The organism is Streptomyces sp. NPDC001380 (genome assembly GCF_042895785.1).
Taxonomy (GTDB): Bacteria; Actinomycetota; Actinomycetes; order Streptomycetales; family Streptomycetaceae; genus Peterkaempfera.
In genome coordinates this window covers 112,468-168,536 of record NZ_JBIAWP010000008.1, presented here as the reverse complement: position 1 = coordinate 168,536, position 56,069 = coordinate 112,468, and the positions used below count along the sequence as shown (strand labels likewise).

Annotated in this window: 50 protein-coding genes and 4 pseudogenes (2 of these 54 only partly in view); 30 read left to right on the top strand and 24 right to left on the bottom strand. The window is 79.0% G+C overall.

Features of this window, described 5'->3' with window-relative positions:
• From ACFY07_RS12550 to ACFY07_RS12530, 5 genes are all read left to right on the top strand, one after another.
• Positions 1–140, top strand: the final stretch of a protein-coding gene (locus ACFY07_RS12550) for a rhodanese-like domain-containing protein (protein ID WP_390868633.1). 433 nt of this gene lie to the left of the window's left edge; the window shows 140 of its 573 coding nt (coding positions 434–573); the start codon falls outside the window, past its left edge; it ends in the stop codon at positions 138–140.
• Positions 141–302: 162 nt separating this feature from the next.
• Positions 303–710, top strand: coding sequence for a DUF302 domain-containing protein (locus ACFY07_RS12545; protein ID WP_390868632.1), 408 nt, complete (start codon positions 303–305; stop codon positions 708–710).
• Between the two features lie 280 nt (positions 711–990).
• Positions 991–2,433, top strand: a complete 1,443-nt coding sequence (locus ACFY07_RS12540) for an MFS transporter (protein ID WP_390868631.1) — start codon at positions 991–993, stop codon at positions 2,431–2,433.
• A 245-nt stretch (positions 2,434–2,678) separates the two neighbouring features.
• The gene (locus tag ACFY07_RS12535; RefSeq protein ID WP_390868630.1) at positions 2,679–2,981 is read left to right on the top strand and encodes an SHOCT domain-containing protein; all 303 of its coding nucleotides are present in this window, start codon (positions 2,679–2,681) and stop codon (positions 2,979–2,981) included.
• Entirely contained in the window at positions 2,978–3,637 is a 660-nt protein-coding gene (locus ACFY07_RS12530; protein WP_390868629.1) for a hypothetical protein, read from the top strand. The genes ACFY07_RS12535 and ACFY07_RS12530 overlap by 4 nt, the downstream gene beginning before the upstream one ends.
• Before the next feature lie 93 nt (positions 3,638–3,730).
• Here ACFY07_RS12530 and ACFY07_RS12525 read toward each other — a convergent pair whose 3' ends face one another.
• Both ACFY07_RS12525 and ACFY07_RS12520 read right to left on the bottom strand, forming a co-directional pair.
• The gene (locus ACFY07_RS12525; protein ID WP_390868628.1) at positions 3,731–6,022 is read right to left on the bottom strand and encodes an MMPL family transporter; all 2,292 of its coding nucleotides are present in this window, start codon (positions 6,020–6,022) and stop codon (positions 3,731–3,733) included.
• A 919-nt stretch (positions 6,023–6,941) separates the two neighbouring features.
• Positions 6,942–8,096 (bottom strand): hypothetical protein, encoded by a 1,155-nt coding sequence (locus ACFY07_RS12520; protein WP_390868627.1) that lies wholly within the window; start codon positions 8,094–8,096, stop codon positions 6,942–6,944.
• 395 nt (positions 8,097–8,491) lie between these two features.
• On the opposite strand from ACFY07_RS12520, the gene ACFY07_RS12515 reads away from it, so the two are divergent.
• Positions 8,492–8,992: a GNAT family N-acetyltransferase gene (locus ACFY07_RS12515; protein WP_390868626.1), complete on the top strand. Its 501-nt coding sequence runs from the start codon at positions 8,492–8,494 to the stop codon at positions 8,990–8,992.
• On the opposite strand, the gene ACFY07_RS12510 is transcribed toward ACFY07_RS12515, so the two are convergent.
• Together ACFY07_RS12510 and ACFY07_RS12505 are read right to left on the bottom strand one after the other, a co-directional pair.
• Positions 8,874–9,917, bottom strand: coding sequence for a hypothetical protein (locus tag ACFY07_RS12510; protein ID WP_390868625.1), 1,044 nt, complete (start codon positions 9,915–9,917; stop codon positions 8,874–8,876). The genes ACFY07_RS12515 and ACFY07_RS12510 overlap by 119 nt on opposite strands.
• A 419-nt stretch (positions 9,918–10,336) precedes the next feature.
• Entirely contained in the window at positions 10,337–10,672 is a 336-nt protein-coding gene (locus ACFY07_RS12505; RefSeq protein ID WP_390868624.1) for a hypothetical protein, read from the bottom strand.
• A gap of 235 nt (positions 10,673–10,907) precedes the next feature.
• Between ACFY07_RS12505 and ACFY07_RS12500 the strand changes: the two genes are divergently transcribed.
• The 6 genes and pseudogenes from ACFY07_RS12500 (at position 10,908) to ACFY07_RS12475 (ending at position 16,687) form a co-directional block, all read left to right on the top strand.
• A complete protein-coding gene (locus ACFY07_RS12500) occupies positions 10,908–11,570 on the top strand; it encodes a hydrogenase maturation protease (protein WP_390868623.1) in 663 nt (220 codons plus the stop codon).
• Between the two features lie 195 nt (positions 11,571–11,765).
• Complete coding sequence (locus tag ACFY07_RS12495; RefSeq protein ID WP_390868622.1) at positions 11,766–13,079, top strand: 4Fe-4S dicluster domain-containing protein; 1,314 nt, start codon at positions 11,766–11,768, stop codon at positions 13,077–13,079.
• The gene (locus ACFY07_RS12490) at positions 13,076–13,537 is read left to right on the top strand and encodes a cyclic nucleotide-binding domain-containing protein (RefSeq protein WP_390868621.1); all 462 of its coding nucleotides are present in this window, start codon (positions 13,076–13,078) and stop codon (positions 13,535–13,537) included. Before ACFY07_RS12495 ends, ACFY07_RS12490 begins: the two co-directional genes overlap by 4 nt.
• A complete protein-coding gene (locus ACFY07_RS12485) occupies positions 13,534–14,397 on the top strand; it encodes an FAD/NAD(P)-binding protein (RefSeq protein ID WP_390868620.1) in 864 nt (287 codons plus the stop codon). Before ACFY07_RS12490 ends, ACFY07_RS12485 begins: the two co-directional genes overlap by 4 nt.
• A 44-nt stretch (positions 14,398–14,441) precedes the next feature.
• Positions 14,442–15,152, top strand: a pseudogene (locus ACFY07_RS12480) (oxidoreductase); the annotation flags it as partial.
• Positions 15,153–15,310: 158 nt separating this feature from the next.
• Positions 15,311–16,687, top strand: a complete 1,377-nt coding sequence (locus tag ACFY07_RS12475; protein WP_390868619.1) for a Ni/Fe hydrogenase subunit alpha — start codon at positions 15,311–15,313, stop codon at positions 16,685–16,687.
• Positions 16,688–16,758: 71 nt separating this feature from the next.
• On the opposite strand, the gene ACFY07_RS12470 is transcribed toward ACFY07_RS12475, so the two are convergent.
• Positions 16,759–17,724: a ferritin family protein gene (locus ACFY07_RS12470; protein ID WP_390868618.1), complete on the bottom strand. Its 966-nt coding sequence runs from the start codon at positions 17,722–17,724 to the stop codon at positions 16,759–16,761.
• 215 nt (positions 17,725–17,939) lie between these two features.
• Here ACFY07_RS12470 and ACFY07_RS12465 point away from each other — a divergent pair, with 215 nt between their 5' ends.
• Entirely contained in the window at positions 17,940–18,830 is an 891-nt protein-coding gene (locus ACFY07_RS12465; RefSeq protein WP_390868616.1) for a universal stress protein, read from the top strand.
• A gap of 210 nt (positions 18,831–19,040) precedes the next feature.
• On the opposite strand, the gene ACFY07_RS12460 is transcribed toward ACFY07_RS12465, so the two are convergent.
• Complete coding sequence (locus ACFY07_RS12460; RefSeq protein WP_390868615.1) at positions 19,041–20,153, bottom strand: hypothetical protein; 1,113 nt, start codon at positions 20,151–20,153, stop codon at positions 19,041–19,043.
• Positions 20,154–20,653: 500 nt separating this feature from the next.
• On the opposite strand from ACFY07_RS12460, the gene ACFY07_RS12455 reads away from it, so the two are divergent.
• The gene (locus tag ACFY07_RS12455; RefSeq protein WP_390868729.1) at positions 20,654–22,144 is read left to right on the top strand and encodes an AAA family ATPase; all 1,491 of its coding nucleotides are present in this window, start codon (positions 20,654–20,656) and stop codon (positions 22,142–22,144) included.
• Positions 22,145–22,277: 133 nt separating this feature from the next.
• Positions 22,278–22,520 carry a DUF1918 domain-containing protein gene (locus tag ACFY07_RS12450; protein WP_390868614.1) on the top strand — a complete coding sequence of 81 codons (243 nt, stop codon included), beginning with the start codon at positions 22,278–22,280 and terminating at the stop codon, positions 22,518–22,520.
• A 120-nt stretch (positions 22,521–22,640) separates the two neighbouring features.
• On the opposite strand, the gene ACFY07_RS12445 is transcribed toward ACFY07_RS12450, so the two are convergent.
• Positions 22,641–23,363, bottom strand: a complete 723-nt coding sequence (locus tag ACFY07_RS12445; protein ID WP_390868613.1) for a pyridoxamine 5'-phosphate oxidase family protein — start codon at positions 23,361–23,363, stop codon at positions 22,641–22,643.
• A 5-nt stretch (positions 23,364–23,368) separates the two neighbouring features.
• Positions 23,369–23,638 carry a dsRBD fold-containing protein gene (locus ACFY07_RS12440; RefSeq protein WP_390868612.1) on the bottom strand — a complete coding sequence of 90 codons (270 nt, stop codon included), beginning with the start codon at positions 23,636–23,638 and terminating at the stop codon, positions 23,369–23,371.
• A gap of 251 nt (positions 23,639–23,889) precedes the next feature.
• Here ACFY07_RS12440 and acsA point away from each other — a divergent pair, with 251 nt between their 5' ends.
• The 6 genes from acsA (at position 23,890) to ACFY07_RS12410 (ending at position 31,370) form a co-directional block, all read left to right on the top strand.
• A complete protein-coding gene (acsA, locus tag ACFY07_RS12435; RefSeq protein WP_390868611.1) occupies positions 23,890–25,788 on the top strand; it encodes an acetate--CoA ligase in 1,899 nt (632 codons plus the stop codon).
• Positions 25,785–26,942 carry a pyruvate dehydrogenase (acetyl-transferring) E1 component subunit alpha gene (pdhA, locus tag ACFY07_RS12430; RefSeq protein ID WP_390868610.1) on the top strand — a complete coding sequence of 386 codons (1,158 nt, stop codon included), beginning with the start codon at positions 25,785–25,787 and terminating at the stop codon, positions 26,940–26,942. The genes acsA and pdhA overlap by 4 nt, the downstream gene beginning before the upstream one ends.
• A gap of 47 nt (positions 26,943–26,989) precedes the next feature.
• A complete protein-coding gene (locus ACFY07_RS12425; protein ID WP_390868728.1) occupies positions 26,990–28,012 on the top strand; it encodes an alpha-ketoacid dehydrogenase subunit beta in 1,023 nt (340 codons plus the stop codon).
• Positions 28,005–29,678: a dihydrolipoamide acetyltransferase family protein gene (locus ACFY07_RS12420; protein WP_390868609.1), complete on the top strand. Its 1,674-nt coding sequence runs from the start codon at positions 28,005–28,007 to the stop codon at positions 29,676–29,678. The genes ACFY07_RS12425 and ACFY07_RS12420 overlap by 8 nt, the downstream gene beginning before the upstream one ends.
• A gap of 2 nt (positions 29,679–29,680) precedes the next feature.
• On the top strand, positions 29,681–29,926 hold the full coding sequence (locus tag ACFY07_RS12415) for an acyl carrier protein (RefSeq protein WP_230654235.1): 246 nt from the start codon (positions 29,681–29,683) through the stop codon (positions 29,924–29,926).
• A 100-nt stretch (positions 29,927–30,026) separates the two neighbouring features.
• Complete coding sequence (locus ACFY07_RS12410) at positions 30,027–31,370, top strand: nicotinate phosphoribosyltransferase (protein ID WP_390868608.1); 1,344 nt, start codon at positions 30,027–30,029, stop codon at positions 31,368–31,370.
• Positions 31,371–31,489: 119 nt separating this feature from the next.
• On the opposite strand, the gene ACFY07_RS12405 is transcribed toward ACFY07_RS12410, so the two are convergent.
• Together ACFY07_RS12405 and ACFY07_RS12400 are read right to left on the bottom strand one after the other, a co-directional pair.
• Entirely contained in the window at positions 31,490–32,095 is a 606-nt protein-coding gene (locus tag ACFY07_RS12405) for a TIGR03086 family metal-binding protein (RefSeq protein WP_390868607.1), read from the bottom strand.
• 172 nt (positions 32,096–32,267) lie between these two features.
• Positions 32,268–32,896 (bottom strand): annotated as a pseudogene (locus ACFY07_RS12400) (GAP family protein).
• Positions 32,897–33,351: 455 nt separating this feature from the next.
• On the opposite strand from ACFY07_RS12400, the gene ACFY07_RS12395 reads away from it, so the two are divergent.
• Together ACFY07_RS12395 and ACFY07_RS12390 are read left to right on the top strand one after the other, a co-directional pair.
• The gene (locus ACFY07_RS12395; protein WP_390868606.1) at positions 33,352–34,023 is read left to right on the top strand and encodes a C39 family peptidase; all 672 of its coding nucleotides are present in this window, start codon (positions 33,352–33,354) and stop codon (positions 34,021–34,023) included.
• 500 nt (positions 34,024–34,523) lie between these two features.
• Positions 34,524–35,369: a slipin family protein gene (locus ACFY07_RS12390; RefSeq protein WP_390868605.1), complete on the top strand. Its 846-nt coding sequence runs from the start codon at positions 34,524–34,526 to the stop codon at positions 35,367–35,369.
• A 121-nt stretch (positions 35,370–35,490) separates the two neighbouring features.
• Here the strand turns inward: ACFY07_RS12390 and ACFY07_RS12385 are convergent, their stop codons facing one another.
• From ACFY07_RS12385 to ACFY07_RS12345, 9 genes are all read right to left on the bottom strand, one after another.
• Entirely contained in the window at positions 35,491–36,138 is a 648-nt protein-coding gene (locus ACFY07_RS12385; protein WP_390868604.1) for a V-type ATP synthase subunit D, read from the bottom strand.
• Complete coding sequence (locus ACFY07_RS12380; RefSeq protein WP_390868603.1) at positions 36,135–37,748, bottom strand: V-type ATP synthase subunit B; 1,614 nt, start codon at positions 37,746–37,748, stop codon at positions 36,135–36,137. Before ACFY07_RS12380 ends, ACFY07_RS12385 begins: the two co-directional genes overlap by 4 nt.
• Entirely contained in the window at positions 37,745–39,580 is a 1,836-nt protein-coding gene (locus ACFY07_RS12375) for a V-type ATP synthase subunit A (RefSeq protein ID WP_390868602.1), read from the bottom strand. The genes ACFY07_RS12380 and ACFY07_RS12375 overlap by 4 nt, the downstream gene beginning before the upstream one ends.
• A complete protein-coding gene (locus ACFY07_RS12370; protein ID WP_390868601.1) occupies positions 39,568–40,122 on the bottom strand; it encodes a hypothetical protein in 555 nt (184 codons plus the stop codon). Before ACFY07_RS12370 ends, ACFY07_RS12375 begins: the two co-directional genes overlap by 13 nt.
• Positions 40,119–40,340 carry a hypothetical protein gene (locus ACFY07_RS12365; protein ID WP_230654216.1) on the bottom strand — a complete coding sequence of 74 codons (222 nt, stop codon included), beginning with the start codon at positions 40,338–40,340 and terminating at the stop codon, positions 40,119–40,121. Before ACFY07_RS12365 ends, ACFY07_RS12370 begins: the two co-directional genes overlap by 4 nt.
• 1 nt (position 40,341) lies before the next feature.
• On the bottom strand, positions 40,342–40,767 hold the full coding sequence (locus ACFY07_RS12360) for an ATP synthase subunit C (protein ID WP_230654214.1): 426 nt from the start codon (positions 40,765–40,767) through the stop codon (positions 40,342–40,344).
• Complete coding sequence (locus ACFY07_RS12355) at positions 40,764–42,218, bottom strand: V-type ATPase 116kDa subunit family protein (RefSeq protein ID WP_390868600.1); 1,455 nt, start codon at positions 42,216–42,218, stop codon at positions 40,764–40,766. Before ACFY07_RS12355 ends, ACFY07_RS12360 begins: the two co-directional genes overlap by 4 nt.
• 315 nt (positions 42,219–42,533) lie before the next feature.
• Positions 42,534–43,745 carry a hypothetical protein gene (locus ACFY07_RS12350; RefSeq protein WP_390868599.1) on the bottom strand — a complete coding sequence of 404 codons (1,212 nt, stop codon included), beginning with the start codon at positions 43,743–43,745 and terminating at the stop codon, positions 42,534–42,536.
• Positions 43,742–44,185: a hypothetical protein gene (locus ACFY07_RS12345; protein ID WP_390868598.1), complete on the bottom strand. Its 444-nt coding sequence runs from the start codon at positions 44,183–44,185 to the stop codon at positions 43,742–43,744. Before ACFY07_RS12345 ends, ACFY07_RS12350 begins: the two co-directional genes overlap by 4 nt.
• A gap of 183 nt (positions 44,186–44,368) precedes the next feature.
• On the opposite strand from ACFY07_RS12345, the gene ACFY07_RS12340 reads away from it, so the two are divergent.
• The 4 genes from ACFY07_RS12340 (at position 44,369) to ACFY07_RS12325 (ending at position 49,613) form a co-directional block, all read left to right on the top strand.
• The gene (locus tag ACFY07_RS12340) at positions 44,369–45,205 is read left to right on the top strand and encodes an HPP family protein (protein ID WP_390868597.1); all 837 of its coding nucleotides are present in this window, start codon (positions 44,369–44,371) and stop codon (positions 45,203–45,205) included.
• 162 nt (positions 45,206–45,367) lie between these two features.
• Positions 45,368–48,253, top strand: coding sequence for a cation-translocating P-type ATPase (locus ACFY07_RS12335; RefSeq protein WP_390868596.1), 2,886 nt, complete (start codon positions 45,368–45,370; stop codon positions 48,251–48,253).
• On the top strand, positions 48,250–48,909 hold the full coding sequence (locus ACFY07_RS12330; RefSeq protein ID WP_230654206.1) for a TrkA family potassium uptake protein: 660 nt from the start codon (positions 48,250–48,252) through the stop codon (positions 48,907–48,909). The genes ACFY07_RS12335 and ACFY07_RS12330 overlap by 4 nt, the downstream gene beginning before the upstream one ends.
• Before the next feature lie 35 nt (positions 48,910–48,944).
• Positions 48,945–49,613 carry a TrkA family potassium uptake protein gene (locus tag ACFY07_RS12325; RefSeq protein ID WP_230654204.1) on the top strand — a complete coding sequence of 223 codons (669 nt, stop codon included), beginning with the start codon at positions 48,945–48,947 and terminating at the stop codon, positions 49,611–49,613.
• A gap of 170 nt (positions 49,614–49,783) precedes the next feature.
• Here the strand turns inward: ACFY07_RS12325 and ACFY07_RS12320 are convergent, their stop codons facing one another.
• Entirely contained in the window at positions 49,784–50,212 is a 429-nt protein-coding gene (locus ACFY07_RS12320; RefSeq protein ID WP_230654202.1) for an Hsp20/alpha crystallin family protein, read from the bottom strand.
• A 553-nt stretch (positions 50,213–50,765) separates the two neighbouring features.
• Between ACFY07_RS12320 and ACFY07_RS12315 the strand changes: the two genes are divergently transcribed.
• Complete coding sequence (locus tag ACFY07_RS12315) at positions 50,766–52,373, top strand: MFS transporter (protein WP_390868595.1); 1,608 nt, start codon at positions 50,766–50,768, stop codon at positions 52,371–52,373.
• A 169-nt stretch (positions 52,374–52,542) separates the two neighbouring features.
• On the opposite strand, the pseudogene ACFY07_RS12310 reads toward ACFY07_RS12315, so the two are convergent.
• Together ACFY07_RS12310 and ACFY07_RS12305 are read right to left on the bottom strand one after the other, a co-directional pair.
• A pseudogene (locus tag ACFY07_RS12310) lies at positions 52,543–52,737 on the bottom strand (VOC family protein); the annotation flags it as partial.
• A gap of 133 nt (positions 52,738–52,870) precedes the next feature.
• Positions 52,871–53,293, bottom strand: coding sequence for a hypothetical protein (locus tag ACFY07_RS12305; RefSeq protein ID WP_390868594.1), 423 nt, complete (start codon positions 53,291–53,293; stop codon positions 52,871–52,873).
• Positions 53,294–53,464: 171 nt separating this feature from the next.
• Between ACFY07_RS12305 and ACFY07_RS12300 the strand changes: the two genes are divergently transcribed.
• Positions 53,465–53,671, top strand: a complete 207-nt coding sequence (locus ACFY07_RS12300; RefSeq protein WP_390868593.1) for a hypothetical protein — start codon at positions 53,465–53,467, stop codon at positions 53,669–53,671.
• Positions 53,619–53,942, top strand: a pseudogene (locus ACFY07_RS12295) (transposase); the annotation flags it as partial. The gene ACFY07_RS12300 and the pseudogene ACFY07_RS12295, both read left to right, overlap by 53 nt.
• Positions 53,943–53,957: 15 nt before the next feature.
• Here the strand turns inward: ACFY07_RS12295 and ACFY07_RS12290 are convergent.
• Positions 53,958–54,932, bottom strand: a complete 975-nt coding sequence (locus tag ACFY07_RS12290; protein WP_390868592.1) for a GNAT family N-acetyltransferase — start codon at positions 54,930–54,932, stop codon at positions 53,958–53,960.
• A gap of 501 nt (positions 54,933–55,433) precedes the next feature.
• Positions 55,434–56,069 carry the 3' portion of a polyphosphate kinase 2 gene (gene ppk2, locus ACFY07_RS12285; RefSeq protein WP_390868591.1) on the bottom strand. 264 nt of this gene lie beyond the right edge of the window, so 636 of the gene's 900 nt are visible here — the last part of the coding sequence; its start codon lies off the right edge, out of view; the stop codon is at positions 55,434–55,436.

Below are 56,069 nucleotides of genomic sequence, written 5' to 3'. Positions count from 1 at the left end.
CCGCCATCGGCGGCGGCCTGGTGTTCTCCGCCGTGAGCAACACCTGCGCCATGGGCAACCTGCTCGGCAGGCTCCCGTACAACCGCCCGCGCACCGCCGCCGCCGACCTGGACGAGACCCTGGCCGCCCTGCAGCGCTGACCCGGCACCCGGCCCGGCACCCGGACGGCGGACGCATCACGCGCCGCCGTCCGGGCAGGCAGCACCCCGCGGCCCCCGGCACGCACCCCGGCCCTGCGCAGGGTCCGGCAGGGGGGCGCCGCCCCGGAGGGGATGCCTCCGGCGGACGCACCAGGAGGACGCATGGACGGGCGCACGGACGCGGCCTACGGCCGCACGGTCGAGCTGGACCTGCCGTTCGAGGCGGCGGTGGCCAGGACCAGGGAGGCGCTGGCCGGGCAGGGCTTCGGTGTGCTCACCGAGATCGACGTGCGAGCCACGCTGCGGGAGAAGCTGGGCGCCGAGATGGAGCCCTACCTGATCCTGGGCGCCTGCAACCCGCCGCTGGCCCACCGGGCGCTGGAGGCCGACCGGTCGATCGGCCTGCTGCTGCCCTGCAACGTGGTGGTGCGCGGCACCGGGGCGGACACCTCCGCCGTGCAGGCCCTGGACCCGCAGACGATGGTGGGGCTGAGCGGGAACGCGGCCCTGGGGCCGGTCGCCGACGAGGCGTCCCGGCGTCTGGACGCCGCCCTCGACGCGCTCGCCTGACCGGCCGGAGCCCGGCCGCGCCCCCGCGCCTCGGCACCTGGGCACCTGGGCACCTGGGCACCTGGGCACCGACGCGCCTCCGCAGCGCCGCACGGACGTACCGGCGCGCCTCCGCACCGGCGCGCCGGCCGGGGGCCCTCCCCCGCGGTGCGCCGGCGCCGACACGCCTCCGCGCCGCCTCCCCGCCGACATGCAGCGGCCACCGACTATCTCTGTACCCGAGGTAACCTGTCGGCAGGACCCCGCACCGGGCGGACGCGAGAGGGAGGCCGAGCGCACCATGGAGCCGTCACCGGTCCGCCGGCACCCCCGGCCGGCCCTGCTGGTGCAGGAGCGGCCGCGGCCCCGGCGCGTCCGGGAGCACCCGGGCGCCTGGCGCCTGGCGGTGGCGACGGTCTGCCTCGGCGCGTTCATGGGGCAGCTCGACGCGAGCATCGTCACCCTCGCCTACCCCTCCCTCGGCGCCGGCTTCGGCGCCTCCCCGGCCGCCGTCGAGTGGGTGTCGCTCGTCTACCTCCTCGTCCTGGCCGCCCTGCTGGTCCCGGTGGGACGGCTGGCCGACGCACGCGGCCGCAAGCTCTGCTACCTGTACGGGTTCGCGGTGTTCACGGCGGGCTCGGCGGCCTGCGGGCTCGCCCCCTCGCTGCCCTCCCTGATCGCCTTCCGCGCGGTGCAGGCCGTGGGGGCGGCGATGCTCCAGGCGAACAGCGTCGCCCTGGTGACGACGAGCGCCCCGCGGGAGCGGATGCGGTCGGCCCTCGGCATGCAGGCCGCCGCCCAGGCCCTCGGCCTGGCCCTGGGGCCGACGGTGGGCGGGGCCCTGGTGGGGACGGCCGGCTGGCGCTGGGTGTTCGGCATCAACGTGCCCGTCGGCGTCGCGGCCCTCGCCGCCGGCCACTACCTGCTGCCGCGGACCCGGAACCGGACCGGCGCCACGGCCCCCGGACGGGGCCGTTCCGACCCGGCGGGCCTGCTGCTCATGGCGGCCGCGACCACCTGCGCCCTGCTGGGCCTGTCGGCCGCCTCCGGCCTCGGACTGCCCGGATGGGCGGCCGCCTCCCTCTTCGTGCTGGCCGCCGCGGCGGGGTGGGGCTTCGCGGCCCGCCAGCGCCGCGCCGCCGACCCGCTGGTCGACCCGGCCGTCCTGCGCGGCCGGGCCGTCCCGCTCGGCCTGGCCGGGGCGCTCTGCGGCTACCTGGTGCTGTTCGGACCGCTGGTGCTGGTGCCCGCGGTCCTGGACGGGCACGGGGAGACGGCGCTGACGGCGGGCCTGGTCCTCACCGCGCTGCCCGCCGGCTTCGCCCTGGCGGCGGTGGGCGCCGACCGGGTCCTGCCGCGCGGCCTCGGCGACCGGGGGCGCTGCCTGCTGGGGGCCGCCGCCGCCGCGGCAGCGCTGGCGGGGCTGCTCGCCGCCGCTCCGACCGCCGCCCGGCTCGCGCCGCTGCTCGCCCTGCTCGGCGTGGGCCTGGGCGTGTTCACCCCGGCCAACAACTCCGCGGTCATGCGGGCGGTGCCCGCCCGGGCCGCCGCGGCGGGGGGCGGGCTGGTCAGCATGGCCCGGGGCCTGGGGACGGCCCTGGGGGTGGCGGTGGTCACCCTCGCCCTGCACCTGGCGCCGGACGGCGCGGCGGGCTTCCGGTGGGCGGTGTCCGTCCTGCTCGCCGCGGCGGCGGGGGCGGCCGCGACCGCCGCGTACGGCGCGGGCCGCCGCCCGGCCGGCTGACACCGGGCGGACGCTGCGGGCCCGGCGGACGCTGCGGCCCCGGCGGCCCCGGCGGGCCCGGCGGAGGTGCGTGCGGCGAGGTCCGCGCCGGCGGGTCCCCGTGCCGGACGGCCGGGGCCCGCGGCGCGGCGGACCGGTCGGCCGGGACGGGGGGACCAAAGCCCCTCATCCTCCGGGCCGCCGCCCGCGAGGCTGGGGGGAGAGGCCCGCCGACCGCCTTCCGGGCCTCGGGGACGGTGAGGGCGATGATGTGGTACGACGGCGGCTGGGGCTGGGGCTGGGGCGGCTGGTTCGCGATGGCCGTGGCGATGGTCGTGTTCTGGGGCCTGGTCGTCGCCGGCGTCCTGGCGCTCGCCCACCTGCTGGGCCGCAACCGCACGGGCCCGCGGCCCGGCGCGGACACGCCGGTGTGGGGGCAGGCCGCCGGGAGGCCCGCGGGAGGGCCCGCGGCACCCGCGGAGGACGTCCTCGCGGACCGGTTCGCGCGCGGGGAGATCGACGAGGAGGAGTACCGCCGGCGGCTCGCGGTGCTGCGGGAGCACCGGTGAGCCCGGTGCCGGCCGTCGGCAGGCGGACCGTCGCGGCGGGTGCGGCCGCCGCCGTGGTCCTGGGCCTCGCCACGACGGGCGTCCTGGCCGCCACCGGCGCGTTCCGCACCTCCCCCGCCCCGCACCCGGGCCGGTACGCGGGCCCGGCGGCCGCGGCACGGTGCGCCGTGCCCGCCCTGCCCGGACGGACGGTGGACGTGGTCCTGGCCGACATGGGGCCGGGCATGATGCAGGGGCCGGGACCCGGCCCGGGACCGGGCGTGGCGCCCGCGCCGGACGGCTCGGCGCCCTGGGGGCCGGGTCCGCACGGCGGCAGGATGCGGGTCCTCGCCGCACCGCAGGAGGTGCCGGCGGGCACGGTGTCGTTCCGGGTCGTCAACGCCGGGATGCGCCTCCACGAACTGGTCGTCCTGCCGCTGCCCGCGGGCGGGGGCGCCGGGCGGCTGCCGGTCGGCGCCGGCGACCGGGTCGACGAGGCGGGAAGCCCCGGCGAGGCGTCGCGCAGCTGCGGGGCGGGGGCGGGCGGCGGCATCGTCCCCGGTGCGGCCGCCTGGACGACGCTGACGCTGCGGCCCGGCCGGTACGCGCTGGTCTGCAACCTCCCCGGCCACTACCGCGCCGGGATGCACACGGAGCTCGACGTCACCGTCCGCTGACCGGGTCCGCGTACCGGTGCGGGCCGGCGGACGGCCCGCACCGGGGGCCGTACCGGAGGCCGCCCCGGGCGGGCGGCCGCTCCGGGCGGGCCGTCACGCCTCGCCCTCCGCGCTGAGGTGCGGGACGATGCGGTCCAGCCAGCCCGGCATCCACCAGGCGCGGCGGCCCAGCAGCGTCATCACGGCGGGGACCAGCAGCAGGCGCACCACGGTCGCGTCGATGAGGACGCTGACCGCCAGGCCCAGCCCCATCATCTTGACCACGATGTTGGTGCTGATCACGAACGCCGCGAAGACGCTCACCATGATGAGCGCGGCGCAGGTGATCACCCGCGCGGTGATCTCCAGGGCGCGGGCGACGCTCCCGCGGCTGTCCCCGGTGCGCAGCCACCCCTCGTGGACGCGGGAGAGCAGGAAGACCTCGTAGTCCATGCTCAGGCCGAAGACGATGGCGAACATCATCATCGGCACGTAGCTCTCGATGGGGGCCGTGCCGGAGACGCCCAGCGCCGGGCCGCCCCAGCCCCACTGGAAGACCGCCACCAGGACCCCGTACGAGGCCGAGATGGAGAGCAGGTTGAGGACCGCCGCCTTGAGCGCGACGAGGGGGCCGCGGAAGACGCCGAGGATGATGAGGAAGGCGAGGCCGACGACGACCGCGATGACCAGCGGCAGCCGGGAGGCGATGAGGTCGCGGAAGTCGACCTGGGCGGCGGTGGTCCCGGTGGTGTACGCGCGGGCGGCGGTGCCGGAGACGGCCTGCGGCAGGACGCGGTCGTCCAGGCGGTTGACGAGGTCCGTGGTGGCCTCGGACTGCGGCGCGGCGGCCGGGACGACGGTGGACACCAGCACCTCGCCGTCGCCGACGGCCTGGACCGGGGTGGCCCCGGCGGCGCCGGGGACACCGGTGAGGGACTTCTGCACCTGTCCGGTGAGGGCGGCCCGGTCCGCGGCGGGGACGCCGCTGCGGTCCACGACGACGGTCAGCGGGCCGTTGACGCCGACGCCGAAGGCGGAGGTGACCAGGTCGTAGGCGCGGCGGTCGGTGAAGCCCGGCGGGTCGGCGCCGTCGTCGATGTGCCCGAGCCGGAGGGAGAACAGCGGCACGGTCAGGACGGCCAGCACCGCGACGCCGCCCGCCAGGAACCACCAGGGGCGGCGCTCCACCCGCTGCGCGTAGCGGCGCCAGCCCCCGCCCGCGCCGGTGCCGGTGCCGGTGCCGTCCGGGGCGGCGGGGGTCTCGGCGACGGGCGTGCGGACGCGGTACCGGTCGATCCGGCGCCCGATGAGGCCGAGCAGCGCCGGGACGAGGGTGAGCGCCCCCGCCACGGCGGTGATCACGGTGATCGCCGCGGCGGCGCCCATCCGGCCGATGAAGCTGACGCCGGAGGCGTTCAGGCCGACGAGGGCGACGACGACCGTGCAGCCGGAGACCACGACGGCGTGGCCGCTGGTGGCGACCGCGCGGGCCGCGGCGGCCTCGGGACCGGCGCCGTCCATGAGCTGCTGCCGGTGCCGGGTGAGCAGGAAGAGGGCGTAGTCGATGCCGACGCCGAGCCCGATCATGGTGGCCAGGGTCGGCGAGACGCTGGCGAAGGTGAGCACCCTGGAGACCAGGCCGAGGACGCCGACCCCGACGACGACGCCGACCAGGGCCGTGAACAGGGGCACCCCGGCGGCCAGGACGCTGCCGAAGCCGATGAGCAGGACGACGACCGCGACGGCGAAGCCGACCGACTCGCTCAGGACGTCGGCGGGCCTGGGCCGGGCGAGTTCGCCGAGCGGCCCGCCGTACTCGACCTGGACGCCGGCGGCGCGCAGCGGGGCGACGGCGGCGTCGACCTGCGGCAGGTAGCCGGGGCCCAGCGCCTCGGGGTTGGTGTCGAACCGGACGGTGGCGTAGGCGGTGCGGCCGTCGGCGGAGAGCGGGCCGAAGGACTGCGGCGGCGCGGACGCGGGGCTGCCCGGGGAGCCCTGGGCGGGGGGCGCACCGGGGGGCGCGGAGGAGGGCAGGGGGTTCTGCACGGAGAGCACGTGCGGGAGCCGCGCCAGGGACCGGACCGCCTGGTCGACCTGGCTGCGCACCGCCGTCAGCGGCGTCCCGGCGTCGTGCAGCACGACCGTGCCGGTCTGGCCGGCGACGGCGGGCGCGTGCCGGGTCAGGAGGTCGGCGCCCTCCTGGGCCGAGGTGCCGGGGAGGGAGAAGTTGTCGGAGTACGTCCCGCCGAAGGCGCGGTCGGCGGCCACGGAGGCGGCGAGGACGAGCAGCCAGGCGCCGAGGACCACCAGGTGGTGGCGGGCGGACCAGGAGCCGGTCCGGCGCAGCCGGCCGGCGGGTCGGGCGTCCGTCTCGGCGGCGGGGCTGGCGCCTCGGTCGTACGGCATGGACGGCTCCCGGGAGGGTGGCTGACGGGGGACGGCTCGGGGCGGCGGGCGGACGGCGGGCGGCGGTAGGCGGGCGGTGGGGCGGCGGGGCGGCCGGGTCGCGGTGCGGGGGCGGTGCGGCGCCGCGACGGCGGGCGACGGTATGCACCCTAGATCCGCTTTTCAACGGTTCCGGGGATGCCGGACGGCGCGGCCGGACGCGCCGCCCGGCGGGAGGGCGGACCGGCCGGACCGGCGCCGCCGTGCCGGGGCGGCGCTCCCCGCAGGGCGTCGCCTGCGCCGCGGACACCGGGCCCCGGGGGCCGCGCCCCGGGCGTCGGCCCGCACCCCCGGCGGTCGCCGGGGAACCTCGGCAGGACCGCCCCGGCGGCGTCCGCACGGCGGTGACCGCACCGGACACGGTCCGCCGGCCGGACCGGAGGACCGGGAGGCACGCCGCGGAAGGCGGCCGGGAACGGTTCGTCAGGCCGTCGGGGACGTGACGGTGCACTCCTCGCGAGGCCCGGTTCCGGCAGGACGACAGCCGCTGCCGCCGCTGCCGCCCCGGCGGTGACGGCCGGTCCGCCGGCTCCCCGGTCCGGAGCGGTGCGACCGGTCCGGCGCCGGCGCAGGAGGCGGCCGCTGCGGCACGGTGCGTACACCTCACCGGCACCCGGGCCATCCGGCCGGGTACGCGGGTGGCCACCGCCCGGACGGGCCCCGCGGACGCGCCGCGCGGGGAGGACGGGCCGCGGGACATCGCCCGGGGTGCCCGGAGCGGGCAGCGGGGCCGGGACCGCCGTCCGCGCCCTCGGGCGGTGGACGGCGGCGGCGGGGACCGGGGGCCCTGGCGGGGACCGGCGGCCGCGGCGGGCGGTGGCCGGCCCCACCGCCACCGCACCCCGCCGGGCGCGGCCGCGGCGGGTGCGGACCGGGCGGCTCAGCGGCCGGGCGCCGCCCCGACGGCGTGCCAGGCCCCGAAGGCCAGTCCGGGCTCGTCGTCCTTCTGGCGGCAGATCGAGAGGCCCCCCTCCGGTCCGATCGAGGCGAGCGTCAGCCGGCCGGAGCCGTCCGCGAGCATCCCCGGCGTCCCCGTGCCCGGACCGCCGGTCGGCGTCCACCAGACGTCGCTCTCCTCGGCCTCGGTGGGGTACGCCGCGACCTCCGCACGGCCGTCCGCGCCGCGCTGCACCAGGACCGTGCAGTCGTGCCCGTCGACCAGGGTCCGGGCGGCCGCCACCGGACCGGAGCCCGCCGTGCAGCCGACCGCTGCCGGCTCCGGGGGCCCGTCCCCGTCCGCTGGGGCGCGCCAGGCCTGCACGCCCCCGTCCTGCGTCCGCCAGAACCAGGTGGCGCGTCCGGGAGCGGTCTCCAGGGCGACGTAGCTGCGGACGTCCGCCTTCGCCTCGGGCTGCCCCAGCCGCTCGAAGGGCTTGCCGGCCGCCGGACGGCGCCAGTGCACCGCCCCCTTGCCGTACGGCGCGAGCAGTTCGGCACTCCCGTCGCTCCCCGCCCGGGCCGCGACCGGGGCGGATATCCACTGGCCCTGCATCCCCTTCCACCAGTTCCAGCGGCCCTGGGTGTCGCGGATGCGCACCCACAGGCCCTTGCCGCGGTGCTGGAAGAAGAGCATCAGCTCGTTGTCCGGGCCCACCGCGAGGCGCGGCGCGCCCTGGCCGGGGGTCACCTGCTCGACGGCGTCGGGCAGGTTGAGGGGGTGCCACTCGGACAGCGGGCGCCCGGACTGGAACTGCGTCGCCACCAGGATCTGGGGCCGGACGCCCTCGGCACCGCCCGGCCGCAGGGCGGCCAGGTGGACGTAGCCGAGGTCGGGGTCCTGCGCGAGCGTCACCTCGACCGCTCCGTCCGGCAGCGGCAGCGTGTCCGGGCCGGTCCACACGTCGGAGCCCGGTGTCTGCTCGGTCCAGCGCACCAGCGCCGCCCCGGCCGTGGCGTAGGCGCTGAGCCGCCCGTCGCGGCCGAGCGCCAGCCACCGCGGGGCCAGCGGCACCACGGGCACCGCGGACGCCGCCGCTCCGGGCGTCCGCTCCTGCGGGGTGCTCTCCGCTCCGGCGCGTCTCCGCATCGAGGCCACGTCCCTGCTCCCTGGTCGTCACGGGTCCGGCGGCCCCCGCACCCGTGCGCGGGGACACCTTCCCGCCTCGCAGGACCCGTCCCTATCCTCCCGGAAGGGCGGGCAGCACGGTACACCCGAGGGGGTCGGTGACGCCGCGCCGTGCCGCCGGGGCCGCCACCCCGGAAACGGCCGGCCGCCCGGACGGCCGTCAGGACGACCGGACGGGCCGCCGTCCGCCGCCGCCCGCCGGCGCCGTCGTGCGCGGGGGCCCGGGGCCGGCGTCCCGCTGCGGGCGGCGGCCGCACCCCCGCCCCGGGGCACGGGCGGGGGGGCACCGGCCCGGGCCGGACGGCCCGTCCGGCGGTCCGGTGCGGCGCGGGGCGGTCCGGTGCGGTCCGGCATGATGACCGTTCATGGAGCAGCAGCGGACGGACGGGGTGCGCAGGGCGACGGCGGCGGACGCCGAGGAGCTGGTGAGGCTCCGCGAGGTGATGCTGGCCGAGGTCGCGGAGAGGGTGGGCGACGGGTGGCAGGAGGCCTCCGTCGCGACCCTCCGGGCCCGGCTGTCGGCGGCGGACCCGGCACTGGTCGCCTTCGTCGCGGACCGGCCGGACCGGCCGGGCGCGCTGGCCGCCTGCGTGGTCGGCACCGTCGAGTACCGGCTCGGCGGCCCGGGCAACCCCGGCGGGCGGACCGGGTACGTCTTCAACGTGGCGACCGATCCGGACCAGCGGCGGCGGGGCCACTCCCGGCGCTGCATGACGGCGCTGCTCGGCTGGTACCGCGCCCAGGGGGTCAGGACGGTCGACCTGCGCGCCTCGCAGCAGGGCGAGCCGCTCTACCGCTCGCTGGGCTTCGTCCGCACACCCGACCCCGCGATGCGGCTGCGGCTGCCGGCGGCGCCGGACGCCTGACCCGCCCGGGGCCCGTCCGGCCTGCGGCGCGGGGCGGCGGGCCGGCGCGGGTGCCGGACGCGGCGGCCCGGTCCGCGGCAGCCGGGGAGGCGCGGGCCGGTCCGGGCGGGCGTCCCCGGAAGCCGGGCGGCAGGAGGACCTGGAGACCGTGCAGGTTGCGCAGGTCCGGCACCGGGGCGGCCCGCCAGCCGCGGGCGCAGGAGGGCGGCAGGCCGCCGGGGGCCGCGAGGAGGGCCACGGGCAGGCGGCGCACGGCGGCCAGGACGGCGGCGGGCGTGGCCGAGGCGTCGTGGCCGCCGGTCTGCCGGGAGGCGCATCCGGCGCAGTAGGCGGCCGGCGGGGCGTGGTCGCCCGTCAGGAGGCACGGCGGGCGGACGCCCAGGCGGTGCAGGGCGGCGGCCAGGCGGGCGTGGTCCCCGCTGGAGGTCCTGGCCCCCGCGACGACGCCGCGGAGGACCGCCTGCTGCACCGCCGGGTGGCCGGCCAGGGCCAGGACGAGCACCGCCGCCGCGGCCGGGCGCAGGACCGGGCGCACCCGGCCGGGCAGCCCCGGCAGGCCCTGGGCGACGGGGAGTGCCAGCAGCGCGTAGGCGGGGAGCAGGAAGCGGGGCGCGGCGTAGTCGATGCCGAAGAGGTACGGCGCCGCCAGGCAGCCCGCCGCGGCGGTCGTCAGGACCGCCTCCGCACGGCGGCCCGCGGCGCCCGCCGCCGCCAGGCCGCCGGCGGCGAGGAGCGGCAGGGCGAACCACCAGGCGCCGGTGGCCCGGTGCCGCCAGGGGCCGGTGCAGGGGCGGCAGAGCGTGCGTCCGGCCAGAGCGCGCAGCTGGTCGTCGACGGCGAGGCGGGGGCCCAGGCCGCCCTCGATCGCGCCCGCGCGGTGCAGTCGGGCGAGGACGCCGCCGTACCGGAGCTCGGCCTCGGCCACCCAGGGCGCGGCGCCCGCCGCGAGGCCCGCGGCGAGCGCGGCGAGGACGGCCGGACGGCGCCAGCGGCGGACCAGCAGGACCGAGGCGGCGAGGGCAGCGCGAGCCAGGCGGCGTCCGGCGGCCGCATCAGGGCGACGGCGGCCGTGGCGGCGGCCAGGCCGGGCAGCGCGGTGCGGTCGGCGGGACCGCGCACGGCGCGCAGGTGGAAGCCGACGGCGGCCAGGGCCGCGAGGGCGCTCCACAGGTTCGGCATGGCCGCCGGGCCGTAGAAGAGGGTGGTCCACAGCCCGGCGAGCAGCAGTCCGGCCAGGGCCAGGGTGCGGACCGGCAGCAGCCGCCCGCCACACCGCGAGGGCCGCCGCCAGGGCGCAGCCGGAGAGGACGGCGAGGAAGACCCGCAGGACGGTGGTGGACGGGCTCAGCGCGACGGCGGGGCGGCGAGCCAGCTGATGCCGCGGGCGCGCGGGGCGCTGAAGAAGGCGGCGGGCACGCGCGGGTCGACCTGGCTGACGTAGACCGTCTCGTCCCAGCCGAGGCCGGTGCCCGGGACGACGAGCAGCAGCTGGGCGGCGGTGAAGGCGGCGGCGACCGCGGCGAGCGGCAGCAGGGACCGGGCGCGGGCGGCCGGGGACGGCGGGGACGCCTGGGTCCGGTCCCGCTCTCCTCCGGGCGGCGGGGTCCGACGGCGGGTCCGGGGCGCCCGGGTGCGCGGCGCGGGGGTCTGCGGCGTCGGGCTCTGGGGCGTCGGCTGCACGGCTGGACCTCGGGGGCGCGCGGGGGAAGGGGGCGGTGTCTTCCTCACACCCGCCCCGGGGGCGGGCGACCGGGCGGAGCACGGCCTGTGGGCCGGTCGGAGCAGCGGCGGACGGCCGCCGGAAGGCGCGGAGCGGCGGTCCGGTCCAGGCTCGGGGACGGGGGCGAGGACGGGGGTCCCGGGCGGGGGTCCCGGGCGGGGGTCCCGGGCGGGGCCGTGCGGCGGAGGAGGCGGTGTGGAGCAGGTGGTGGAGCCGACGGGCGGCCGGGCCGAGGTGGTGGTGATCGGCGTCGGCAGTGAGTTCCGCCGCGACGACGGCGTCGGGTGTGCGGTGGTGCGCAGGCTGGACGGGCGGCTGGGCGAGGGGGCGGCGCTGGAGCTGTCCGACGGGGATCCGGGCCGGCTGATCGCGCTCTGGGAGGGCGCGGGCCTGGCGGTGGTGGTGGACGCGGCCCACGCGCATCCGGGACGTCCGGGGCGGGTGCACCGGCTGGAGACGGCGGCCGGGGCGGGCGGGGCGGACGGGAGCGGGGGCACGGGCCGGGGTCAGGGCGCGGGGGCGGGAGCGGGCGGGGATGTCCGCGCGGACCTGGGGGACCGGCCCGGGACGGCCGGCGGGGCGGGTGCGGACGGGACGGGGGCCGGCGGGGCTGGGGCCGCCGCCCCGGCGGGCCGGTCCGGGCAGGCGAGCTCGCACGGCCTGGGGCTGGGCGAGGCGGTCGAGCTGGCCCGCGCCCTGGACCGGCTGCCGGGGCGGCTGGTCGTGTACGCCGTGGAGGGCCGGGACACCTCGTGCGGCACCGGGCTGTCCGAGCCGGTGGCGGAGGCGGTGGGTCCGCTGGCGGACCGGATCGCGGCGGAGGTGGCCGGACACCTCGCCCGGACCGGCGGCGGGTGAGGGTCCGGCGGCCGGACGGGGACGGGGCGCGGGCGGCACCGGGGCGGGCACGCGGCCGGCGGGCGGGGAGCCCGCGGGGCGGGCACGCGGCACGGAACCGCCTTTCGGCCCTTCCCGGGGGCCTGGTCGGCGGCCGGGGCGGATGATGGAGGGGAGCACACCGGCACAGAACCGGACGAACCGGAAGGGGCGGCGATGGCGGCCACCGACGGCGCCGACGGCGCGGTCATCGGCACCGGGGGCCTGGCGGCGCTGGTCCGGCTGCTGCGGGAGCGCGGCCGGACCGTCGTCGGCCCCACGGTGCGCGACGGCGCCGTGGTCCTCGCCGAGCTGGAGTCCGCCGACGAGCTGCCGTACGGGTGGGGCGTGGAGCTGGAGGCCGGGCGGTACCGGCTGCGGCGGCGCACGGACGGCGCGGCGTTCGCGCACAGCGCCGGGCCGCAGTCGTGGAAGACCTTCCTGTACCCGCAGCGGGTGCGGCGCTGGAGCGCCGACCGCGGCCCGGACGGCGCCCTGGCGGTGGCCGCGGAGCCGGAGCCCGCGGTGTCGTACGCCTTCCTCGGCGTGCGGCCCTGCGACCTGCGGGCGATCGCGGTGCAGGACCGGGTGCTGACCGGCGGCCGGTACGCCGACCCGGACTACCGGGGCCGCCGCGCGGGCGCCTTCCTGGTGGCGGTGGAGTGCACCGAGCCGGGGGCGACCTGCTTCTGCGCCTCGATGGGCTCGGGGCCGGGCGCCGGACCCGGGTACGACCTGGCGCTGACCGAGGTGGTCGACGCGGACGGCCACCGCTTCCTGGCGCGGCCGGGCACGGACGAGGGTGCGGAGGTCCTGGCCGCGCTCCCCCGCCTCCCGGCCGACGGCGGCGCCACCGCGCAGGCGGCCCGCACGGCGGTCGCCGGGGCGGCGGACCGGATGGGCCGGTCGATGCCGCCGGTGGACCTGCGGGCGCTGCTGCGCGGCACCCTGGAGGCCGACCGCTGGGACGACGTGGCGGCGCGCTGCCTGACCTGCGGCAACTGCACCATGGTCTGCCCGACCTGCTTCTGCACCGCACCCGAGGACGTCACCGACCTGACGGGGGACCACGCCGAGCGGTGGCGGGTCTGGGACTCCTGCTTCGACCTGGAGTTCTCGCACCTGGCGGGCGGCCCGGTGCGCTCCTCGGGGCGCAGCCGGTACCGGCAGTGGCTCACGCACAAACTGGGCACCTGGCACGACCAGTTCGGCAGCTCGGGGTGCGTGGGGTGCGGCCGCTGCATCGTGTGGTGCCCGGTCGGGATCGACATCACCGAGGAGGTCCACGCCCTGCACGCCGAGGCACGGGGCGGGTGCGGCGCGGACGGGTGCGGCGCCGGCGGGTGCGGGTGCGGCGCGGGCAGGTGCGGCGCCGGCGGGTGCGGGGGCGGCACGGGCGGGTGCGGCGGAGCAGAGGACGGCGCGGCAGGGGTCGGTGCGGGCGGGGTCGGTGCGGGCGGACCGGGCGCGGCGCCGGGGGCCCGGCCGTGAGCACGCCCGCGGGCGGCGCCCTGGCCGCACTGACGGCGGGTCAGCGGGGGCGGCTGGCCGCACTGGCCCGGGAGACGGCGTTCCCGGCCGGGGCCCGGATCTTCGAGGAGGGGGAGCCCGCCGACCGGTTCTGGGTCGTCCTGGCGGGCCGGGCCGCCCTCGACCTCTCCGTTCCGGGCGGGCCGCGGCCGGTGGTGGAGACGCTGGGGCCGGGCGACCTGCTGGGCTGGTCCTGGTTCTTCCCCCCGTACGTGTGGCACCTGGGCGCGGTGGCCGACGGGCCGCTGCGGGTCCGGGAGTTCGACGCGGCGGCGGTGCGGGTGGTGTGCGACGAGGACCCGGTGCTCGGCTACGCCCTGGCCCGCGCCGTGGGCGGCGTGGTGGCGCACCGGCTCAAGGCCACCCGGATGCGGCTGCTGGACCTGTACGGGCCGCGGCCCGGCGGGGGCGCGCCGTGACGGCGCCCGCCGCGGCCGTCCGCGGCCGCGCCGCCGTCCCGCTCCCCTACCGGGTGGTGCGCCGCGACGAGGAGACGGCGGACACGGCGACGCTGGCCCTGGAGCCGGCCGGGGAGGGCCTGGAGCCGTTCCGGCCGGGGCAGTTCGCGATGGTGTACGCCTTCGGCCGCGGCGAGGTCCCGGTGTCGGTGAGCGGCGTGGAGCGCGGGAGCGGCGGACGGCGCGGCGAGCGGCTGCTGCACACGGTGCGGGCGGTCGGCGCGGTGTCGGCGGGCCTGCACGGCCTGCGGCCCGGCGACGGGGTCGGCGTGCGGGGCCCGTACGGGACGGGCTGGGAGGCGGCGGCGGCGGAGGGCGGCGACGTGCTGGTGGTGGCGGGCGGCCTCGGGCTGGCGCCGCTGCGCCCGCTGGTGCGGGAGCTGCTGGCCCGGCCGGAGCGGTACGGGCGGCGGAGCGTCCTGCTCGGCGCCCGCACGCCCGCCGACCTGCTGTACCGGGAGCAGGTCCGGGCGTGGTCGGCCGCCGAGGGCCTGCTGGTGGGCGCCGCCGTGGACCGGCCGGGGCCGGGCTGGGACGGCGACGTCGGCACGGTGGTGGCGCTGCTGGGGCGGGCCCGGTTCCACCCGCCGGACACGGCGGCGTTCGTCTGCGGGCCGGAGGTGATGATGCGGGCGACCGCGCGGGAGCTGGTCCACCGGGGGGTGCCCGCGCACCGCATCCGGGTCTCCCTGGAGCGCACCATGCACTGCGGCACGGGCCACTGCGGGCACTGCCAGCTGGGTCCGGTGCTGCTCTGCCGGGACGGGCCGGTCCTCGGCTGGGACCGCGCCGGGCCGCTGCTCGGCGTGCGGGAGCTCTGAGCGCCGTGGAGGGACGGGAGCAGGAGCACCGGCCGCGGCTCGCGGTGTGGAAGCTCGCCTCGTGCGACGGGTGCCAGCTCACCCTGCTCGACTGCGAGGACGAGCTGCTGGCGCTGGCCGGGCGGGTGGAGATCGCGCACTTCCTGGAGGCGTCCAGCGCACCCGGGCCGGGCCCGTACGACCTGTCGCTGGTCGAGGGTTCGGTGACGACGGCGGAGGACGCGGAGCGGGTCCGGCACATCCGGGCGGTCTCCCGGCGCCTGGTCACCATCGGCGCCTGCGCCACGGCGGGCGGCATCCAGGCGCTGCGCAACTTCGCGGACGTGGAGGAGTTCCGCGCCGCCGTGTACGCCCGGCCGGAGTACGTGGCGACCCTGGCGACCTCCACGCCGGTCTCGGCGCACGTGCCGGTCGACTTCGAGCTGCAGGGCTGCCCGATCGACCGCCGGCAGCTGCTGGAGGTCCTCACGGCGCACCTGGCGGGCCGGAAGCCGGGCATCCCGGCCCACAGCGTCTGCTTCGAGTGCAAGCGGCGGGGCACGACCTGCGTCACCGTCGCCCACGGCACGCCCTGCCTGGGGCCGGTCACCCATGCGGGCTGCGGGGCGCTGTGCCCCGCGTACGGGCGCGGCTGCTACGGCTGCTTCGGCCCGTCGGACTCGCCGAACCTGCGGGCGCTGGTGCCGCTGCTGCGCAGCGACGGGGCGGACCGGCGGGACGTGGTGCGGCTGCTGCGGACCTTCAACGCGGCCGCGCCGGCCTTCGCCGAGGCGTCGGCGGAGGTCGAGGCGTCGGCGGGAGCCGAGACGTCGGCCGGCGGTCCGGCGGAGGCGGGGACGCCCGCCGGGAACGGCGACGAGAACGGTACGGAGGGCCCCGGCGAGGACGGGCCCCGCGACGGACGGAGCACCCCGTGACCCACCGCGGCTCCCGCGTCCTGCACGTCGGCTCCCTGGCCCGGGTCGAGGGCGAGGGCGCCCTGCACCTGGCGGTGGACGGCGGCGCCGTCACCGCCGCCCGGCTGCGGATCTACGAGCCGCCGCGGTTCTTCGAGGCGTTCCTGCGCGGCCGCGGCCACGCCGAGCCGCCCGACATCACCGCCCGGGTCTGCGGCATCTGCCCGGTGGCGTACCAGCTGAGCGCGTGCGCCGCCGTCGAGGACGCCTGCGGGGTCACCGTCGACGGCTCCCTGGCGGAGCTGCGGCGGCTGCTCTACTGCGGGGAGTGGATCGAGAGCCAGACGCTCCACGTCCACCTGCTGCACGCCCCCGACTTCCTCGGCCGGGCGGGCGCTGTCGAGCTGGCCCGCACCCACCGGGCCGAGGTCGAGCGGGGCCTTCGGCTCAAGCAGGCCGGGAACGCCCTGGTGGAGGTGCTGGGCGGCCGGGCGATCCACCCCGTCAACGTGCGGCTGGGCGGCTTCCACCGCACGCCGCACCCCCGTGAGCTGGCGCCCGTCCGCGAGCGGCTGCGGCGGGCCCTGGACGACGCGTGGGGGGCGCTGCGGTGGGTGGCGGGGTTCGACTTCCCCGACGCGCACGCCGACGAGGACCTCCTCGCCCTGGCCGAGCCCGGCCGGTACGCGATCGCGGGCGGCGTGCCCACGGTGGTGCCCGGGACGGGGGCCGGCGGGGCCGGCGGCGGCGGGAGCGGCCGGGCGGACGTGCGGACGTTCCCGGTGCGGGAGTTCGCAGCGCACGTGGCGGAGGAGCAGGTGCCGTACTCGACCGCGCTGCAGTCGCGGCTCGACGGGCGGCGGCACCTCACCGGGTCGCTGGCCCGGTACGCCGTCAGCGGGGCGCTGCTGTCGCCGCTGGCGCTGGAGGCCGCGCGGGAGGCGGGGCTCGGCGACCCGCGCGAGGGGGCCGTGTGCCGCAACCCCTTCCGCAGCATCCTGGTGCGGTCCGTGGAGGTGCTGTACGCGGTGGAGGAGGCACTGCGGATCATCGACGCGTACGAGCCGCCGCCGCGCCCGTACGTCGAGGTGCCGCCGCGGGCCGGGACCGGCCACGGCGCGACCGAGGCGCCGCGCGGCCTGCTCTACCACCGCTACACCCTGGACGCGGACGGGACCGTCGCCGAGGCGTCGCTGGTGCCGCCCACCGCCCAGAACCAGGGCGCCATCGAGGAGCACCTGCGCCGGGTGGCGCAGTCCCGGCTGGACGCCGCCGGGCCGGAGGGGGCGGACGACGCCGAGCTGACGGCGTGGTGCGAGCGGGCCGTGCGCAACCACGACCCGTGCATCTCCTGTTCCGCCCACTTCCTGGACCTGGCCGTGGACCGCCGCTGAGCGGCGGGCCGCACGTGCCGCGGCAGCCCGGCCGGGTGGGGCCAGGGCGGCCGCGGTGCGCGTGCGGGGGCTCAGCGCAGGTTCTTCAGCGCCTTCTGGAAGGCGGCGGCGTGGCGCGCCTCGTCCTTCGCGGTGTCGGCGAAGAACCGGGCGGCGGCGAGGTCGCCGGCGGCGCGGGCCCGCTTCGCGAAGCGCGGGTCCATCGTGTCCGCCTCGTAGCGCTCGTTCACGACGGTCCGCCCCAGGTTGACGCGGGTGCTGCGGACGAGCCCGGCCAGGACGGCCTCGCCGGCGAAGTGCTCGCGCAGCTCGACGGCGGCCGAGCCGGAGAAGAGCCGCGCCAGGGCCGGGTTGCCGCTGCGCAGGGCGCGGCCGGCGTACTGCAGGTAGACGGCGTTGGCGCGGGCCTCGCCGTGCATGGCGGTGTCCAGGTCGGCCTTCGTGCGGGCGGCGCGGACCTTGGGCGTGCCGGCGGGCACCGCCACGGGGTCGAGCTTCGGCGGGGCGGGGATGCGGCCCTTGCCGGTGAGGACGACGGCGAGCGCGGCCTTGAACCGCTTGCAGTGGGCGGCCTCGTCGCGGGCGATCTCCGTGAAGAGCGCGGCGGCCTTCAGGTCGCCCGCGCGGCGGGCGGCGCGGGCGAAGCCCGGGTACATGACGGTCGACTCGTAGGTCTCGCCCTTGATCGCGGCGCGCAGGTTCGCGGCGTTGCTCCCGACCAGGCCGGCGAGCGCCGCCCCCTCGCGGAAGTGCTCGCCGAGCTCGACGGCGGCGGTGCGGCGGTACAGGCGGCCGACCGAGGCGAGGCGCTGCCGGTCGGCCTGGGCGGCGAAGAAGGTGTAGGAGGCGTTGGCGAACGCCTCGCCGCGCAGGGAGGCCGTCAGGTCGACGCGGGTGCCCGGGTGGAGTGCGGCGGCGGCCCGGGGGCGGCTCGCGCTCGGCGGGGCGGCGGAGGCGGCGGAGGCGGCGCTGCAGACGGACGCGCCGGCGGCCAGCGTGCAGGCGGCGGCGAGCAGGGCCTGTATCCGGTGGTTCATGACGTGGCTCCTTTGCCGGGCGCCGCCGGACGGCGCCCGCAGCCCATCAGAGCAGGGGCGGCCGGGCGGAGCGCTCAGGAGTGCGCCGTCCGGGTGGGCAAATCGTGTTCATTCATGTACGGAAAGTCACCGTACGGCCCGGTCCCGGTGGTGGGGGCGGGGGGCCGCGGCCATGCTGGGCGGTGTCGGTTCAGCATGCGGCGGAGGAGGCACCCGTGACCCAGGAGGACCTGCGGAACCCCGTGGTGGTCGGGGTCGACGGGACGGACGAGAGCGGGCACGCCGTGTCCTGGGCGCTGGAGGAGGCCGCCCGGCACGGGCTGCCGGTGCGCCTGGTCCATGCCTTCGAGTACCCGCCGCCCCTGCTGCCCTTCTACGACGCGGCCACCGGCCTGGGCGAGGACCACCTGCGGGAGGTCGCCCGCGGCGCGATGGCCCGTGAGCTGTCCTGCGCGGTCGGCCGGGCCCGGACGCTGCCGGTCACGGGCGAGGTCGCCGACGGGCCGCCCGTCGACGCGCTGCTGGCGGAGGGCCGCCGCGCCTCGCTGCTCGTCGTCGGCACCCGCGGCTTCGGGGCGTTCGGGGAGCTGCTGGTGGGATCCACCGGTACGGCGCTCGCGGCGCAGGCCGTCTGCCCCGTCGTGGTGGTGCCCGCGCCCCGGCCCGAGAACGTCCCCGGCGGGCCGGTGGTGGTCGGCGTGGACGGCTCGGCCTGCTCGCAGGCCGCCGTGGCGCTCGCCTTCGGGGAGGCGTCGCTGCGGGGCGCGCCGCTGACGGCCGTGCACGCGTGGCGGGAGTCGCTGCGCGGGCTCGCGGAGGGGGCGGCGGACCGGGAGCGGGGTGCGCAGGGGGAGGAGGCGGAGCACGGGATGCTGCTGTCGGAGGCGCTGGCGGGCAGCCGGGGCCGGTACCCGGACGTGGAGGTCGACGGCGGGGCGGTGCGCGGCCACCCGGTGCGGGCCTTGCTGGAGGCGTCGCGGGGCGCGTCGCTGCTGGTGGTCGGCGCGCGCGGCGCCGGGGGCTACGAGGGCATGCCGCTGGGGTCGGTCGCGCAGGGCGTGCTGCACCACGCGAACTGCCCGGTCTGCGTGGTGCCGCCGGCCTGACCGGCCGGGTCCGGCGGGCGCGGCCCGGCGGAGGTGCGGGGCGGGGGTGCACGGCGGGCCGGTGACGCAGGCGCGGGGCCCTCGGGGTGCGGGCGCCGCCCGGTACCGGGCCGTCCGCGCCCAACGGCCGGGTGCGGCGGCCCCGCCGGCCCCGGCCCGCACCGCGGACGGACGGGCGGGCCGCAGGCGCGGGCCGCCGGTCCCGTGCCGTCAGTCGACGGGGTGCGGGTAGCGGAGCAGGACGCCGAGCCCGTCGTCCAGCGGCAGCTCCTCGCGGTCGACGACGACCAGTTCGGCGCCCGTGCCGACCACGGCGCGGATCAGGGCGGCCCCGGCCGGCTCCTCCCAGCAGGACTGGACGCCGGCCTCGTGCAGCTCCCCGGCGGTGAGGGCGACCTGGCGGGGCGCCATGCCGACCCAGAGCGTCCCGGGGAGGTCCGGCGGGTCGTTGACCAGCAGGGACTCCGCACGGCCGGCCCGCAGCGCGCCGACGGCGGCGGCGAGCCCCTCCTCGGCGCCGCGGCCGCGGGCCCGCTGGGACAGGAACCGGTCCACGCGGTCCCTGTCCCTCCCGGGCATGCGGCCCCGGAAGACGTAGCCGAGCTCCTCCTCCAGGAGGGCGCGGCCGGGGCCGGACCCCGCCCCCGCGTCCTGGAGGCCCACGACGCGGTCCCGCAGCCGCCGGGGCAGCTCGCGGACGAGGACGCCGCGCACCCACGGGTCGGCGGCGACGACCAGGGCCTCGGCGTCGCCGCGGTCGGCGAGGCCGGTCAGCTCCTCGGCGAGCCGGGCCGCGGCCTGGCGCCACTCCCCCGCCGGGATGCGCCGCCGGACGCGTCCGCCGCCCGCGGCCCGGGTGGCGGGCCACCGTCCGACCTGCACCTCGACGTCCAGGTCGTGCGGGGACTCCCGGGACGACGTCCCGGTGTCCGCCTCCCGTTCCGCGCGGCGCACGGCGACCGCCGCGTAGGGGATGTCGGGGGCGTGCTGGAGGGCCAGCGGCAGGGCGTCGGGCAGCATCGTGTACCGGGCGGTGTCGCGGGCCGGGGGCTCGGGCAGCTCCTCGGTGAGGGCCAGCCGGCCGTGCGCGGCGAAGACGGCCTGGCCGTGGCGACCGGACACGTCGCGGTCGGTGCCGACGACGTGGGCCAGCGCGCCCGTGGTGGCCATGTCGGCGCCCTGCGCGGCGAGGTCGTCCCGCAGGTGGCGCCACCGCAGGCCGATGGCCCGCTCGGGGTCCTCGATGTCCCGGGAGGTGTCCAGGTACGCGCACGCGAAGGGGCCCTGACGGGCGTACAGCGGGCTGAGGAACGTCAGTTTCACGGGTCGCCTCCTCGTCGGACCACCGGGACGGCCGCCCTCCCCGGGCGGGCGCCCCGTCCCCGTGTTCCGGCCGGGCGCGCCCGTCCGCTCCGCAGACCTCCTGACACGCTACCCGCGGCGGGGCCCTGCTCCACCGGGCCGAACGGCCCCGCCGCCCGGCCGGTGGGCCTGCGGGCCTGCGGGCTCACGGCGGCGGGCACCCGGCATTGCGGGCAGACCCCCGCGGACGGACCACTGCGGGCGGTCGGGCCCGGGTGCGGCGGGCCGATCGGCCCTATGGGCGTGCGCCGCGGCCGTCGAGCCTGGAGGTGCGGGCCGTGGGGACGGTCCGCGGGCGAGAGGAGGCGGTCGTGCCGGTGACACCCGGGCAGCCGGTTCCTCCCGGACGGGCCGCCCCCGCCGCGCGGGCGGTCCCGGAGCGGCACGCGGGTCGGGACACGCGTGCGGACCGGGACCCGCAGGCACCCGCGGACGGCGGGCGGCCGGCCCCGGGCGGCGGCCTGTGGCGGGCCGCCGCCCACGAGACGCACACGGCGGTGGTCTTCTTCGCCGCGGACCGCGCCTACAAGGTCAAGAAGCCGGTCGACCTGGGATTCCTGGACTTCACCACCCCCGCCGCGCGCCGCGCCGCCTGCGAGCGGGAGGTCGCCCTCAACCGCCGCTTCGCCCCCGACGTGTACCTGGGCCTCGGCGAGCTGTCACCGCCCGGCGGCGGCCCCCCGGAACCCCTGGTGGTCATGCGGCGGATGCCCGAGGACCGGCGGCTGGCACACCTGGTGCGGACGGCGGCGCCCGTCGACGACCACCTGCGCCGGGTCGCCCGGCTGCTGGCGCGCTGCCACGCGGACGCCCCGCGCGGCCCGGACGTCGACCGGGAGGGCACGGCCGGGGCGCTGCTGGGGCGCTGGGAGGCGAACCTCGCCCAGCTGGACGCCCTGGGACCGGAGCCGGGCCTGAAGGACACGGCTGCGGAGGCCGGGCGCCTGGTGCGGCGCTACCTGTCCGGGCGCGGCGCCCTGTTCGGGCGGCGGATCCGGGAGGGCCGGGTCGTCGACGGGCACGGCGACCTGCTGGCGCAGGACGTCTTCTGCCTCGACGACGGGCCGCGCGTCCTGGACTGCCTGGAGTTCGACGACCGGCTGCGGTACGTGGACGGCCTCGACGACGCCGCGTTCCTCGCCATGGACCTGGAGCGGCTGGGCGCCCCGGCCGCCGCGGCGTTCCTCCTGGAACGGTACGGCGAGTACTCCGGCGACCCGGCGCCGCCGTCGCTGTGGCACCACTACGTGGCGTACCGGGCGTTCGTCCGGTGCAAGGTGGCGCTGGTGCGGGCCGGGCAGGGCGACCCCGGGGGCGCCGCCGAGGCGTACGGGCTGGCCGGGGCCGGGCTGCGCCACCTGCGCACGTCGGCGGTCTCCCTGGTGCTGGTGGGGGGCCTGCCGGGCAGCGGCAAGTCCACCCTCTCGGGCGCGCTGGCCGACCGGCTGGGGCTGACCCTGCTGAGCAGCGACCGGCTGCGCAAGGAGCTGGCCGGCCTGCCGCCGGACCGGCCCGCGCCGGCGGCCTGGGGCGAGGGCCTGTACACCCCGGAGCGGACCCGGCTCACCTACGACGCCCTGCTGGAGCGGGCCGCCGCGCTGCTGGCGCAGGGCGAGTCGGTGGTGCTCGACGCCACCTGGACGTCCCGCGAGCGGCGGGAGGCGGCCGCGGAGACCGCCCGGCGGGCCTGCGCGGACCTGGCGGAGCTGCGCTGCGAGGTGCCGCGGGAGCTGGCGGAGGCGCGCCTGGGCGGGCGGCCGGCGGGGGCGTCGGACGCCGACGCGGCGGTGGCGGGGGAGCTGGCGGCGCGGGCCGACCCGTGGCCGCGGGCCTCGGCGGTGGACACCGGCGGGTCCCTGGACGCGGCGGTCTCCCGGGCCGTGGCGGTGGTGCGCCCGTACGGCACGGGGCAGGCCCCGCCGTTCCGGCGCCCCTTCATGGAGCCGGACTGACGCGGGGGCGCCACGCACGGGGCCGGGGTCCCGCGACCGGGGGAGGACGTGACGGGGGGACGACGTGACGGGGGGACGACGTGACGGGGACAGGCACGGGAGCGGCGACGCGCCCGGTCGGAGAGGAGCGGTCATGAAGGCGAGCATCGGGGACCGGCTGATCGTCGAGAGCGCCACGACGGGCGTCGCCCGCCGCGACGGCGAGATCGTCGGCGTGCACCACGCCGACGGCACCCCGCCGTACGACGTGCGGTGGTCCGACACCGGGCACGTGTCGATGGTCTTCCCCGGGCCGGACGCGCACGTCCACCACTATGCCGGGCACGGTGCCGGGCAGGGCCGCGGGCAGGAGGAGCGGACCGGGACGCCCGCCTGACGGGCCCGTGCGGCGGCCCCGGCGGGCCGCCGCACGGGCGTGGGCGGGACGGGCGTGGGCGGGACGGCGGGTTCCCGGCAGTGCGGGCGGGAGCCGGCGGCGCGGGGCGCGGGCCGGCCCTCAGCCGGCGGCGGGCCCGCCGGCCCGGGCGCGGATGCGCCGCCCGCTGAGCCGCTCCATGCCGATCCGGATCCACAGCGGCCGGTCCCCGCCCGCCCAGGGCGGTGAGGCGGCGAGCGCCGCGAGGCGGCGCTGTCCCGCCTGGTCGGTGACCTGCACGGCGTGCCCGGTGACGAGCACGCTCCAGCCCTCGCTCAGGGTCTCGTCGATGTGGTCGACCTCGAAGGAGACCGCCGCGCCGGCGCCCGCGGCCCGCGCCGTCTCCGTACCGGGTGCGGTGCGGAAGACGACGGCGTCCTCGTCGACCGCGTAGTTGACGGGGATCGCGGCGGGCCCCTGCTCCGTGGTGAGCACCACCCTGCCGACGCCGCGGGCGGCGAGGTGGGCGCGGCACTCCGCCGGCTCCAGGACCAGCAGTTCGGTGCCGGGCGCCGCCCAGCCCGCGCCGGGCGGTACCGCGGCCTGCTCGCCGCGGAGTTCGGCGGCGGTGGTGTCCAGGGCCCCGGCCAGCCGGAACATGCCCTCCCGGTTGGGCCCGACGGGCCGCTCCTCCAGGTACTCCAGGTAGCCGGGCGACATCCCGGCCCGGTGGGCGACCTCCTGGCGGCTGAGGCCGAGCTGCTCGCGGCGGCGGCGCAGCCGCCGGCCGAGCTCGGTGCTGTCGGACCGGCCTCCGGCGCCCGCTCCGGCGGGCGTGCTGTGCTCCGGCACGGATGCTCCCATGGACGTCAGGCCTTGTGGAGGTGGTGGACCGGGCGGGGCGCCGTGCTGTCGACGGTGCCGGCCTGGATGAGCCGGTGGCCCAGGTCGACCAGGGCGCGTCCGACGGCGAACTCGTCGCCGATCTCGGGCACCTGCGGGTCGCGCGGGCTGCGGCGGGCCTCGCCGTGGCCCTCCAGGACGTTGTCGCCGGTGTCGAGCACGACCCGTGCGGCGGTGGCGTCGCCCTCCTCGAAGAGGTGGAGGCGCACCTGCCAGGACTTGGTGTGTGCGGCCATGGCCTCGCTCCTTGCGGCTCCTCGCGGCTCACCGCGTCCGGGGCCGGCTGCCCGGACCCGCCCCGCGGCTCCTGGTCCTTCCCTCCCCTGCGGCTCCTCCCCCGGTGGTGCGGCCCCACTCCCCCGCACCGGGCCCACTCCCACTGTGCGGCGGGGGCCCGGGGCCTGCCAGGGACCTTCGGCCCATCCGGGTGCACCGTGCACGGAGTGATGCTCGAAGGTGCGGAGCGCCCCCGGTGGAGGGAGCTGTGATGCCGGCACTGCGCGTGCGACCGAACGTCACGGACTACGGGCAGGCGTGCCGCGACTTCTCCTGGCAGCGGGCGCGGTCCCTGCTGAGCGGCCTGCCGCACGGCCGCGGCCTGAACATCGCCCACGAGGCGGTGGACCGGCACGTCCTGGCCGGGCACGGCGACCGGACGGCGCTGCGCTGCGTGGCGGCCGACGGCTCCGCGGAGCCGGTGTCGTACGCGGAGCTGGCCGCGCGCACCGGCCGCTTCGCGAACGTGCTGCGCGGCCTGGGCGTGGGGCGCGGCGACCGGGTGGCGTCGCTCCTGGGGCGGTGCCCGGAGCTGTACGCGGCGGTGCTGGGGACGCTGAAGAACACGTCGGTGTTCTGCCCGCTCTTCCCCGCCTTCGGCCCGGCGCCGGTCGCGGAGCGGCTGCGCCTGGGCGGCGCCCGGGTGCTGGTGACCACCGAGGAGCTGTACCGGCGGAAGGTCGCCGGGGTGCGGGAGGGGCTGCCGGAGCTGGAGCACGTCCTGGTGGTGGGGCCGTACCGGGACCCGGTGCCGGGCGGGCGGTCCCTGGAGGAGCTGCTGGCCGCGGCGGAGGAGCGCTTCACCGTGCCGCCCACCGACCCGGGGGAGACGGCGCTGCTGCACTTCACCAGCGGCACCACGGGCACGCCCAAGGGGGCGCTGCACGTGCACGAGGCGGTGGTCGCCCACCACGCGACGGCGGCGACGGCGCTGGACCTGCACCCGCACGACGTGTTCTGGTGCACCGCCGACCCCGGCTGGGTCACCGGCATCTCGTACGGGGTGGTGGCGCCGCTCACCCACGGGGTGACGGTGGTCGTCGACGCGGGCGAGTACGACGCCCGCCGCTGGTACGGGATCCTCGCCGGGGAGCGGGTCACCGTCTGGTACACGGCGCCGACGGCGGTGCGGATGCTGATGCGGGCGAGCCCGCGCGGCGGGCCCGCGGAGCTGCCGCGCTCGTTCGACCTGTCGGCGCTGCGGCTGGTCGCGAGCGTCGGCGAGCCGCTCGGCCCGGAGGCGGTGCGGTGGGGGCAGGAGGTGCTGGGCCTGCCGGTGCGGGACAACTGGTGGCAGACCGAGACCGGCTGCATCATGATCGCCAACCTGGCCTCGGACGAGGTGCGGCCCGGGTCGATGGGCCGGCCGCTGCCGGGGGTGGAGGCGGGGCTGCTGGCGCGCGGCCCCGACGGGCGCGCCCTGGTGGAGGACGGCCGGGTGCGGCCGGTGGCGGGGCCGGACGAGGTGGGCGAGCTGGCGCTGCGCCCGGGGTGGCCGTCGATGTTCCGCGGCTACCTCCACGACGAGGAGCGGTACCGGGCGTGCTTCGCGGACGGCTGGTACCTCACCGGGGACCTGGCGCGGCGGGACCGCGACGGCTGGTACTGGTTCGTGGGCCGGGCCGACGACGTGATCAAGTCGGCGGGGCACCTGGTGGGGCCGTTCGAGGTGGAGGGCGTCCTGATGGAGCACCCGGCGGTGGCCGAGGCCGGGGTGGTCGGGCGGCCGGACCCGGTGGCGGGCGAGGTGGTCAAGGCGTTCGTCTCGCTGCGGCCCGGGCACCAGCCGGACGAGGCGACGGCCCGTTCGATCACGGCCTTCGCGCGGCGGCGGCTCGGCCCGGCGATCGCGCCCCGGGAGGTCGCCTTCGCGGCGGACCTGCCGCACACGCGCAGCGGCAAGGTGATGCGGCGGCTGCTGCGCGCCCGCGAGCTGGGGCTGCCGGAGGGGGACGTCTCGGCGCTGGAGACGCCGGCGGCGCCGGAGGCGCGGGGGGCGGAGGACGGGACGGGTGCGGGGAGCGCGGGAAGCGCGGGCGCTGCGGGGGGAGCGGTGCCTGCGGGGGACGCCGGGTCCGCACACCCGCCGTCCGGGGAGGCGGCGCCGTGAGCCCGCGCCGGGCGGCTGCGGCCGCCGCCGGGGTGCGGGGGGCCGCCGGGGTGCGGGACGAGGCCGTGCAGGTCCGGGAGCGGGCGGCGCGGGGGCGGACCGTGCAGCGGGAGCAGGCCGTACAGGAGCGGGCCGTACAGGAGCGGGCCGTACAGGAGCGGGCCGCCCCGGACGGGGGCGGCGGCCGGGCGGCGCACCGCCGGAACCTGCTGCGGCGGATGCTGCTGGTCCGGCGCTTCGAGGAGCGCTGCGTCGAGCTGTACAGCGCGGGCGAGGTCCGCGGCTTCGTCCACCTCTGCATCGGCGAGGAGGCCGTGCCGGTGGGCGTGCTGGAGGCCCTGACCGGCGACGACGCGGTGGTCTCCACCTACCGGGAGCACGGCCACGCCCTGGCCCGCGGCATCCCCGCCGAGTCCGTCATGGCCGAGATGCTGGGCCGGGTGACGGGCTGCAGCCGGGGACGCGGCGGCTCCATGCACCTGTTCGACGCCTCCCGGCGCTTCTACGGCGGCCACGCCATCGTGGCGGGCGGCCTTCCGGTGGCGGCGGGGCTGGCCCTGGCCGACCGGATGCGCGGGGACGAACGGGTGACGTGCTGCTTCTTCGGCGACGGCGCCATGGCCGAGGGCGCGTTCCACGAGACCGCGAACCTCGCCGCGCTGTGGGGCCTGCCGCTGGTGCTGGCCTGCGAGAACAACCTGTACGCGATGGGCACGCCGCTGGCCCGCGAGCACGCCGTCACCGACCTGGCGCTGCGGGCCGCCTCCTACGGCATGGCGGCGTGGCCGGTCGACGGCATGGACGTGCTGGCCGTGGAGAAGGCGGCGCGGCGCGCGGCGGGGGCCGTCCGGGCGGGCGGCGGGCCGCACTTCCTGGAGCTGCGGACCTACCGGTTCCGGGCGCACTCGATGTACGACCCCGACCGGTACCGGGAGCGGAGCGAGATCGAGCGGTGGAAGGCCCGGGACCCGCTGCGGGTCCTCGGCGACCGCATGCGGGCGGAGGACGGCTTCGGCGACGAGGGCCTGGACGCGCTGGAGCGGGACGTCGCCGCCGAGCTGGACCGGGCCGTGGAGCGGGCGCGGGCCGCCGGCGAGGAGCCGGTGGAGGACCTGCTGCGGTTCGTCACCGGCCCGCCCCGGGAGGGGCCGTGACCGCGGCCGCCCCGGACCGCACCGGCCCGCCGGCGCCCGCCCGGACGGTGGCGGGACGGCCGGGCGCGGGCGGGCCGGGCGAGGCGCCCGTGACGACGTACCGGGAGGCGCTGCGCGAGGGCCTGCGCGAGGCCCTGGCCGGGGACGAGCGGGTCTTCCTCATGGGCGAGGACGTGGGCCGCTACGGCGGCGCCTTCGGCGTGAGCCTCGGCCTGGTCGAGGAGTTCGGCCCGGAGCGGGTGCGGGACACGCCGCTGTCGGAGTCGGCGTTCGTCGGCGCCGGCATCGGCGCCGCCCTCGCCGGGATGCGGCCGGTCGTCGAGGTGATGACGGTCAACTTCAGCCTCCTCGCCCTGGACCAGGTCGTGAACAACGCGGCGGCGCTGCTCCACATGTCGGGCGGCCAGCTCGCCGTGCCGCTGGTGCTGCGGATGACGACGGGCGCCGGCCGGCAGCTCGCCGCGCAGCACTCGCACAGCCTGGAGGGCTGGTACGCGCACATCCCCGGCATCCGGGTGCTGGCCCCCGCCACCCTGGAGGACGCCCGGCACATGCTCGCCCCCGCCCTCGCCGACCCGGACCCGGTGGTCCTCTTCGAGCACGGCTCCCTCTACAACGCCTCCGGTCCGCTGGCGCCCGACGCCGGCCCGGTGGACCTGGACAGCGCGGCCGTGCGGCGCGCCGGGACCGACGTCACCCTTGTCACGTACGGCGGCTCGCTGGGCAAGGCGCTGGAGGCCGCCGATCGGCTCTCGGCCGACGACGGCATCGAGGCGGAGGTGGTCGACCTGCGCACGCTGCGGCCGCTGGACGACGCGACCGTCCTCGGCTCGGTGCGGCGCACCCACCGCGCCGTGGTCGTGGACGAGGGCTGGCGCACCGGCGGGCTCTCCGCCGAGGTCGCCGCCCGCATCGCCGAGCAGGCCTTCTACGACCTCGACGCGCGGGTGCGGCGGGTCTGCGGCGCGGAGGTGCCCGTCCCGTACGCGCGGCAGCTGGAGGAGGCGGCGCTCCCGCAGGCCGCCGGGATCGCGGCGGCGGCGCGCGAGGCGGTCGGGCGGGATGGGTGAGTTCCGGATGCCCGCGCTGGGCGCCGACATGACGGAGGGCACGGTCGCGGAGTGGCTGGTCGGGCCGGGCGACCGGGTGCGGCGCGGCGACCTCGTGGCGGTGGTGGACACCGCCAAGGCCGCGATCGAGGTGGAGTGCTTCGAGAGCGGGGTGGTGGAGCGGCTGCTGGTGCCGGCCGGGGAGGCGGTGGCGGTCGGCACGCCGCTGGCCGTGATCGGCGCGGGCCCGGGTGCGGGCGGCGCCGGAGGGACGGGTGCGGGCGGAGGGGCCGGCCGGGAGGCGGAGCGGGCCGGGGGCGGGAGGGCGGCCCCGGCGGGGCCGCTGGTGCGGCACCTCGCCGAGCAGGCGGGCCTGGACCTGGCGGAGGTCCGCGGATCGGGTCCGGGCGGGCGGGTCACCCGCGCCGACGTCGCGCACCTGACGGCACGCGGCCCGGGGACGGGCGGACCCGCCCCGGGCCGGGGGGCCGGCACCGCTCCCGGAGCGGCCGTACCGGCGCCCCCGCCGCGGGCCGCGCCGGAACCCCCGCTGGAACCCGCGCCCCCCGCGCCCCCGGCACCGGAGGGCCCGGCCCGCACCACCGTCCGGCCCGCCGCCGGGCCCCGCGCCGGAGCGCGGACCGGAGCCCGGGCTGCCGCACCCCGGACACCCCCGCCCCCGCCCCCGGCGGCAGGGGCACCGCCCGCCGCCGCCCGTGCCGCGGCCCCGGCCGGACCCGCCGCGCGCGTCCGCGTGACGCCGCTGGCGCGGCGCACGGCGGCGGAGCTGGGGGTGGACCCCGCGCGGCTCCGCGGCACGGGCGAGGACGGCGCCGTACGCGCCGCCGACGTGCGCCGCGCCGCCGCCCGGCAGGCACGCCCCGAGCGGCGCGCACCGGCCGGTCCGGGCGCACCCGGCGGGGCCGGAGCCGGACAGCTCCCGGCCGGGCGGGCCGGGGCAGGACGGCCCCGGCCGGAGGCCCCGGCCCGCAGGGCGCCCGCGGCGCAGGACGCGGCCGCCCGCGAGGAGGCGATGCGGCAGGCCGTCGGCGACCTGATGAGCCGGTCGAAGCGGGAGATCCCCCACTACTACCTCTCCACCACCGTCGACCTCGCCGCCGCGACGGCCTGGATGCGCCGCCGCAACCGCGAGCTGCCGGTCGGCGAGCGGCTGGTCCCCGCCGCCCTGCTGCTCAAGGCCGCCGCGCTCGCCGCCCGCGAGGTGCCGCGGCTCAACGGCTTCTGGACGGACGGGCGCTTCGTCCCCGCACCCGACGTCCACCTGGGCGTGGCGGTGGCGCTGCGCGGCGGCGGCCTGGTCGCCCCGGCGATCCACGGCGCCGCCGACATGACGGTCCCCCGGCTCATGGCGGCCCTGCGCGACCTGGCCGCCCGGACCCGCACCGGACGGCTGCGCCGCAGCGAGACCACGGACGCCACCCTCACCGTGACCAGCCTCGGCGACCAGGGCGTCGAGGCCGTCCTCGGCGTCATCCACCCGCCCCAGGTGGCCCTGGTGGGCTTCGGCCGGGTCGCGGAGCGGCCCTGGGCGGCCGACGGCATGCTCGGTGTCCGCCCGGTCGTCACGGCGACCCTCTCCGCCGACCACCGGGCGAGCGACGGGGCGACCGGGGCCCGCTACCTCACCGCACTCGACCGCCTGCTGCAGCGACCGGAGGAGTTGTAGACGTGACCCGCGACCAGGCCCTCGCCGCCGTCCGGGAGGCGCTCACCGAGATCGTCCCCGACGCCGACCTCGACACGATCGGACCCGACACCCCGCTGCGCGACGCGCTGGAGCTGGACTCGCTCGACTTCCTGAACCTCGTCGAGCGCCTCTCCGACCGCACCGGCTGCCGGATCGAGGAGGACGACTACCCGGAACTGGCCACCCTGTCCCGCGGCGCGGACCTGCTCGCCGCCCGCGCGGCCTGACGGCCGCGGGGACCGGGCGGCCCGACAGCAGGACGATGCGGCAGCAGGACGATGCGGCAGCAGGACGATCCGGCGGCCCCGCCGGGACGAGGAGGCGACGGTGTCCGAGGCACGCACCACCGACCTGTACGAGGTGACCATGGCCCACGCCTACCTGCGGGAGGGCATGACCGGGCGGGCGGTCTTCAGCCTCTTCGTCCGCGGCCTGCCGCCGCAGCGCGGCTTCCTGGTGGCCGCGGGCCTGCCCGGGGTGCTGGACTTCCTGGAGCGGATGCGGGTGGACGAGGAGGACGTGGTGGCGTTCGCGGCGCTGCTGGGCCGCCCGGCGGCCGACCTGGCCGGCCTGCTGGGGACGCGCTTCACCGGGGAGGTGCGGGCCCTGCCCGAGGGGCGGCTGGTGTTCGCGGGCGAGCCGCTGCTGGAGGTGACCGCGCCGCTGCCGGAGGCGCAGCTGGTGGAGACGTACCTGCTGAACCAGGTCAGCCACCAGACGGCCGTCGCCTCCAAGGCGGCGCGGTGCGTGCTCGCGGCGGCGGGCCGTCCGCTGGTGGACTTCTCGCTGCGCCGCACCCACGGGCCGCAGGCGGGCGACCAGGCGGCCCGGCTGGGCGCCCTGGTGGGCTTCGCCGGGACGAGCAACGTCGCCGCGGCCGCCGCGTACGGGCTGCGGGCCGTGGGGACGATGGCGCACTCGTTCGTGGAGGCGTTCCCCGACGAGGAGGCGGCGTTCCGGGCCTTCGCCCGCGCGCACCCCGGCCCGGTGACGTTCCTGGTCGACACGTACGACACCGAGGAGGGCACGGAGGCCGCCGCCCGGGTCCTGCGGGAGCTGGAGCGGCCGCCCGGGTGCGCGGTGCGGCTGGACAGCGGGGACCTGGCGGCGCTGGCGTTCCGCGCCCGCCGCATCCTGGACGCGGCGGGCCTGCGGGACGTCGGCATCACCGCCAGCGGCGGCCTGGACGAGCGGGAGGTGGACCGGCTGGTCCGCTCGGGCGCTCCGATCGACGTCTTCGCGGTCGGCACCCGGGTCGGGGTGTCGGCGGACGCGCCCTCCCTGGACAGCGCGTACAAGCTGGTCGCCCTGGAGGGCCGGGGGGTGATGAAGCTGTCCTCGGCGAAGGTGACCTCGCCCGGCGCCAAGCAGGTGTTCCGCCGCCCCGGCCGGCCCGACCTGGTGGCGCTGCGCGGCGAGCCGCCGCCCCCGGGCGGGGTGCCGCTGCTGGAGACGGTGATGGCCGGCGGGCGCCGCACCGCCCCGGACCCCTCGCTCCGGGAGTCCCGCGAGGCGTTCGAGGCCGACCTCGCCGCCCTGCCGCCGGACGCCCGGCGCATCGACGACCCGGTGCCGCCCGGCACGGAGGCCTCCCCGGCGCTGCTGGCCCTCACCGCCCGCACCCGCGACCGGATCACCGCCCGCATCCTGGGCGGCCTCCACCCGGCGTGACGGGCCGTCCGGCCCCGCCCGCGCGCGCCGTCGGGCCCTTCCGGGGGACACCCGGCGCGGGGGGTGCCGGCCGCGACGGTGAGGCACGCCAGGAGGAGCACGATGCCGCCCCGGGGCCCCTACTCCGGCGGGCGCCAGGAGGGGGCGCGCCCGCTGAGGGCGATCAGGCGGTCGAGCGGCGGGGCGTCCTGCGGGACGGGGACGGCCGGGCCGAAGACCCCCGCCCGGCCGGCCTCCCGCCCCGGCCCGGCGGACTGCGAGACGAACCACAGCGCCGCGTCCGGGGCCGGCCGGTCGCAGGCGAACGGCTGCCCGCTCGCGCGGGCGACGTCCCAGCCGTGGACGACGAGTTCGCCGAGCGCCACCCTGCCCGCGACCCCGCCGGGCAGGTCGACGCCGCCGACCCGGGTCGTCCCCTCCCAGGCCGCCGGGCTCCGCCACGCCTCGGCGAGGGCGGCGAGCCGCTCCCGGGTGCGGGTGCGCCAGTCGGGCCCCAGCCGGGCGGCGTCGCCCGTGCCCCCGCGGGCGGTGGCCTCCCCCCTGTCCTTGGCGGCCGCGGCGGTGAAGGCCAGGGCAAGCCCGCCGACGTGGTCCACCAGGTCGCCGAGGGTGTACTCCTCGCACGGTGTCGGCCGTGCGAGCTGTCCGTCGGCGACGCCGTCCAGCAGGTCCGCCATCCGGAGGGCCGCAGGCCCGAGGTCGGTCATCCCGGTCGTCTCCGTCATCCCGCCGTCCTTGAGGTGTGCCGGTGCGTGGTGCGGTCACCCGGGCAGACCGCGCGCACACCCGGAACTCATCGCCGGGCCGGCGCCTCGTCGCGGGGCCCGTACCCCGTCCGGCGGCCGAGGAGGCCGGCGCCGCCGTCGCACCGCGGACCCGTCCGCCCGCCCGGTCCGGTCACAGCGCGGCGAGGCCCTCGGCGGTCAGGACGGCGCCGACGACCGCCAGGACCAGCGCCGTGACGGCGGCGTTGTGGGTCTCCAGCCAGTCCTTCGCCCTGCCCAGCGGGCCGAGCACGCGGTCCCCGACGAGGGTGTGGAGCAGCAGGGGGAGGGCGACGGTGGCGGCGGCGACCGCGGTGAGGACGGCCAGGGCGGCGGCACTCCCCGCAGGGGTGAGGCCGGCCGAGCCGATCGTGAGCCCCCCTGCCGCCGCCAGGAGCAGGACCTTCGGGTGGGCCGCCGACAGCAGCAGCCCCAGCCGCAGGGCCCGGGCAGGGGTGGCGTCCGCGAGGGAGCGCATCCAGGCCGGCGTCTCCTTCCCGCCCCGGACGCGCCACTGCCGCGCACCGAGGACGACCAGGAGCAGGCCGAGGACCGTCCTGGTCCAGGCGGCCCAGGCGGGCTCCTCTCGTACAGCTCGACGACGGAGGCCAGGGCGGCGGCCACGCCCGCCGCCACGGCGATCCCGGCCGCCCGACCGGCCAGGAAGGCGGCGCCGGTCGCCCTCGGGCGGGGGGTGAACAGCAGGAGGATCGCCGGGACGACGGGGAACGGCGACAGGGCGATCGCCAGCGCGAGCGGCATCACCTCGCCGATCACCACGCCCACTGGTCAACCCCTGCATCCGCCGCCCGGCCGTTCCGCCGACGCTGACGCGGCAGCCCGGGCACCGCTCCCCGACGCACCCGCCCGGCCGACACCACCGCCCTTCCCGCCCGTGCCGCCGCCGGGCGCGGAGCCGTCCCGGCACCCCTCCTCCGGCAGGAACGGCGTCCCGGCGGGCCCGGACCGCTGCGCCGGCAGGAGGCTCCGGCCGCGTCGGGGCCGCGGCCCGCTCCCGGGCAGGCGCACGGGGCCGGTCGGGCCTCCGTCCCGCGCCGCCGCGGGCCGCCACGCGGCGGCGGGCGGGCCTGCGTCCCGCCGCCGCGTCGGGGCGGGCGGCAGGGCCCTCGAACGCGTGCACACCCGGGCGGGTGCGCAGCGGGTGCCCGGCCCTCGCCGTGCTCGTAGCGTCGTCTGAGGTGACGAGGAGGACGCGGATGAGGAGAACCCGGACGTGGCTGCTCCGCGCCGCCGCCGCGGCGTGCGCGGTGCTGCCGGCCGGTGCCGGGACCGCCGCGGCGGACGGCGGGGCCGCCGTGCCCTGGTACCGCCAGCAGCTGCGCAACGACTGCGAGGCCGCCGCCCTGCGGATGGTGCTGGCCGCGCGCGGGCACCACGTCGGCGACCGGGCGGTCCTGGCCCGCATCGGGGTGGACCGGGCGCACCCCCGGTTCGGGCGGTCCGGCCCGCTGTCCGGGGACCCGTTCCGCGCCTTCGTCGGCGACCCGGACGGCTCGGAGCTCGCGGGGACAGGCTTCGGCGTGTACGCCCCGCCCGTGGCGGCGGCGGCCCGCTCCTTCGGGCTCGACGTCGTCGCCGCCGGGCAGGGCGTCGGCCTCGGACGCCTCCGCGCCGAGGTCTCCCGCGGCCATCCGGCCGTGGTCTGGGTCGACTACCTCTGGCGCCGCGTGCGGACGCGCCCCTACACGGCGTACGACGGCCGCCGCGTGCCCTACGCGGGCCCGGCCGAGCACACCGTCGTGGTCACCGGCTTCTCCGGCGGGCGGGTGACCGTCAACGACCCGGCCCGCGGGCGCTACTCGGTGGGTGAGGCCGCCTTCGGCGCGGGCTACGCGACGTACGGAGACATGGCCGTGGTCGTCCGCTGACGCGCGGCAGGGCCCGCCGGGCCGGAGGCGGGGCCGGGCCGGAGGCGGGGCCGGGCCGGAGGCGGGGCCGGGCCGGGAAGCGCGGGGGCCGGTGGACCGGCCCTGGGGGATCCGCACCGCGAGTTTCCGCGACCCCGGCGGCCACATCCGGGAGATCGCGCAGTGGACCGGGGGTCGCTTCCGGACGCCGGGGCCGGGGCAGCCCCCCTCCCGGGAGGGACGGCACCGCGGAGTCCTCGGGAGGGCGCGGCGGGACGGCGGGCGGCCGCGGGGGGACCGGGGGCTGTTCGGCCCTGCCCCGCCGGCCCGCGCGGATCCATGCTGGACGTACGGCGGGACCCGCGGCCACGGAGCGTCCGGGCTCGCGCGGAGGCGCACACGGACGCCGCGGGGGCCCGGGAGGACCGGGCGGCGGGAGCACGCCGCACCGGCGCCCCGCCGGCACGTGTCCCGGGACCACGGGCAGGGGCGACGCGGTCCTCACCCCGAGGAGCAACGCCATGGGTGTCCTGATCTTCCTTCTCGTCGTCGTGGTCCTGCTGGTCCTGGTGTTCCTGGCCATGGCTGTGAGGATCGTCAAGCAGTACGAGCGGGGCGTGCTGTTCCGGTTCGGCCGGCTGGCCGGGGAGCGCGCCCCGGGGCTGCGGATCATCATCCCGTTCGTCGACGTCCTGCACCGGGTGTCGCTGCGGATCGTCACGATGCCGATCCAGTCCCAGGGCATCATCACGCGGGACAACGTGAGCGTGGACGTCTCCGCGGTCGCCTACTTCCGGGTGGCGGACGCCGTGAAGTCGGTCGTCGCGATCGACAACGTGAACGCGGCCATCAACCAGATCGCCCAGACCACCCTGCGCAAGGTCGTCGGCCGGCACACGCTCGACGAGACCCTGTCCGCCACGGACCGCATCAACCTGGACATCCGCGGGATCCTCGACGTGACGACCGCCGAGTGGGGCGTCGAGGTCACCCTGGTCGAGCTCAAGGACATCCAGCTGCCCGACAGCATGAAGCGCGCGATGGCGCGCCAGGCCGAGGCCGAGCGGGAGAAGCGGGCCAAGATCATCAACGCTCAGGGCGAGTCCCTGGCCGCCGCGGCGCTGGGCGACGCGTCGGACACGATGATGGCCCACCCCCTCGCGCTCCAGCTCCGCAACCTGCAGAGCCTGGTGGAGATCGCCGTGGACAAGAACAGCACCGTCGTCTTCCCCGCCCCGCTGATGAGCACCATCGGCGAGCTGGGCTCCTTCCTGGCCCGGGAGGCGGCGGCGGCCTCGGCCCGGCGGGACACCGGCGCCGCGGCCGTCCCCGGCCCGGTGCCGAACGGGGTCGGGGAGCCCGTCTGACCGCAGCCGCGCCGGCCGCGGCCGACCGGCGGCGCACCGCGCGCCCGGCGCGGCGGGGGGACCGGTGCGGTGCGCCGCGCGGGCACCGTCCCGTGCGGCCCGTGCGGCCGGCCTGCCGCGCTCACCACGGCTCCCGCCGCGCCGCGGCCCCGGACCGCGGCCCCCGGGCGGCGGCGCGGCGGCGGCGGACGGCGTCCTCGTGCTCGGCCTGCTCCAGGGCCAGGTCGGCCAGGGCGAGGTCCCGGCGCAGCTCGGGGATGCGGCGGCGGCGCAGGGCACGGAGCCGGCGCCGGGTGGCGTCGGCCTCGGCCCCGACGGCGCGGGCGGCGGCACGGGCGGCGGCGTACCGGCCGGCGGCGCGCAGGGCCGCGCGGTGGGCGTCGGCGGCGGGGGCCAGGGCGGCGTTGCGCGGGGGCGCGGCGGACGCGCGCCGGGGCGGGGTGGCGCAGTCGCAGCCGGCGGGGTGCGGCACGCCGAGGGTCGTGGTGCGGGGGACGCGGGCCTCGGCCGGGGGGACGCCGTCGCAGGCGGCGTCGAGGGCGCCGCGGCCGCCGAGGACGAGGGCGCGCAGCAGCCAGGTCTCGGCGTCCCGCAGGAGCCGGCGCCAGTCCTCGGCGGCCTCCTGCTCGGCCCGGAGCAGGCGGCGGTGCTCGGCGCGCAGGATGCGGAGCTTCTGCTCCAGGAGGTCGGCGCCGTGCTCGGCGGTCCGCAGGGTGCGGAGCAGGACGAGCCGTCCGGCGCGGCCGGGCGGGGGGCGGCGGGCGGTCATCCGGGGCCTCCGGCGGGGGCGGGCGGGCCGGGACGCCCGGGGTGGACGCCGGAGGGGCCGGCGCCCCCGGCGCGGGCCGCGGGGTCGGGGGCGGCGGCACCGGGCACGGCGGAGACCGGGTCGGCCGGGAAGCCGTGGACGTCGAGCAGGGCGGCGGGCAGCATGCCGAGGCGGCTGCGGGGCAGGGCGTGCAGGACCTCCCAGGCGCGGTCGAGGGTCTGGTCGAGGGTGCGGACCTCGTCGGGCCCCTGGTCGACGAAGCGGTGCAGGAACGCCTCGCCGAAGGCGAGCTGCCGCAGGTCGGCCGGTCCGAGGGCGTCCTCGCCGACGAGGTCGGCGAGTTCGCGGACCTGCCGGGTGCGGGCGAGGGCGGCGAGGAGCTGGGCGGCGACGGGGAGGTGGTCGTCGCGGGTGCGTCCGGGCCCGGCGCCGCGCCGCATGAGGCGGGAGAGCGAGGAGAGGGCGTCGACGGGCGGCCGGACGCCCTGGGCGTGCACCTCGCGGGAGAGCACGATCTGCCCCTCGGTGATGTACCCGGTGAGGTCGGGCACGGGGTGGGTGATGTCGCCGGCGGGCATGGTGAGGACGGGCAGGACGGTGACCGAGCCGGGCCGTCCGCGGATGCGGCCGCAGCGCTCGTACAGGGAGGCGAGGTCGCTGTAGAGGTAGCCCGGGTAGGCGCGGCGCGCCGGGATCTCGCCGCGGGCGGAGGAGACCTCGCGCAGCGCCTCGGCGTAGCTGGTCATGTCGGTCATGACGACGAGGACGTGGCGGCCGCCCTCGAAGGCGAGGTGCTCGGCGACGGTGAGCGCGATGCGCGGGGTGAGGATGCGTTCGATGACGGGCTCGTCGGCGGTGTTGAGGAGGAGGACGAGCTCGCCCGCGGCGGAGCGCTCCTCCAGGGCGTCGCGCAGGTGGGCGGCGTCGGGGTGGGTGAGGCCCATGCCGGCGAGGACGACGCAGAAGGGGTCGCCGCCGGCGGTGGCGCGGGCGGCGACGGCGGCGGCGAGTTCGAGGTGCGGGAGCCCGGCGGCGGAGAGGACGGGGAGCTTCTGGCCGCGCACGAGCGTGGTGAGGCCGTCGACGGCGCTGACCCCGGTGAGGACGGGGTCGGCGGGCGGTTCGCGGCGGACGGGGTTGAGGGGCGCGCCGGCGACGGGGGCGGTGGTGTCGCCGAGGACCGGCGGGCCGCCGTCGGCGGGCTCGCCGCGGCCGTTGCAGACGCGGCCGAGCCAGCCGGGGCCGACGGGGACGCGCAGCGGGCTGCCGTCGAAGGACACCCGGACACGGCGGGGGTCGATGCCCGCGGTCCCCTCCATGACCTGCACCACCGCCAGGCCGCGGTCGACCTCCAGGACGAGGCCGTGGCGCCGCTCCCCGCCGGGGAGGGCGATGCGGACGGACTCGTCCCAGCCGACACCCTCGACACCGGTGACGAAGGCGAGGGGGCCGCGCAGCCCGTCCACGGAGGTATGGGCGACCCGGCCCCAGTCGTCTCCCCCGCCGTCCCGGCCGCCCGGGTCGTCGTACCCGCCGTCGTACCCGCCGTCGTACCCGCCGTCGTCCCGGCCGCCCGGGCCGTCGTACCGGCCGTCGTCCCGGCCGTTCACCGCGGGCCCCCGCCGAGGACGGCCAGGGCCGCGAGCACGGCGTCGCGGCGCGCCGCCACCCCTGACGCGTCGTCGGGCCCGGTCTCCTCGCGGGCGCGCAGCAGCGGGCCGAAGTCCGCCTCCTCGACGTCGGCGGGCGGCGTTCCGGCGGCGGCGAGCTCCCGGCAGCGGCCGGCGACGGCGAGGGCGGCCTCGGCCAGGGCGGCGGTCTTCGCCGCGGAGCAGTGGGCGTCGTTCGGGGAGAGGGCGCTCTGCTGGAGCACCGCCTCGCGCAGCAGGCGGCCGCCGAGCACGGTCATCCGCTCGGCGGCGGGCAGCGCGGTGACGCCGACGAGGTCGACGAGGCCGGCCAGGCGGTCGGCCCCGGCGAGCAGGGCGGCGGTGCGGGCGCGGCGGCCGGCCCAGTCCGGGTCGCCGGCCGCGGCCTGCCCGGCCCCGACCGCGGCGGCGTCCCGGGAGAACGAGCCGGACCAGGAGACCGCCGGGTAGTGGCGGGCGTGGGCGAGGTCGGGGTCGAGGGTCCACAGGCAGCGGACGAAGCGCTCGGTCTGGGCGGTGACGGGTTCGGCCGTGTCGCCGCCGGGCGGGGAGACGGCGCCGACCACGGTGACCGAGCCGGGCCGTCCGCCGAGGGTGGTGACGGCCCCGGCCCGCTCGTAGAAGGCGGCGAGGCGGGAGGCGAGGCCGGCCGGGTACCCCTCCTCGGCGGGCAGTTCGCCGCTGCGGGAGGCGAACTCGCGCAGCGCCTCGGCCCACCGGGAGGTGGAGTCGGCGATGAGCACCACGTCCAGGCCCGCGTCGCGGAAGTACTCGGCGACGGTGGCGCCCGTGTGCACGGCAGCCTCGCGGGCCATCATCGGCATGTCGGAGGTGGTGGCGAGGACGACGGTCCGGTCCGCGAGGAGGCCGCCGGTGCGGGGGTCCTCCAGGGCGGCGAGCTCGTCGATGACGTCGGCCATCTCGTTGCCCCGCTCGCCGCAGCCGACGTGGACGATCACGTCGGCGTCGCACCACTTGGCGATCTGCTGGAGCAGCACGGTCTTGCCGGTGCCGAACCCGCCGGGGACGGCCGCCGTGCCGCCGCGGACGACGGGGAAGAGCAGGTCGAGGACGCGCTGCCCGGTGCGCAGCGGCTCGCGGGTGCCGGTCCGCCCGCGGACGGGGCGGGGGCGGCGGACCGGCCAGCGCACGGTCATCGGCACCTCGGCGCCGCCGACGACGGCGAGGACGGCGTCGGCCGGGTACGCGCCCTCGGGGGCGATGCGCCGCACCGGCCCGCCGCAGCCCGGGGGCACGAGGACCGGCAGCGGCACCGGCCCGGGGCCCGCCGCGCCGCCGTCCGGGCCGGCGACCGGGCCGGTGACCTCGCCGAGGACGCCGCCCCCGGCCGCCCGGTCGCCCTCGGCGGCCAGGGGGCGGAACCGCCAGCGCCGCCGGTCCGGGGCCGGGGCGGCGCCGGGTACGAGCCGTTCGGGGGCGCCGGCGAGGGGCCGCAGCAGGCCGTCGAAGACGCCGCCGAGCAGGCCGGGGCCGAGCGGCGCGGCGAGCGGGCCGCCGCCGGGCCGCACCGGGTCGCCGGGGGCCAGTCCGCCGGTGTACTCGTACGCCTGCACCACGGCCGTGTCACCGCGCAGGGCCACCACCTCGCCGGTCAGGCCGGAGGGGCCGAGGGCGAGCAGGCCGTGCATGGCGGTGCCGGGGAGGTACGTGGTCTCGACCAGCGGCCCGGCGACCCGCAGGACCCGGCCGGGGGCCCCGGGGCCGGCCGGCGGCGTGCCGGGGCCCGGGCCGGTGGGCGCGCCCGGCGGCCGGGGGCCGTTCACGGCTCCCACAGCTGCTCCGCACCGGCGCCGAGGCCCGCCAGGACGTGGGAGGCCAGGGCGTCGAGGCCGAGGTCGACGCGGCGGCCGGGGGCGCGGGCGACGACGCCGCCGGAGGGGGCCTCGCCGACCTCCGCGCCGGGCCCGAGGAGCCGCCGGGCGTACCGGGCCAGGCCGGCGCGCACGGCCGGGTCGGCGGCGGCCGGCAGGGCCCGGACCCGCGCCGCGGTGAGGCGGTGCAGCTCCTCCCAGGCGGCGCGGCGGGCGGCGAGCTCCGCGGTGCGGGCGGCGCGCCGGGCGCGGCCGAGGGCGGCGGCGTGCTCGGCGCGGCCGTCCGCGCCGCCCTGCCGCCGGGCCTCGGCCAGGAGGGCGGCCGCCTCGGCGCGGGCGGCCCGCAGCAGGGCGGCGGCGTCCTCCTCGGCGGCGGCCAGCGCGGCGGCCGCCTCGGCGCGGGCGGCGGCGAGGAGGGCGGCGCGCACCGGCTCCAGGGCGGCGGCCCCGGCGGCGGGGGCGGCCGGTCCGGCGGGGGCAGCGGCCGGTCCGGCGGCGCTCACGGGGGCATCACCGCCACCAGGGGACGGGTGCCCTCCACCAGGTCCGGCCCCAGGGCGGCGGCGGCCGCCGGGGTGAGCAGGACGAGGTCGGTACCGGGGGGCAGCCGCCGCCAGGCGGCACGGACGGCGTCCGGGTCCCCGGCGGCGAGCACCCGCACCCCGGCCAGGGCGAATCCGGCCGTCCGGGCCTCCTCGCCGAGGGCGGCCACGGTCCCCACGTCAGGCCTTCCCGACGAGGATGACCGCCACGATCAGGCCGTAGACGGCGATGCCCTCGGCCAGGCCGACCACCACCATGGCCCGGCCGAAGAGCTCGGGCCGCTCGCTCATGGTGGCCAGCGCGGCGGCGCCGGTGTAGGAGACGGCGGCGGCGGAGGCCAGCGAGGCGGCGGAGACCGCGACGGCGGCGCCGATCAGCGCGGCCGAGTTCGGCCCCTGGGCCTGCTGCGCCTGGGCGGCGGACGCCGCGGCGTGCGCCGTGCCGCCGCCGAGGGCGGTGGCGAGCAGGGCGAGGCCGCCGGCGAGCAGCAGTCCGTCCGCGGCGAGGACCAGCCGCAGCCCGGAGCGGCCGCGGCGCCGCAGCAGCAGCCGGACGGCGGCGAAGGCCAGGACGAGGACCGGCAGGGCGAGGAGCCAGGTGGTCACGGTGTCACCTCCATGCGCTGCCCGGGCAGCCGCCACGGGCGGAACGGGCGGCCCTGGGCCTCGAAGACCCGGGAGAAGAGCTCGTGGAACTCCAGCCGCAGCGCCTGCACACCCGCCACCAGGAGCTCCAGGGCGAGGGCGAGCGCGTTGCCGAGGACGAGGAGCAGGACGGCGGCGGGCAGGGCCGCCGGGCCGCCGCGGGCCTGCGCGGCGGCGGCGTGCCAGACGACGGCGCCGAGCGCGGCGTGGGTGAGGCCGAAGGCGGCGAGCCGGGCGAAGGAGACGGTGTTCGCGGCCGTCCGCAGCACCGCCTCGAAGAGCTGGAGGCCGGTCTGCGCCGCCCCGCCCGGTCCGCCGCCGGAGGCGGCGGACAGCCCGGCCGCGGCGAGGCAGGCCCCGGCGGCGGCCGTGGCGGCCCCGGCCCAGGCGAGAGCGGCGGGCAGGCGGAGCAGGACGCCTGCGGCGAGCACGGCGAGTCCGAGGAGGAGCAGGCCGCCCGCGACCCCGGAGACCGCGTACAGGGCGCGGGCGGCCCCGCCCTCGCGCCACCGGTTCACCGCCCCGCCGACGTGGGCCAGGAGCAGCAGGGCGCAGCCGAGGCCGACGGCGGCGGCCAGCAGCCGGACGGGCTCCGCCAGCGGGTCCAGCCACAGGACGGGCAGGACGCCGGTCGGGCCGAAGAACTCCCCGTACGCGGCGCCGGCGAGCACGCTCACCAGGCCGGCGCCGGCGACGAGGGGCCACAGCGGGCGCAGCCGCGCGAGCCGGCGGGGGCGGCCCCGGCGCAGCAGCAGGGCCGCCGCCAGCAGCAGGGCGCCGTGTCCGGCGTCGCCGAACATGACGCCGAACATCACCGCGTAGGCGGCGCCCGCGGGCAGCGAGGGGTCGAGGTCGGCGTAGGGGGCGGTGCCGTAGGTGCGCACCAGGGGGGCGCAGGAGCGGTGGACGGCGCCGGTGTCGCGGTCCTGGGTGGGGGGCTCGACGCCGCGGGGCGCGGGCAGCGGGACGAGGGCGGCGCCGGCCGGGGCGAGGCGGGCGGCGGTGGCGGCGACGTCGGCGGCCGGGCACCACCCGGCGAGGGCGGTGACGGCGCCCCGGCCGACGGCGGCGGCGAGCACCTCCTCGAGGCGGGCCTCGCCGGCGAGCAGGTCGGCGCGGCCCTGCCGTTCCAGGGCGTCGAGGTCGGGCGGCTCCGCGCTGAGCACGGCGGCGGGGGCCGGGGCCCCGGCGGGCGCGGGCAGCCGCTCCAGGCGGCGGGCGGCGGGGCCGGGCGGCCCGTGGCCGTCCGGGCGGCCGGGGCCGGGAGCGTCCGGGTCGTCGGCGCTGGGGAGGTCGAGCTCGACGCAGCCCGCCTCGGCGAGCCGGATCAGCGTGCCGCGCAGGGCGGCGCGCGGGGCGACGACGGCGACGCGCTGCATCCGCACCGGGGTGAGGGCGGCGGGCCAGGGCATCACGGCCTCCCGTCCGCCGCCGGCCGGCGTCCGGCGTCCCCGGCGGGCGGGGCCGGGGACGGGGGTGGGGGTGGGCCCTGGAGCGGGGCCGGGGCCGGGCGGCGTTCCGCCGGGGCCGGGCGGGACGGCGCAGCCGGGCGGGACGGCGCAGCCGGGCGGGACGGCGTGCGGGGAGGGGCGGTGCGGCCCCGGCCGGCCGGGCGGGTCCGGCGGCCCGGTCGTGCGGGGCGGGCTGCGGCGGGTGCGGGGCGGGCGGGCGCGGACGGGGCGGCGGGCGCGGACGGGGCGGGAGCGGCTGGTGCCGTCCCCGCAGGTTCAGGCGGCCGCACCGGGGGCCTCCGTGGCGCCGGCCCGTCCGGGAGCCCGCCTGAGGTCCGGAGGATCCGGGAGGTCCGGGAACCCCAGGGCGTCCACGACATCCAGGACGTCCCGGACCCCAGGCAGGCCGGGGACGCCCGCCGCGTCCGTCCGCACGCCGCCGCGGGCCGCGCACTGCAGGGCGGCCCGGACCCGCCACGCGTCCGCGGCGAGGACGGCGGCGGCGCCCACGACCGGGGGCGGTCCGGGGCGGCGGGTCCGCAGCAGGGCCAGGCCGTCATGCTCGAGCCGCGCCCACCAGCGGGCCTCCGCGCGCCACAGCCCGGCCGGCGCGTCGACGCCGTCCAGGGCCCAGCGCGCCGGCCCCGGCAGCAGGCGGCGGCAGTCGGCGAGGGTGGCGGCGCGCGGCGCGGCACGGCCGAGGAGCCCGGCGGCGTGCCGGGCGGCGGGCTCCGGCAGGGGGCGTCCGTGCAGGTGGACCTCGCGGGCGGTGAGCAGGGCGAGGCGTCCGGCTGCCCACGGCGCCGCGGCGGGGACGGCCGCCGCGGTGCGGACGGCGGCGTCGGTGCGGAGCCAGAGCGCGACCGCCGCCGGGGTGTCGCCGCCGGGGTCGCCCCAGGGCGAGGCGGCGAGGGCGGCGCGGAGCCCGGCGGGGGTGCGGGTGCGGGCGAGGCGCGGCCAGGCGGTGGCGAGAGCGCCGAGCCGGTACGGCGGCGGCGCGCCGGGGGCGGGGAGCGCGCCGGGGACGAGGGGCGCGGCGGGGGCGGGCGGCGGGGCGGGCGGGCTGCCGCGCGGCGGTCCGGCGGGCGCGGGGACGGTCGGCGGCCGGACGCCCGGGGGGCCGGGGACGTCCGCAGGGCCCGGGGCGGGGGCGGCGGGCGGCCCGGCAGCGGTCAGCGTCCGCAGATGGCCCTCGATGTTGGCGATCTCGAAGCCGGACGCCAGCAGGCGCAGCATCGCGGCCCCGGCCGGGGGCTGCCAGCCCGCGAGGACCCGCAGGTTCCACAGCAGGGTCGCGTGCAGGGCCCGCTCGGCGGCGGCGGGCGGGGCGTGCGGGTCGAGGCCGCGCCGGTACGGGGTGGCGGCGAGGAGCCGCAGGGCGTCGGGCAGGGTGCGCTGCGCGGCGAGGGTGCGGGCGAGGGGTGCTCCGGCCCGGCGGGAGGCGACCGCGCGGGCCCGGGCGGCCCCGGCGGCCCAGGCGGCGGTCACGGCGGGCCCCGGAGGGCGTCGAGGCGCCCGGCGGCCTCGGCGGCCAGGCGGTCGGCGAGGGCCGGGGCGCGCCGGGCGGCGCGGCGCCGCAGCTCCTCCGCACGGCGCTCGGCCCCGTCCAGCAGGCGCCGGGCCTCGTCGGCGGCCGCCGCGCGGGCGGCGGCCGCGGTGTCGGCCCGGACACGGGGGGCGGCGGCGCGGGCGCGGGCGACGGTGCGGGCGGCCTCGTCGGCGGCGGCCCGGCGGCGCCGGTCCGCCTCGCGGGCGGCCTCCCGGCGGATGCGGTCCCCCTCGGCGCGGGCGGGGGCGAGGAGGGCGAGGGGTGCGGCGAGTTCGGCCGCGCGGGCGGCGGCGCGGTCGGCGCGGACGGCCTCGGGTGCGGCCGGTCCGGGGGCCGCGGCCGGCCGGAAGCGTGCCAGGAGATCCCGGAAGCCCGTCACTGCGCTCCTCCTGCCGGGCAGGGGCGTGCGTCGTTCCCACGCTAGGGAGGGGCCCGGCCGCGCCGGTAGGGCCGGACGGCCCGGACCGGGGACGCCCGGCCCATCCCCCGGCGGCGGCCCGCGGGGATGCTGGTGGGGCGGGGGGTTCCGGGGGGCCGTGCGTCCTCCCGAGGAGGCTGTGTGATGAGTGAGCGCGAACACCGGGCCGCAGAGGCCGAGGCCCGCCGGACCGCCCCGGGGCTGGTGCGGGGCAGGTTCGGCACCCGGGGGGCCTCCGGCGGCGACATGCTGCTGCAGTACCTGCACGCGGCCGCGACCGCGGGCGGCACGACGGCACCCGGCCGGGCCGCGGCGCCGGTGCGGCCCGCGGAGCCGGGGACGGTCCACCGCGAGCTGCGGGTCCGGGACATCATGCGGCGGCCGGTGCCGGGCGTGCCCGAGGACACGCCGTTCCTGGAGGTGGCGCGCACCCTGGCGCACGGGAACCTCGGCGCGGTCACCGTGGTGGACGCGGGCGGCCGGGTGGTGGGCGTGGTGTCGGAGTCGGACCTGCTGGCGGTGGCGGCGGGCGCCGGCCCCTCGGCGGGCCCGCTGCACCCGCTGCGCGGGCGGCGGCTGCGGCGCAGGGCCGCCGCCGGGACGGCGGGCGGGCTGATGACCGCGCCGGCCGTCGCCGTGCACCCCGACACCCCGGTGGCGGAGGCGGCGCGGGCGGCGGCCCGGTCGCGCCTCAAGCGGTTGCCGGTGACGGACCACCAGGGGCGGCTGCTCGGCATGGTGCACCGCGGCGACCTGCTGCGCTGCCTGGTGGTGGACGACGCGGGGCTGCGCCGGGAGGCGGCGGCCAGGGTCGCCGGGCACGGCCTGGCGGTGGGGCCCGGGGGCGTGGACGTGGCGGTGGACCGCGCGGTGGTGACGCTCCGCGGCGAGGTGGGGCGGGAGCTGATCCCCGGGCTGCTGGCGGAGGTCCGGGACGTGGACGGCGTGGTGGACGTGGTCGACCGCCTGACGGCGGTCTGAGCCGCCGCGATGGGCGTGCCCGCCGACGTGCCGGTCCGGGGCGGGGCCGTCCGCGGCGGAGGCCGCGGCGGCCCCGCGCGGGGCGCGGGCGGACCGGCGCCCGTGCCCGGGGAGCCGCCGGCGCCGGAGGGCCGGGAGGGCGGGCCGGGGCGGGGGCGGCCGGTGCAGGACCTGGCGGCGGGCGAGGTGTTCGCCGCGCTGGCCTCCTCGCCCCGCGGCCTGGCGGAGGAGGAGGCTGCGGCGCGCCTGCGGTCCGGCGGCGCGAACGAGCTGCCGCCGCCCCGCCGCCCGGCGGTGTGGCGGCGCTTCGCGGCGCAGTTCACCGACCTGTTCGCCGTGATGCTGCTGACGGCGTCGGGGATCACCTTCCTCGCGTACGCGCTCCAGCGGCCGCAGCAGCCGGGGACGCTCCAGCTGGCGGTGGCGATCCTGGGCGTGGTGGTGCTGAACGCCGCCATCGGCTTCGCCCAGGAGTACTCGGCGGAGCGCACCGCGGAGAGCCTGCAGGCGATGGTGCCGCACGCCTGCCGGGTGCTGCGCGGCGGAGAGCGGCGGGAACTGCCGGTCCGCGGCCTGGTGCCGGGGGACGTGGTGGTGCTGGAGGCGGGCGACGCGGTGCCCGCCGACTGCCGGCTGGTGGAGGCGCACGAGGCGGCGGTGGGCAACGCGGCGCTGACCGGCGAGTCGGCCGCGGTGCGGCGGACGGCGGAGCCGTCGCCGGGTCCGCTGCTGGGCTCCCGCAACTGCGTCTTCATGGGCACGGTGGTGGCGGCGGGCTCGGCGCGGGCGGTGGTCTTCGCGACGGGCGCGGCGACGCAGTTCGGGCGGATCTTCGCGCTGACCGAGCAGGCGCCGCAGCCGCGGACGCCGCTGCAGCGCCAGGTGCGGGTGATGGCCCGGCGGGTGGCGGTGGCGGCCCTGCTGATCGGGACGCTGCTGTTCGCGGTGCGGGTGCCGACCGGGGAACCGCTGCTGCCCGCCTTCGTCTTCGCGCTGGGCGTGATGGTGGCGCTGGTGCCGGAGGGGCTGCCCGCTACCCTGTCGGTGTCGCTGGCGTTCGGCGTGCGGCGGATGGCCCGGCGGCAGGCCCTGGTCAAGCGGCTGCTGGCGGTGGAGGCGCTGGGGTCGACGACCGTGGTGTGCACGGACAAGACGGGGACGCTGACCAGCGCGGAGATGACCGTGTCGGCCGTGTGGTGCGGCGGGGCCGAGCACCCGGTGACGGGCGTGGGCTACGCGCCCGAGGGCGCGGTGTCCGGGCCGGGGGCGGTGCGGGAGCTGCTGCGGACGGCGGCGCTGTGCAGCAACGCCCGCCTGGTGCCGCCCGCCGGCCGGGAGGGGTGGCGGGTGCTGGGCGACACGACCGAGGGGGCGCTGCTGGTCGCGGCCGCGAAGGCCGGGCTGGACCGGGCGGCGGAGGAGGGGGCGCTGCCGAGGGTGGCGGAGTTCCCCTTCGACTCGGCCCGCAAGCTGATGAGCACCGTCCACCGCACGCCCGGCGGCGGCCTGGCGGTGTGCGCGAAGGGCGCGCCGCAGCAGCTGCTGGACCGGTGCGCCGCGGTGGCCGGGGACGGCGGCGGGCCGCCGGTGCCGCTGACGGCGGAGCGGCGCGCGGCCGTGACGGCCGCCGACGCCGCACTGGCCTCGCGGGGGCTGCGGGTGCTGGCGGTGGCGCGGCGGGACGCCGCCGCCGTCCCGGCCGGCGCGGCCGAGGCGGAGTCGGGGCTGGTGCTGCTGGGCCTGGTCGGCATGCTGGACCCGCCGCGGCCGGAGGTCGCCGAGGCCGTCCGGGCGTGCCGGCGCGCCGGGATCCGCATCGTCATGGTCACCGGCGACCACCCGCTGACGGCCGAGGCGATCGCCCGCCGCGTGGGCATCGTGCGGGGCGGCCCCCCGCAGGTGGCGACCGGGGAGCGGCTGGACACCCTGGACGACGCGGCCCTGGAGGGCCTGCTGGCCCGGCCGGGCGAGCTGCTGCTGTGCCGGGTGAGCCCGGAGCACAAGATGCGGGTGGTGGCGGCGTTCCAGCGGCGCGGCGAGGTGGTGGCGGTGACCGGGGACGGCGCCAACGACGCGCCCGCCCTGAAGCACGCCGACATCGGGGTGGCGATGGGCGCGTCGGGCACCGACGTGGCCCGCGAGGCGGCGGTGATGGTGCTGCTGGACGACTCGTTCGCCTCCATCGCCGCCGCGGTGCGGCTGGGCCGCTCGGTGTACCTGAACATCCGGCGGTTCCTGGTCTACCTGTTCAGCCACAACATCGGGGAGCTGGCGCCGATCCTGGCGGCGACGTTCGCCGGCTTCCCGCTGGTGCCGATCACGGCCGTGCAGGTCCTCGCGATCGACCTGGGCTCGGACGTGCTGCCCGCGCTGGCGCTGGGCACCGAGCCGCCCGAGCCGGACGTCATGGACCGGCCGCCGCGCTCCCCGCGCGAGCCGCTCTTCTCCAGGGCGCTGGTGGGGCGGTTCCTCTTCCTGGGGGCGGTGCAGTCGGTCGGGGTGTGCACGGTGTTCTTCTGGCACATCCACGCGTCGGGCGTCCCGTACGCGGACTTCACGCGGGAGACGCCCGCCTACCGGACGGCGATCACCCTGTCGCAGGCGGCGATCGTGGTCAGCCAGTTCTTCAACGCGCTGGCGGTGCGCACCGACCGGCAGAGCGTGTTCCGGGTGGGGCTGCTGGCCAACCGGAAGGTGGTGGCGGCGGGCCTGCTGGGCGTGTCGCTCATGGCGGCGATCAGCTACTGGCCGCCGCTGCAGGCGGTCTTCGGCACGGCGCCGCTGACGGCCGGCGACTGGGCGGTGCTGGTGGCGTTCGGGGTGCTGCTGCTGATGGCGGAGGAGGGCCGCAAGTGGGCGGTGCGGCGGCGGGCGGCGCGGCCGGGGCCGGGGCGCGGGGCGGAGCACCGCGCGGGCCCGGGGCGCGGGGCGGGGGCGGCGGGCGGAGGGCTGCCGGGGAAGGGGCTGCCGGGGAGAGGACTGCCCGACAAGGAGCTGCCCGACAAGGAGCTGCCGGAGAAGGGGCTGCCGGACGGAGGCGGGACGTGAGGATCGTCGTCATGGGCTGCGGGCACGTCGGTTCGGAGCTGGCCGTGCGGCTCGCCGCGGACGGGCACGACGTGCGGGTCGTCGACCGCGACCCTCGGGCGCGCCGGGCCCTGCCCGCGCACCTGGCGGGCCGGTTCCACACCGGGAGCGGCTTCAGCCGCCGGGTGCTGGAGGAGGCGGGCATCGGGCACGCGGACGCGTTCGCCGCGGTGACCACCAGCGACAGCGGCAACCTGGTCGCGGCGCGGACGGCCCGGGAGACGTACCGGGTGCCGCTGGTCCTGGCCCGCACGCACGACCCGGCCCGCGCGGACCTGTACCGGGAGTTCGGCATCCCGGTGGTCGCCGGCACGCACTGGACGGTGCGGCAGTTCCACCGGCTGCTGCTCCACCGGCACCTGGAGCCGGAGGCCAGCTTCGGCGGCGGGGAGACCCTGCTGGTGCGGTCGGGGCTGCCCGGGTGGCTGGCCGGGCGGCGGCTGGCGGAGCTGGAGGTCGACGGGGAGATCCGGGTGGTGGAGGTGTCCCGGGGCGGCCGCTCGGCGGTGGCCTCGCGGGACGCCGTGGCCGAGCCCGGCGACCTGGTCACCTTCGCGGTCGCCGCGACGGCCCTGGAGCGGCTGCGCGGCTTCCTGGACCGGGAGCTGGGGACGTGAGCGGGGCGGGGCGGGCGCACGGGGAGGCCGGGCGCATGAGGGTGCTGGTCGCCGGCGCGGGCCGGCTCGGGGTCCAGGTGGCGCAGGTCCTGGCCGGGGCGCGGAACACCGTCGTCCTCGTCGACGCCGACGAGGAGCGGATCGCCGGGCTGGAGGGCTCCCTGCCCGCGCGGCTGGTCCTCGGCGACGCCTGCGACCCGGCGGTGCTGGAGGGGGCGGGCGCGCTCACCGCCGACCTGGCGGTGGCGGCCACCGGCGCCGACGAGGACAACCTGGTGGTCTGCCTGCTGGCCAAGCGGCGGTTCGCGGTGCCGCGGGTGGTGGCGCGGGTCAACGACGGGGAGAACACCTGGCTGTTCGACCACCGGTGGGGCGTCGACGTGGCCGTCCCGGCGGCGACGCCGCTGGTCTCGCTCATCGAGGAGGCGGCCGGCGCCGCCGACACGGTGGCCCTGCTGCGGCTCAGCCGGGCCGGGGTCAGCGTGATCGAGACGACCCTCTCGGCGCAGTCGCGGGCGGCCGGGCGGACCGTCGGCGACGTCGCGCTGCCCGGCGGGACGGTGGTGGCGGCGGTGGTCCGGGAGGGGCGCCCGACCGTGCCGGGGCCGGACTTCCGGCTGCGGCCGGGCGACGAGCTGCTGGTCGTCTCGCAGAGCGCGACGGACCAGGAGGTCCACGCCTGCTTCCACGGACCGCCCCTGTGACCGCCCCTCCCGGTGCCCCCGTGGCCGGCCCCGTCCGAGACGGCCCCTGCGGCGGCGTCGGCCCGCGGCGGCGTCCGCCGGACGGCTCCGAGCGGACGGCTCCGAGCGGACGGCTCCGGGCGGGCGGGGAGGGTCCCCCGTCCGCCCGTGGCCGCCCCGTGGGGCGGCGGTCAGTCCTTGTGGGAGACCTCGATCTGGCGGGCCTCCGCCTTCTCCTGCCTCAGCCCGACGGTGACGGTGAGGATGCCGGCGCTGTAGTCGGCGTGGATGTCGTCCTCGTCCGCGCCCGGCGGCAGCGACACCGTGCGGCTGAAGGAGCCGTAGCGGAACTCGGACCGGTCCTTCTCCCTGGTCTCCTCGGAGCGCTCCGCCCGGATGGTGAGCATGCCGTCCTGGAGGGTCACCTCCAGGTCCTCGGCGGGGTCGAGCCCGGGGATCTCCGCCTTGCAGACGTAGCGGCCCTCCTCGGTGTACTCCTCGATCCGCACCGTGTGCAGGTCGGCCATCGCCGGCCAGGCCATACGGGACGGGAAGGACTCGAACCACTCGGGAAGGTCGGGGAAGCGGGAGCGCGCCTGCCGGCGTGCGGGAATGGCCATGTCGACACCTCCGCGGTGTCTCGACGCGTCTGTACCCCTCCAGTCCACTCCCCCCGCCCCCCGCCGGTCAGGGCCGGAGGTCCCCCCGTGCCTGGGCCCCCGGGCCCGGCCGGACGCGTCCCTCCGCCGGGCCGGGGCGCGGCGTCCCGCCGCCCGGCGGCCCCGGCTGCGCCCGGTCCCGGCGGAGGGGCGCGGGCGGACCCGGCCCGGCGGCGGGACGCCGGTGCGGGAGGGGCCGCCGGTGCGGGAGGGGCCGCCGGTGCGGGAGGGGCCGCCGGTGCGGGAGGGGCCGGCGGCCGGCACGCCGCGCGGCGGGTGTCCGCACCGGCGGCGGTTGCCCCGAACGTGGGCGGCGCCGTGCGCGTCGGCCGGGGGAGCGCGCCCGGGGCGCGGCGGCCGGGTTAGCGTCGGCCGGGCCGGACCGTGGGGTGTCCGCCGATGTGCCGAAGGGGGTGGGGTGCCGTGCCGGTCGTGTCGGCCGCGGATCCCGGCGCGGCGGCCGTCCGGGGGACCGCCGGGCCCTGCGGGGAGGCGGCGGCCGGCGGGGGTGCCCGTGGGCGCTGCTGACGCCGCCGCGGGCGGGGGGCTCCCCGGTCCCCGGCCGCAGCTCACCGCGAAGGTCGTCCTGGCCGTCCTGGGCCCCGCGACCGCCTTCGCGGTCACGGCCGTGGACCCGCTGATGCTCGGCCTGAACCTCTCCCGGGTCAGCGGGGCGCTCGACGTGCCGCCCCAGGCGCTGGGGTTCCTGGCCGGTGCGGCGACCCTGGTGGTGGCGGCCGCGGTCCTCGCCGTGGGGAACCTCGGGGACGCCCACGGCCTGAAGCGGACGCTGATGCTGGGGCTCGCCGGGACCGTCGTCGCGAACCTGCTCTCCGCCCTGGCCACCGGCTACCCGTTCCTCCTGGTCGCGCGCCTCCTCGACGGACTCGCGCTGGCCGCCCTGCTCGGGCTGTCGCTGGCCCTGCTCAACGTCTCGGTGCCGCCGGAGACCCGGCCGGCGGCCATCGGGATCCTCATGGCCGTCGACATGCTCCTGTACGGGGTGACGCCGGCCGTCGGCGGCTGGGTGGTGGAGCGCCTCGGCTGGCGGTGGCTGTTCCTGCCGGCCCCGCTGCTGGCGCTCTGCGCGCTCGCGCTGACGGCGCGGTACACCTCGGAGCCGGGCGGTCGGCGCGCCCGCAGGGTCGACACCGTCGGGGTCGTCCTCTTCGGCGCCGCCCTGCTCGCCCTCGTCCACGGCGTGGGGGCGGCCCAGAACGGGCTCTCCGACCCCCGGGCGTGGGTGCCGCTCGCGGCCGGGGCGGCGGCTGCGGCGGCGTTCGTGCGCCACGAGCGCCGGGTGGCGGAGCCGGCCCTGGACCTCGCGCTGTTCCGCAGGCCCGCGTTCGCCGTGGCGGTGCTGGCGACCGTGACGCTGAACTTCATCTCCGCCGGGTTCAGCGTCGTCCTGGCGCAGTTCGGCGGCGCGGTGCTGGCGCTGCCCGCGCAGACGATCGGCCTGCTGTACCTGCCCGGCACCCTGCTGGCCACGGCCGCCGCCCTCCTCGCCGGACGCATGGTCGCGCGGTACACCCCCCGGCCGGTGATGGTCACCGGCCTGCTGCTGCTCACCGGGAGCGGGCTGGTCACGGCCGGGACCGCCGCGCCCTCGATGGCGCCGTGGCTCCTCGTCCCGGCCGTCTGGCTCTGCAACGTGGGGTGCCTGGTCACCTCCACGCCCGTCTCCGAGACGGTCCTCTCGCACGCGCCGCCCGGCAGGTCCGGTGCGGTGGCCTCCGTCCAGCCGGCCTTCGGGATGACCGGCTACGCGCTCGGGCCCACCGTCTGCCTCCTGCTGCTCGACCTGTTCTTCCACCGGCGGTGGCTCGCGGACGCCGAGGCGCGCGGGCTGTCGGCGGGCCAGGCCGGGCACGCCGTGGACGCGGCGAGGAGCGCGCTGGCGAAGAGCCCCGGCACGGCCGGGTACGACCCGAACCTGGTCGCGCACACCTCGGGCCTGGACCTCGGGGTGGACTACGCCGACGCGCTCCGGCTCACCGTGCTGGCCGTCTCCCTCGCGCCGCTGGTCCTGGCGGTGGCGGCGCACCTGGTCATGCCGCGCCCGCCCCGGACCGGGCCGGAGCGCCCCGCGCCCGCCCCCCGGCCCCCGGCCGGTCCGTGACCGGCCGGGGGGACCTGCCGGGCGTTCCGCCGCGGGCTCCCGGCGCCGGGTCCCGCGCCGGGTCCGGGACACGTCCACCGCGCACGCCCGACGGGCATCGAGGCCGCTGCCGGCACCCGGTCTCCACCGCGGGCGGCCCGCGGCCGGCACGGGCACCCGCGGAACAGCGTCACCGGACCGGGATCGGCTGAGTGAGGTTCACCGGGTTGCCGTCGGGGTCCCGGATGCGGGCGACGCGCTGCCCCCACGGCATGTCGTCGGGGCCGCTGCGGACCGAGCCGCCCAGCGCCGTCACCCGGCCGAGCGTTCCGTCGACGTCGTCGACACCGATGCTGAGCAGGATCCGCGGCGCCGCCCCGGTCCCCGACGGCGGCCCCCTGCTCCAGGAGCAGCCGACCGAGCGGTTTCGGGGAGATCCGGAGAGACGGAGCGGCAGGATGCATCAGCCGTACCGGGAGGCCGCCCGCCACGGCATCCCGTCCGGCCTGGACGAGTCGCTACTTCCGACCGATCTTGACGACCTCGGAGTCGAGAAGAGCCGTGTGGGTCGCCGACACCGCCATCAGGATGATCAGCGCGCCGCCGATCCAGTTCCCCGGGTTCGGCAGCATCTGCCCGAACAGCAGGATGAACGCGACGATGCCGCCGTAGACCGCCGGGACGCGAATGTCGACGACGCCCTTGCGGCAGGCGACGACGAACGGCAGCCACGCCAGGATCGTGAAGCTGACCACGGGAACGAGGGTCCAGACGATGCGCTGCTGCTGGTTGGCGAACATGCGGGGCGGAGGCGGGGGGACATAGGTGGGCATGCCCGAGCCGTAGGGGGTGTTGGTGGGCGGCGGCGTCCAGGGCTGGGCGGGCTGCTGGTCGTACGGATGGCTCATCATGCCCCCGAGGTGCTCGTGATGATCGTGCACACACAGAGTGTCAGTTGTGTTTGTTCTCCGCGGTATTCGCGCTCCCCTTGTGACGGATCTGTTACTGGTTCCGCATCGGACACCGTTCACCCCGGCACGGGCGGCTCCAGAACTCCCGGCTCAGCGGCGAAATCTGCGGCCGGGCCGTGGTCGCGGAGGCATACTGCCGCGATGTACTCCGATGCCGATGCCGCCGCGTCGTACGACCAACTCAACCTCTGGGGTCCCAGCGACGACTTCCACCTGTCCTTCGTGATGGACGCCTCGTCCGTCGTGGACATCGGTTGCGGCACCGGAATGCTGCTGCACCACGCACGCGAAAACGGCGATGCCGGTCCGTCAAACCATGCGGGTGGCAGAGCGAGAACGGATTCGTGAGATCGATGACGACAAGTACCGCCGCCTGCTGCGGAAGCGCGACATCAAGCCAGTGATCGCCCGCCGGGGTGTCGCCCACGGCTCCGGCCTGGGCAAGGTCCGCTGGGTCGTAGAACGCGCCTTCGCCTGGCTGCACCAGTTCAAACGCCTCCGCATCCGCTGTGAACGGCGCGCTGATCTCCACCAGGGTCTGCTCGACCTCGCCTGCGGTCTCGTCTGCCTCCGCCGCCTGCGAACCTCCCAACAGCGGCTGAGCACACCTTCTGTCTGATCTACCGGACTGCGTTCAGGCGTTGAGGGTGTAGCGGACTTCGGTGCGGGCGACGGAGAAACCGGCCCGCTGGTAGAGACCGTTCGATGCGGTCGGGCTGTCGGCGTCTACTTCGATGCTCGCCCGGTCGAAGCCGGCGTCCCGAGCGGAACGCAGCGCATGGCTGATCAGCGCGCTGGCCACTCCCCGCTTGCGGTCTGCGCGACGGGTTCCGATCCTTGTGAAGTGCGCGTCACGGACGCCGGTCGCGGCGGTGTCCGCGCCCCAGGAGCAGGTCAGCAGCATGCCGGCAGCCGCGCCGCTGTCCACATCGCGCAGCAGGAAGCTGAGGTCCGGGCGAAAGGCAGGCCAGCCGACAAACGCACGCCACTGCTCCAGCGGCACCGAGACCCCGCCCCAGCGGTCCAGGACGGCCTCGTTGCTGACGGCGAAGAACTCGGCATCGTTGTGGACCGAGTAGCCCTCTACAACGAGACCGTCCGGCGTCGGCACGTCGACAACGGCGGCTCCGAGCGGATGCCGCATGTGCGAGTACCAGCGGCAGGGCGTCATGCCGGCGGCTTGGTAGCAGGCGCGTGCGCTGTCGTTGAGCGCGTTGTTCTGGGCGTCGACGGCAAGCGGCAAGCCGGGGTGATGGATCGCGTGCAGCGCCCTCGCACTTGCGATCCCAGCGGCCAGCAGCTCGGCGCCGAGTCCCCGGCGCCGATACTCCGGATGCACGCCGCCACTGACGGTCACCCGATGCACGTCCTCGACGAGCAACTTGTGCGCAGCCGAGGAGTAGCCGACCATGCGGTCGCCGTTGAAGACGCCGACCGTACCGCGCTCGAGGTCGAGCAGAGGGGCGTTGATCTGATCGGTGGCGTCCTCCTCGGAGTAGTACTCCCCGAAGACGTCGACGACCTCGATCGCGTTGAGTAGCTCAGCCAGGGGGGCTGCGTCCCCTGGGGCGATCGGACGGCGGGTCAGATTTGCGAGGTCAACGGTCACGGGCCGACCCTAGGCAGCTCCTGACCACGATGTCACCCCGGTTGCACGCTGGCTGTACAGACCCCCCACCGGCCGGTGGCCGATGCGTCGGGCGCTCACCATGGCGCCGATGGAGAACGCCAGGCCCGGACATGCGAGCGGCAGGGTCACGATCCAGAAGAGCCGGGTCCCTATGAGTCCGGCAAGCAGCGGCCCCGCTCCGAGCGCCAGGGCGGACAGGGTCCACGGGTTGGGCTCGCGCCGTACGGGAGGAAGGTCCACCCGCACATCCAACCCGAGGACCGGACACGCCGCCATCACGGCGAGTGCTGCGAGGCCGGACCGGGAGGACGCGCCTGCCGGTCTCCGTCAACGCGAACGCACCGACACGCGAGGCCTCGCGTCCGGCAGGTGACGGCGGTCGGGATACGGGAACCGGCAGCGTCCGTCATTCGCCCTCGTGGGCGCGGCATCAGCCCTCTCGACCGCTCTCCCGGCAGGCCCCTCGGCGGAAGCGCGGGGCTACCCCTCCGCGAGCGTGGCCGCGTGGTCCGGGACGTAGGTCTGCATGTCGCGCGGCGGGCGCTCGTAGCCGGTGGCGGCCGGGCGGGGCGGGAGCTCCAGGGGCGGGCGCTCGACCCTGCGGTAGGGCACGGTGGAGAGGAGGTGGGCGATCATGTTGATGCGGGCGCGGCGCTTGTCGTCGCTCTCCACCACGTACCAGGGCGCCTCGGGGATGTCGGTCCGCGCGAACATCTCGTCCTTGGCCCGCGAGTAGGCCTCCCAGCGGGTGAGGGACTCCAGGTCCATCGAGGAGAGCTTCCAGCGGCGCATCGGGTCCTCCAGCCGGCTGCGGAACCGCTGCTCCTGGACGGCGTCGCTGACGGAGAACCAGTACTTGCGCAGCATGATGCCGTCCTCGACGAGCATCCGCTCGAAGACCGGGCACTGGTGGAGGAAGCGCCAGTACTCCTCCTTGGTGCAGAAGCCCATCACACGCTCCACCCCGGCGCGGTTGTACCAGCTGCGGTCGAGCAGGACGATCTCGCCGGCGGCGGGCAGCTGGGCGGCGTACCGCTGGAAGTACCACTGGCCGCGCTCGCGGTCGGTGGGGGCGGGGAGGGCCACGATGCGGGCGACGCGGGGGTTGAGGTACTC

Excerpts from the sequence above, each read along its gene's own strand:
- ACFY07_RS12545 (WP_390868632.1), top strand. The coding sequence starts at position 303 with ATGGACGGGCGCACGGACGCGGCCTACGGCCGCACGGTCGAGCTGGAC.
- ACFY07_RS12540 (WP_390868631.1), top strand. The coding sequence starts at position 991 with ATGGAGCCGTCACCGGTCCGCCGGCACCCCCGGCCGGCCCTGCTGGTG.
- ACFY07_RS12535 (WP_390868630.1), top strand. The coding sequence starts at position 2,679 with ATGATGTGGTACGACGGCGGCTGGGGCTGGGGCTGGGGCGGCTGGTTC.
- ACFY07_RS12525 (WP_390868628.1), bottom strand. The coding sequence starts at position 6,022 with ATGCCGTACGACCGAGGCGCCAGCCCCGCCGCCGAGACGGACGCCCGA.
- ACFY07_RS12515 (WP_390868626.1), top strand. The coding sequence starts at position 8,492 with ATGGAGCAGCAGCGGACGGACGGGGTGCGCAGGGCGACGGCGGCGGAC.
- ACFY07_RS12495 (WP_390868622.1), top strand. The coding sequence starts at position 11,766 with ATGGCGGCCACCGACGGCGCCGACGGCGCGGTCATCGGCACCGGGGGC.
- ACFY07_RS12470 (WP_390868618.1), bottom strand. The coding sequence starts at position 17,724 with ATGAACCACCGGATACAGGCCCTGCTCGCCGCCGCCTGCACGCTGGCC.
- ACFY07_RS12450 (WP_390868614.1), top strand. The coding sequence starts at position 22,278 with ATGAAGGCGAGCATCGGGGACCGGCTGATCGTCGAGAGCGCCACGACG.
- ACFY07_RS12445 (WP_390868613.1), bottom strand. The coding sequence starts at position 23,363 with ATGGGAGCATCCGTGCCGGAGCACAGCACGCCCGCCGGAGCGGGCGCC.
- ACFY07_RS12440 (WP_390868612.1), bottom strand. The coding sequence starts at position 23,638 with ATGGCCGCACACACCAAGTCCTGGCAGGTGCGCCTCCACCTCTTCGAG.
- acsA (WP_390868611.1), top strand. The coding sequence starts at position 23,890 with ATGCCGGCACTGCGCGTGCGACCGAACGTCACGGACTACGGGCAGGCG.
- ACFY07_RS12420 (WP_390868609.1), top strand. The coding sequence starts at position 28,005 with ATGGGTGAGTTCCGGATGCCCGCGCTGGGCGCCGACATGACGGAGGGC.
- ACFY07_RS12405 (WP_390868607.1), bottom strand. The coding sequence starts at position 32,095 with ATGACGGAGACGACCGGGATGACCGACCTCGGGCCTGCGGCCCTCCGG.
- ACFY07_RS12395 (WP_390868606.1), top strand. The coding sequence starts at position 33,352 with ATGAGGAGAACCCGGACGTGGCTGCTCCGCGCCGCCGCCGCGGCGTGC.
- ACFY07_RS12390 (WP_390868605.1), top strand. The coding sequence starts at position 34,524 with ATGGGTGTCCTGATCTTCCTTCTCGTCGTCGTGGTCCTGCTGGTCCTG.
- ACFY07_RS12385 (WP_390868604.1), bottom strand. The coding sequence starts at position 36,138 with ATGACCGCCCGCCGCCCCCCGCCCGGCCGCGCCGGACGGCTCGTCCTG.
- ACFY07_RS12355 (WP_390868600.1), bottom strand. The coding sequence starts at position 42,218 with ATGCCCTGGCCCGCCGCCCTCACCCCGGTGCGGATGCAGCGCGTCGCC.
- ACFY07_RS12340 (WP_390868597.1), top strand. The coding sequence starts at position 44,369 with ATGAGTGAGCGCGAACACCGGGCCGCAGAGGCCGAGGCCCGCCGGACC.
- ACFY07_RS12325 (WP_230654204.1), top strand. The coding sequence starts at position 48,945 with ATGAGGGTGCTGGTCGCCGGCGCGGGCCGGCTCGGGGTCCAGGTGGCG.
- ACFY07_RS12320 (WP_230654202.1), bottom strand. The coding sequence starts at position 50,212 with ATGGCCATTCCCGCACGCCGGCAGGCGCGCTCCCGCTTCCCCGACCTT.
- ACFY07_RS12300 (WP_390868593.1), top strand. The coding sequence starts at position 53,465 with ATGTACTCCGATGCCGATGCCGCCGCGTCGTACGACCAACTCAACCTC.